Source organism: Streptococcus oralis SK304, from assembly GCF_000287715.1.
GTDB lineage: Bacteria > Bacillota > Bacilli > Lactobacillales > Streptococcaceae > Streptococcus > Streptococcus oralis_Y.
Window position 1 is genome coordinate 1 of the sequence record NZ_ALJN01000013.1, and the last position, 57138, is coordinate 57138.

Below are 57138 nucleotides of genomic sequence, written 5' to 3' on the forward strand. Positions count from 1 at the left end.
TGAAACATAAAGTGTCAACTTCTACAGAAACCAAGACTGTAACGCAAACGATTAACTACGTCTACGAGGATGATAATACACCTGCAGCTCCAGAGAAGAAAGCTAGTTTGACTTTCACTAGAGAAGTGAAAACAGATGAAGTGACGAAGGATGTTACACCGGGGGCTTGGGCACCATCTACTGGCACCTTCCCAGAGGTAGTTTCTCCAACTATTGATGGCTACACACCAGATAAGGCTAAAGTTGACGCAGAAAACGTAACTGCTGATCAGGCTGACATCAAGGTTACGGTAAAATACAAGGCCGACAAGCAAAAAGTAACCTATACCATCATTGATGATACAACTAATACCACTTTGGAAGATAAGCAAGAGCTTACAAGTGGGAACTCTGACACTCCTCTTCCAAATGGTACAGAAGCGAAGTATGATTCAATCGTGAATGCTTACCTAGCTCAAGGTTATGAATTGGTTTCGAAAGACCAGCTCCCAGCTAAGTTTGACCTTGATAGTAGTTATGACCAAAATGTAGTAGTTCATGTGAAACATGGTACAAGTTCTAGCAAAGAAAATAAAGCAGTAAGCATGACAGTTCGCTACCACGGTGCCGGTGATCAAACCCCAGCAGACAAGGTGCAAACAGCAACTTGGACACGTACAGTAACGACAGACAAGGTAACAGGCTCTGTTGTGAGCACTACGGATTGGACAAGCGACAAGGCAAACTATGACGCAGTCCCATCACCAGTGATTCCAGGTTACACAGTAGATATTGCGACTGTTCCATCAGAAGTGGTTACCCAAGAAAACATTGTCAAGGATGTGCATTATACTGCTCAGAATACAGCTCAAACCCAAAAAGTTACTTACACAGTTGTAGATGAGACAACCGGTCAGACTCTGGAAAAGCAAGTTGAATTGACAACAGGTGAGTCAGGTACGGTTCTTCCAGCTGCTGCGAAAACGAAATACGACACTGTGATTGCAAGTTATTTGGCACAGGGTTACGAAGTGGTTTCCAAGGATGAATTGCCAGCTCAGTTTGATACCGACAGTAGCGTAGACCAAAACGTGGTAATTCGCTTGAAACACGAAACTGTTTCAGTTGAGGAAACCAAACAAGTAAGCATGACTGTTCGCTATCATGGTGCAGGTGGTCAAACCCCAGCAGACAAGGTACAAACAGCGACTTGGACACGTACCGTAACGACAGACAAGGTAACTGGCTCTGTTGTGAGCACGACGGATTGGAGAAGCGACAAGGCAAACTACGATGCAGTTCCATCACCAGTGATTCCAGGTTACACTGTGGATGTTGCGATTGTTCCATCAGAAGTTGTTACCCAAGAAAACATTGTTAAAGATGTTCATTATACTACGGTTCCAGTAGTACCAGAAGTCCCTAATACTCCTGATACTCCAGTTAAACCAGGGGCACAAACGACACCGTTCACACCAGAACACCCAGCACATACTCTCCCACGAACAGGTGAATCTCAGGTTGGTTCAAGCCTTGTGACGCTGACAGGTCTAGGCTTGCTTCTATCAGTTCTTGGTTTGGCAGGACATCAGAAAAAAGAGGACGAATAACTTTTTATAAGTTGTAAAAAGTCAGGTCTTTCATTGAAGAAATACTAGAAATAGTTTAAAGATGAATGATTTAGTGGAAAAATGAGCCCCGCAGGCAACCTCAGTTAGTTGACTTGTGGGGCTTTTCCCTTGTTTTGAGGAATGAGACTCAGAAAGGAGCAAGTGCAAATAGATACTTTTGGTCGCTGAAATAGAAGCGAGGCGAAATCACTAAATGATTCCGCCTCGTTTCTATTTTAAATCTTGCACGGAGCTTATATCTTACTGTAAAAAGTTCCTGCTAAAAGACCGAGAATAGCTGGTGCTACCGCAATAAGTGTTAGTGAAACCCATTCTGCTGTAATAAACCGTTCACCAAAAACGACAAATGGAATGAGCCAGTTAAAAATCCCTGTAAATGGGAAGAACCATTTATAACAAACCCTTCTTTTACCAGCAGAAAAGCCACATAACAATTCGACACTAGGAGCCAAAAGGTAAAAATAAAGCAGGCTGTAGCCCATCTCTTCCCCTATAATCCTACTTAATCCCCAACAATAGCACGAGGGCATAAAAGGCGTCTTAATCAATTGTTTCGTGTTCAACCTCCTGTCCCAAATCCGGTATAATCATTGTTTCAATAATGTTTTCGACAAGCGAAGTAAATTACCAAAAGAATAAAGGTAGGGATATTTGCAAGCAAAAAAGTTAAGGAAATCAGACAGAAAATCTCCCACCAGGTTATGTTGTTAGTCAAGGCCAGAGAGAAGATTGTCAATAAAGAAAAGCAATAAGTTATGCCTGGCAGTATGAAACCCAGCCACTTACTTTCTTTTTTGGAGAGAAAAATCTGTAATAGGATTCCTCCAGTCAGGATTGGCAATATGATAAATGAAACAATTACGGTTCTCATTTGTTTCAACTCCCTCCATCATTTTGATATTCAGACGTTACTATGTCAGACGAATCAAAGGAATAGATGTATTGGAGCTTATAAGCACAGTTTCTTTACCTACAGTCTCCAGAATACCCATTTCATATTGGAAAATAACACTAAATGAAGTAAAAGTCAATCCATGGGTTATGGTTTAAGAGAGATGGAAGATGGTTTCCTCATATTTCTGAGCTGGAGTAGCTGTTCTTGAAATGATCTCCAAACCGTCTATATAAGATATTTGGAACTGACTATTACCCCCATTTTCTTTTCGGAGTTATCTCTGAGAGCAGGGGGTACAATAGAAAAAAATGACTTGGAAGTGATATAATGAAGCTACAGAGACAGATTGGAGGTATGACCATGAAAAAGTTACTACTGGTCCTAGGTGCTAGTATGCTAGTCTTATCTGCCTGCCACAGAGCGACAGAGGATGGCGTAACTAGTCCGTCAATACCAAGGGAGCAACAAACCAAGGAAACAACCAACTATTTTCACTATTTAGCAGATTCCTATCAAAAGGCTCTTTCGCACGAAAAAGAATCCAAGGATACAAGTGTTCAGTCACCTATGGCTGCCACAGTTGCAGCCATGGAAGAACTCCAGTTATCTAATCCGACTGATCAATCCTTGATTATCAAGAACTATTCGGATTTTCAGAAGCTAATTCAATACAACACTGAAAAGTGGGAGGAAGAGTTTGCAAGCTGGGCTTCTTCTATGGGGCAGTCCTATCATAGACTAGAGCATGCAAACTTTGATGAAAAAAATGAACTAATCAAAAAATTAGAAACTACAACAGTCTCTCAGAAAAGTGTCAAATGGAATGTTTTTGGAGTATCGAGTGACAATGCTTATGACTACTTGTCTTTGGATGCCTACTATGACAATCAGGACAAACATTTCTACCTATTTACACTGAAGGATGGGCAAGCACAGGTCTTGCATGCCGATAAGACACTGGAAACTATCCCTACTGCAAATTTTGAAGAGACTGAGAATACAGATTTAGCGCGACGTTTTAAGGAATTTCTATTAAAAACAAGTGTAACTACAGAGAGCGAGCCAGATACAGATAATAGTTCTTTAATAGACAAGATAAAAACAGCCATGGGATCCTATTCGGATAGTAAAGGTGAAAGATTTAAGTCAACTAACTTAGCAACATGTGGTCACTACTATGGACTAGCAGTGCCAGACCAGATAATGCAATTTGGACAAGTAGATGGGGTGAATTATACTTTTAAATGGTATGGGTATAGTGCAGGTTCAGGTTCTGGGCGGTTTGAAATCCTAGCTTGCTATGTGAATGAAGCAGAGACAGAGGTGATTCTCTTTGGCTACAAGGATGGTAACCCTGCTCTTTTACACACCGAAGGAAGACCAGAGATTGATAAAAATGAATCAGGGGCTATCATAAATGCCCAGGTTCATTTTGTCGAGTTTCGTCACCCAATATTAGAACAAGTTTTCAATTAGTAAAGAGGAAATACATTTATCGTATGCAGAGTGTTTCTCGTGAAACCTATTTCTTATAAAAAACTTCTCCACATAAAATAATTTGTGGAGTTTTTTCTATAATTAGTAGTTTAACCTAGCCATCAATTAGGAGTATACTAATAATGTAATCGTTATCAAACCTAAAAATTCGATGAAATCAGTTTTTAGGAATAAAAAGGGAGGAAATTATGAAAAAGTTTTCAAAGACCTTGAGAGATAACTGGATCTTTCTCTTGATGGTTTTACCAGGGGCACTCTGGTTGATTCTATTCTTTTACATTCCAGTATTTGGGAATGTGGTCGCCTTTAAAGACTACCATATGACCAGTAATGGTTTCATAGATAGTATTGTGAATAGTAAATGGGTCGGGTTAGATAATTTCAGATTCTTGTTTAGTTCAAAAGATGCCTTTATCATCACTCGAAATACCGTTCTTTACAATCTCGGCTTTATCTTTATCGGTTTGATTGTATCAGTAGGGATTGCCATCATTCTCAGCGAGCTTCGCTCTAAGAGAATGGTTAAGATTTTCCAAACGTCTATGTTGTTCCCTTACTTCCTGTCATGGGTTATCATCAGTTTCTTTACAGATGCCTTCCTAAACATTGACAAAGGGGTCTTCAACCATTTCCTAACATCCATTGGCATGAAGGAAGTCAACTTCTACGCTGACTTAGGCATTTGGCCATACCTTCTCCTTTTCCTAGGTATTTGGAAAGGCTTTGGATATAGCAGTGTCATGTACTATGCGACGATCATGGGAATTGATCCAACCTACTACGAAGCAGCAACAGTGGACGGGGCTAGCAAGTGGCAACGCATTCGCAACGTAACCATTCCTCAGTTGACTCCGCTTGTAACAGTCTTGACCATCCTTGCAGTCGGAAATATCTTCCGCGCAGACTTCGGTCTCTTCTATCAAATCCCACACAATGCTGGTCAGCTTTACAATGTAACCAACGTTTTGGACGTATATGTCTTTAATGGTTTGACTCAGACAGCAGATATCGGTATGGCTTCAGCAGCCGGTCTTTACCAATCCGTTGTCGGTTTGATTCTGGTTATCCTATCAAACTTGCTTGCAAGACGAGTCGATCCAAACTCAGCTTTGTTCTAGAAAGGAGGAGAATATGGCAGAAAAGAAAATTAAAAAAGAAAAAATCGATAATGTCGGCATTCACTCCTTCAGTAAGAAAGCAGATATCTTCTTTAGTATCATCTCTGGTTTGATCGCTCTTTCTTGTATCTTGCCCTTTATCTTCGTTATCATCATTTCGGTGACAGACGAAAAGAGCATCCTCCAGTATGGATATAGCTTTTTCCCTTCGAAGTTTGGTGTAGATGGATTCCAGTTCCTAGCTCAGTTTAAAGATAAGATCCTCCAAGCGCTCTTTATCTCAGTCTTTGTAACAGTAGTCGGAACAGTGACCAACGTCTTCATCACGACAACTTATGCCTACGCCATCTCACGGACAACCTTTAAGTACCGCAGATTCTTCACGATCTTCGCTCTTCTTAGTATGTTGTTCAACGCTGGTTTGGTACCAGGCTATATCGTGGTCACTCGCCTGCTTCAACTTGGTGATACCGTTTGGGCCTTGATTGTTCCAATGCTCCTCTCACCATTCAACATCATCTTGATGCGTTCCTTCTTCAAGAAGACCATCCCAGAAGCAATCCTCGAATCTGCTCGTATCGATGGTGCCAGCGAAGCTCGGATCTTCTTCCAGATCTGTTTACCATTGTCACTTCCAGGTATCGCAACCATTACGCTTTTGACAGCTCTTGGTTTCTGGAACGACTGGTTCAACGCCCTTCTTTACATCAAGAGTGACAACTTGTATCCATTGCAATATTTGCTTATGCAAATCCAACAAAATATGGACTACATCGCAAAAGCAGTCGGTCTATCTGGTCAACTGGGAGTTGCTCTTCCAAAAGAAACAGGTCGTATGGCTATGGTTGTCGTTGCAACCCTTCCAATCGCGATTCTATATCCATTCTTCCAACGCTACTTTGTAAAAGGTTTGACCATCGGTGGTGTGAAAGAATAGCACTTGCTGAGAAACACCGTTTCTCTCTTCCCAACTTCATCTTAGTGGTTGAAGTAAAAATCATTAAATCGTTTATAAGTTTAAAAACAAAAAAAGGAGTTTTTATCATGAAAAACTGGAAAAAATATGCTTTTGCATCTGCTAGCGTAGTCGCTTTGGCTGCTGGTCTTGCTGCTTGTGGAAACCTTACAGGTAATAACAAAAAAGCTGCTGACACTGCTTCAAGTGAAAAACCTGTTCTTAAAATGTACCAAATCGGTGACAAACCAGACAACTTGGATGAATTGCTAGAAAATGCAAACAAAATCATCGAAGAAAAAGTTGGTGCTAAATTGGATATCCAATACCTCGGATGGGGTGACTACAGCAAGAAAATGTCCGTTATCACATCATCTGGTGAAAACTATGATATCGCCTTTGCAGATAACTATGTTGTAAATGCTCAAAAAGGTGCTTACGCTGACTTGACTGATTTGTACAAGAAAGAAGGAGCAGAGCTTTACAAAGCACTTGACCCAGCTTACATCAAAGGAAACACTGTAAACGGTAAGATCTATGCTGTTCCAGTTGCAGCCAACGTTGCATCATCTCAAAACTTTGCCTTCAATGGCGCTCTTCTTGCTAAATACGGTATCGACATTTCAGGTGTCACTTCATACGAAACACTTGAACCAGTCTTGAAACAAATCAAAGAAAAAGCTCCAGATGTAGTACCATTTGCGGTTACGAAGAACTTCATCCCATCTGATAACTTTGACTACCCAGTACCAAACGGCCTTCCATTCGTTATCGACCTTGAAGGAGACACTACTAAGATCGTAAACCGTTACGAAGTACCTCGTTTCAAAGAACATTTGAAGACTCTTCACAAATTCTATGAAGAAGGATACATTCCAAAAGACGTAGCAACAAGCGACACTTCATTTGACCTTCAACAAGATACTTGGTTCGTTCGTGAAGAAACAGTAGGACCAGCTGACTACGGTAACAGCTTGCTTTCACGTGTTGCTAACAAAGACATCCAAATCAAACCAATCACTAACTTTATCAAGAAAAACCAAACAACACAAGTTGCCAACTTTGTTATCTCAAACAACTCTAAGAACAAAGAAAAATCAATGGAAGTGTTGAACCTCTTGAACACAAACCCAGAACTCTTGAACGGTCTTGTTTACGGTCCAGAAGGCAAGAATTGGGAAAAAGTTGAAGGTAAAGAAAACCGTGTCCGCGTCCTTGACGCCTACAAAGGAAACACTCACATGTCAGGTTGGAACACTGGTAACAACTGGATCCTTTACATCAACGAAAACGTTACAGACCAACAAATTGCAGATTCTAAGAAACAATTGGCAGAAGCTAAAGAATCTCCAGCACTTGGATTTATCTTTAACACTGACAGTGTGAAATCTGAAATTTCAGCAATTTCTAACACAATGCAACAATTCGATACAGCTATCAACACTGGTACTGTAGACCCAGATAAAGCTATTCCAGAATTGATGGAAAAATTGAAATCTGAAGGTGCTTACGAAAAAGTATTGAACGAAATGCAAAAACAATACGACGAATTCTTGAAAAACAAAAAATCATAAGATCGATTGATTTCGTGTATTCATTCCTAATTCCTAAAAATGTGATCACTGCCTTCCTTAGTTTTCTAGGGGAGGTAGTGATTTTTAGGATGTAAAAATGAAAAGAGTAGTTCTAAGAGTTTTGGAGATGTGATATACATGTATCTACAGGAGGTCCGTTATGAAAAAATATCGTCTTCTTTTCAAAATGAGTGCTGTCTTCTCTTACCTATTTTTCGTATTTGGCCTTTCTCAGCTGACACTTATTATCCAAAACTATTGGCAATTTTCTTCTCAGGTAGGAAATATCTTCTGGATTCAAAATATCTTAAGTCTGCTATTTAGTGGAGTCATGATTTGGATTCTGCTTAAGACAGGCCATGGTTATCTCTTTTGCATTCCGAGAAAAAAATGGTTCTGGTATTCAATACTGACAGTCCTAGTAGCGGTAGTTCATATATCTTTTAATATTCATACAGCTAGATATGTTCAGTCAACTGCTGAAGGTTGGGCTCTACTGATTGGTTTTAGTGAGACTAATTTTGCCGAATTGGGTATCTACATATCCCTGTTCTTTCTAGTGCCGCTGATGGAAGAGTTGCTCTATAGAGGATTACTTCAACACGCCTTCTTTAAACATTCGAGATTTGGTCTTGATTTGCTCCTTCCTTCTATTTTATTTGCTCCCCCTCATTTTCCAAGCCTGCCTAGTCTGTTAGATATCTTTGTCTTTGCAACATTTGGAATCATCTTTGCTGGTTTGACCCGCTATACCAAGAGCATTTATCCTTCCTATGCGGTGCATGTGATCAATAATATTGTAGCGACCTTACCATTTTTGCTGACTTTTTTACATAGGGTATTTGGGTAAAATATTGGTACGAGAGTTAGGAATGATAGCTTTTCAATTTAAGGAGGAAAATAAGTATGACACCATTAAAATGGTTTGCTGGAGGAAGCGAAAGACGTTGTGAAGCCATGACTATCATAAATCATCTATTGGAAGATATAAAGGATACGCCTCAACTTGCTCCTTTGAAAAATCAGTTAGTGATTTATAAAAGACGACTAAGGGACGACGGGACCTCTGTTCCATTTATATTGAGCCAAATGAATGTTGACATCTCACGTGTATTGATTGAAAACAAGCTAAGTTTGTCAGAAAGTCAAGCCGAGCAGATCAAAAAATTGAGAGGATTATCTGCGATTCGCTATGGTTACTGATAAAGTGCAGTGGCAGGTCTCTCTATATAATTTCCGGTCAAATAAATTGCATTCGTTTTCTCAAGTGGGTATACTAGAATAGTTGAATGAAAAATTCTGAAAATTTAAGAATAGAAAAGAGAACAAATCTTATGGCAAAAGATATTCGTGTCTTACTTTACTACCTCTATACTCCAATTGAAAACGCAGAGCAATTTGCTGCAGACCACTTGGCTTTCTGTAAATCAATCGGCCTCAAAGGCCGTATCCTAGTCGCTGACGAGGGAATCAACGGAACCGTTTCAGGTGATTACGAAACGACTCAAAAATACATGGACTACGTTCACAGCCTCCCAGGCATGGAAGACCTCTGGTTCAAGATTGACGAAGAAAATGAACAAGCCTTCAAGAAGATGTTTGTTCGCTACAAGAAAGAAATTGTCCACCTTGGTTTGGAAGACAACGACTTTGACAACGACATCAACCCACTTGAAACAACAGGTGCTTACTTGTCTCCAAAAGAGTTCAAAGAAGCCCTTCTTGACGAAGATACAGTTGTCCTTGACACACGTAACGACTATGAGTACGACCTAGGACACTTCCGTGGAGCTATTCGCCCAGACATCCGCAACTTCCGTGAGTTGCCACAATGGGTCCGTGACAACAAGGAAAAATTCATGGACAAGCGTGTTGTGGTTTACTGTACAGGTGGCGTTCGCTGTGAGAAATTCTCAGGCTGGATGGTCCGTGAAGGCTACAAAGATGTCGGCCAATTGCACGGAGGAATCGCAACTTACGGTAAAGACCCAGAAGTTCAAGGTGAGCTTTGGGATGGAAAAATGTACGTCTTTGACGAGCGTATCGCAGTTGATGTTAACCATGTCAACCCAACCATCGTAGGGAAAGACTGGTTTGATGGAACACCATGTGAACGTTATGTCAACTGTGGAAATCCCTTCTGTAACCGTCGTATCCTAACATCAGAAGAAAATGAAGACAAGTACCTTCGTGGATGCTCACACGAGTGTCGTGTTCACCCACGCAACCGCTACGTCTCAGAAAATGAATTGACACAAGCAGAAGTAATCGAGCGCCTAGCAGCTATCGGTGAAAGCTTGGATCAAGTCGCTACAGTATAAAGCAAACAGCCTTCAGGGGCTGTTTTTCTATGCTTTTTATCTAAAAATCTAAAGTTTGTTTCTGTATCTTTCAGGAAAATAGGGTATACTATGTGTAAACGATTTCAAAGGAGGCCAGTTATGGCGAAAACATTTTTTATCCCAAATAAAGAAAGCATTCTAGGACAACAGGAGGTCTTGACTGCCAAGTCTATCTTGGCCTTGGTAGAGGGCTTGGAGTCACACAGTTATGATGCGGTCTATCTCCGTCAGCCTCTCAATCGTCTCGAGTATATCGAGTGTGGGATTGTAGGTCAGTCGCAATTTCTTTTCAAAGTGAACTATGCGGATAGTCGAAAAGGTTATCAAGTGGTGATTCCAGATTTCCTTACTAGAGCGGACTGGGAGATTGTGGAGACTCTCCTCCAGGCCCTATCTGGCAAGTTGGGGCAAGTGGTAGAAGGGTTAGAAGGGTTTGAGTTTGAAGCTTATTTCCGACAAACGCTCCAGAATTATCTAGCTGACAAAGCAGCTCGTCTAGTATACTGCCAAGGGCTCTTGGCTCCTATCTATTTCAACAAGGAATACCTCGAGAGCTTTTTGGCTGAGGATGGATTGGCACGTTTTGAAGAGCTGGTCAAGAAGGTTCAAGGTTCTGATTCCTACCTTGCCAGTGTGAAATTTTACCCAGATGCTCAAGGCAAGGTGCACGGTATCTATCACTTAGCTCAGGGAGTCAAAACGATTTTACCAAAGGAACCCGTTGTACCAGTGCCTTATACCGAGCAGCTAGCAGGCAAGGAACTTGTTTGGGAGATTGACCTAGTGACGATTTCTGGTGATGGGTCCAAAGCCGAAGACTATGAAGCCGTTGCAAGATTGGACTATGCAAGATTCCTAGAGTCACTACCAACAGCATTTTACCATCAACTAGATGCCAATCAACTAGAAGTACAAGCCATTTTGGGAAAAGATTTTGAGGAATTGGTAAGCACCGAGTAGGCCTTGTTCAAAAAAGAGTAAGCATAAAAATCCCTGTCATTAACAAATGGCAGGGATTTTAGTTAAAAGAAGGTCAGGATGCGAAGGTAGTCAACTGTCAGCGCGAGCTCTGCAATGAAGAAGGGTAAGAGAATAGCACCATCAAGTAAGACAGCTAACAAGAAACGATAAAATGGGTCGAGGCTACTGCTCTTACTTGGCTTGCTAATCACAAAGAGATTTCCAAGGGCAAAGATGGCCATGCTTAGAAGAGTGAGGATACCAGCAAATCGCAAGCCACCAAAGAGTGCAAAGAAACTTGCTAGAGCCGTTAGGACAAGTGGGATAGTAAAGAGTCTGCTATACCGATCAAAAGCTTCTTGGAATGTGAAGTCGCTCTCCTGGTCCAACACACGTCGGACAGTAAAGCCTCCCAAAATGATGGAAAAGTAAAATAGAGCGCTAGCGACCAGAATCGAAAGCCCGGCAAAGAGATCTAAAGGAGGGAGCTGGTTAGGAGAACCATTAGCAATAGAAATCATATAGCCATAGTAGAGGTGCTTGATATGATAGATACTAAAGAAAAGGTTGATTGACGACAGCAAGGTGAGTAGGGCAAAGACACTATAACGATGCTTTTGGTCCGTAGTCTTGCTGGCAGTTGGTTCTTGGATAGCATCCAGCAGCCAAGTCCAAAATAGTGCGATTTCTTCTTTGAATCGAGCAGTTTTACGAGGGTCAATGTCTGGGATATAGGGGCTTTCTAAAGCTTTGCTGAGGATGCTTTTTTCTTTTGTAGGGTTCTCTTGGTTGCCTTTCTCTTCAGCTTTCCCTTCTCCCTCTTCCTCGGTTTGGGCTTCTTCTATCGTTTCGGGAGCTTCCTCCTCATGCCTTTCCGACTCTTTAGGTAAGACAGGAGTTTCTTGGCTTGCTTGTTGTTCGGTTTCCACAGTTTCCGAAGTCTCTGGTTGGTCGGACTGGATTTCTGATTTCGTCTGAGCTGATTTCTTCTCAAGATCGGCGCTTTCAAACCATTCTTGTGTCATGGTGGAACCTCCTTTTTTATGGTCGTTTTCTATCTTTAGACTAGCAGATGAAAGCGTTTTTGTCAATGGTTTCTAGATGGAGAAGAGTACTCTTCTTTAGGTAGGTAGATATCCTGGTTGGCTTTTGCAATGAGCAGGTCCTTGATATCTGCTTTTTCCGTTTTATAAGGGTTGGCAAGTTCATTCTCTTTTTGTCCACGATGTTCTTCTTTGGGTTGACGATAGATACCGCCATGCTTAGAAGACATATCTAGATTGATACGATCGAATTCTGTCTTAGAAAGAAAGAGTCTTAAGTCGTGATGGGAGTCTAGCTCTACCTTACCGCGGATCTTGATATTTTCAGCATAGATGTGCCCCTCTTCGGTCTTGACCTGACTATCTGTCAATTCGGTATCAAAGATATTGATGATATGAGGTGTCGTTAGTGTGCTGTTCTTGATAGAACTTTCTGTTAGTCTTAAGAGGTAGCCTTTTGTTTTGATTGTCGCATTTTCAAGATTGGCTTGGCGAATATTAGTTTGTCCACGATTGGCTGAGACGGTGATAGCTTGTAGTCTTCTTCCTTTAGGGAGGGAGAGTATGACTTCGTCAAAACGACTAGAATAACTGCTAGCAATACGAAGTAGGCCTTCGATTCCTGAACCTAGAAAACGATGTTGGGAGGCTTGTTTGTCAGTGACGCTCAGCGTTTTGTCACTCATGCCAGTAGTCAGATCGTGACGGCCAGACACGGACGGATGATAGGTGATGTGGATCTTGTCATCTATAGACTCTGTGATGGTTAGGCTGTGTTCTTCAAGGGTCAAATCAAGTTTTTCCACTTCATTTCCAAAGGTCACTTCTTCGATACGATTGTCATAGACGGGGTCTTTTGACATGGCAAGAAAACTTTGAATACCATTGGACTGGGCGCCTACAATGATCATGATAAAACCAAGGATCGTGGAAACCACACCAAAAATGAGAAATCCTTTCGTCAATTTACGCATGTCTGTCACCTCTCTTTCCTTTTTTAAGAATCCATTGCACTAAGCGGACGATCAGGAGGCCAAAGAAACGAGCTACATAGGAGATGCCCAGTAGAACAAGAGAAGAAGCACCGATAGCAAGCAAACCAGCCCCGAAAATCAAGATAAAGGCGGATTTGGCTTCGACTAGGACACTAAAGCTCTCTACGATAAAGAGTCCGCCCAGCAGGATACCCGTCACAGAGACAGTAAAGAAGGCCAGAATGACGGAGGCAGCTGCGATAAAAAGCCCGATAATGGTTAAGATAATTGCGATTCCAACAGGAATTCCGATAGGGGCTGCTAGTAAGGCAAGTAGGGCAATGTGTAGCAGTTGACGGTCATTCTTTTGAGCAGGTGCTTCATTAACTTTTTTGTCGAGGAGGTTAGAGAGGACATCATGAGCTGCTTCTTTTGGTGTTCCCAGACTAGCAATGAGTTCCTCTTCGCCCTCTGAACCTGCATCGTCAAATAGTTCCTTAAAGTAGTCCATGGCTTCGATGCGGTCAGCTTCAGGCAGTTTATGGAGATAGGTTTCTAACTGAGTCAGATAGTCAGTTCTTGTCATGGCGGATACTCCCTTCTATGATGCCGTTGACGGTGTCGGTATAGAGCGTCCACTCTTCCTTTAGAGTAACGAGCTGCTCTACGCCCCGATTGGTCAAGGAGTAGTATTTGCGCATACGCCCCTGAAACTCTCTAGAGTAGGTGGTCAGAAAGCCACTGGCTTCCAATTTTTTGAGAATGGGATAGAGCGTAGATTCTTTGATATTGGCGATGAGCTTAATGGTTTGACTAATCTCATAACCATAAGAATCTCCCTGCTCCAGTACAGCCAAGATGAGAAACTCAATCAAGGCAGAGGATGTTGGGAAGTACATGGGAAACCTCCTTTATATTATATAAAAATTTTATATATACTCTTTTCAAATATATTGTATCTCAAGTTGAAAGCCCTGTCAAGAAATATGTGTAAAAATTTTATATATAAAAAAACTCCTAGTATAAACTAGAAGTTTAGAGGATCTTATCCGCCCGATCCACCATAAAGAGTGAGATGGTCATGATGATATCGATGGCTAGAAGGGCAAGGACAGCTGGGATCCAAGATTGGAAAAGTTCAAAACTGTAACCAAACAAGGCGGGTCCAAAAGCAGCTAAGATGTAGCCTCCTGTTTGCGCTAGTCCTGATAGCTGAGCGGTCTTTTCAGGAGAACTGGTTTTAAGAGAAAAACAAACCATGAGGTAGGGGAAGAGGGCACTGCAGGCCGTTCCAATCAAGAGATGGACGACTAACCAGTAGAGGAAATTATTGGCTGGATACAAGAGCATGGCAATTCCTATCATCCCAGCGATAGAGATAATTGCCAGCATGATTCGACGATGACCATCTGACAGACGAGTTGTCAGACTTGGGACAGTCATTGAAAAAGGAATGCTGATCAGTGAGAAAATAGAAGCGAGAAGAGCCGCATCACTATTAGAAAGGCCAGCACTAACAGCCATAGTTGGCAACCAGGTCATACTTGTATAAAAGAGCAAGGACTGAAGCCCGCCAAAGATAATGATAGCCCAGACATCTTTACTTTTTAGAATATTCTCTTTGACTTGCTTTTCTTTTTTGCTTTCTAGGTGGTGGTTGTGGCGATGATTTGGCAACCAGACTAGCAGAGTGACCAGACAGAGAAAGCTGAGAACGAGGATGAGGCCCTTCCAAGAACTAGCTTGGGTGATAGGGACCGAAAGATAAGAAGCGATGGCTGTCGAAATTCCCATAGCAGTGACATAGAGAGTTGTTAGGAAACTAATCTTTTGAGGCTGATTTGCCTGGATCATACTTGGGAGGAGTACATTGAAGATCGCAATGCTTGCTCCGATGATCAGAGTCCCTAGATAGAGAAGGGGAAGATTGAAAATCCGAATGACAGAGCCAACAGTTAAGAGGAGGAGACAGTAAGTAAAGAGATGTTCTAGTCCGATTTTTTGTGCCAAGCGGCTTGCAAAAGCAGAGAGAAGGGCGAACATCAAGAGAGGGAGACTGGTTAAAATCCCAAGAGAGCTAACCTCCACTCCTAGTCCCTGAGCGATATCTCCTAAAATAGTTGGAAGAGCAGTAAAGGGAGAGCGTAAAACGGTCCCGATTAAGACAATTCCTAGAGCAAAAAAGAGTGATTGTTTTTTCATAAAAACCTCGATAGGATGATTTTAATAACAGCTTATTTTAAGGTTTTTTCCTTATAATGTCAAGTAATGGCAGCCAAGACAGATCAATCAATGGAAGTGAAAATATAGTGAAAAGTGACAGATTTCTTTACTAGAATTTTCCTTGATTTGATATAAAAATAGGAAACTAGGAGAATTTGTGATAAAATAGTGGAAGGAAATCTATATATTGGAGAAAAACGGTGCCTGAAAAGCAAAAAATCAGCGTCTTGATGTCGGTCTATGTAAAGGAAAACCCGACGTTTTTGAGAGATGCTATCAAAAGTGTTCAAAATCAAACCTTGAAACCGAGTGAACTTGTTCTTGTTGAGGATGGGCCCCTCACGCCAGAGCTCTATCAGGTGCTAGATGAAGTGGAAGCTCAGTCAGACATTCCAGTGAAACGGTGCCCCTTAGAGCAAAATCAAGGTTTAGGCTTGGCTCTTCGTTACGGTGTTTTGCAGTGTCAGTATGACATTATTGCACGTATGGATACGGATGATTTAGCCGTTCCGGATCGTTTTGAGAAACAGCTTCAACTAATGGAGAAAGAAAATCTTGATCTCTTAGGTGGGCAGATTGCAGAGTTTATTGACAATCCAGATGAGATTGTGTCTTATCGTCGTGTTCCAACTCAGCACGCAGACATTGTGGCTTATCAGAGAATGAGAAGTGCTTTTAACCATATGACAGTCATGTTCAAAAAGGATATGGTCCTCAAAGCGGGCAACTACGAAGATGGCCTTTACATGGAGGATGATCTCCTTTGGCTCAATATGATTACGGCAGGTGCCAAGACTGGCAACCTAGATCAAATCTTGTGTAAGGTTCGTGTAGGTGCAGGAATGTTTGAGCGTCGAGGTGGCTTGCGTTACCTTAAATTCTACCGTCAAGCTCGCCAACGCATGCTTGAGCGAGGGCAAATTTCTTACATGGAATATGCTAAAAGTATGTTCATTCAGGCAATTGTTGCACTTTGTCCAGGCTTTGTACGTCAGTTTATCTTTGTCAAACTTTTAAGAAAGAGCAAGTAAGACCTGATAGATTGAACGATTCGGGTTATCATAACAATAGTATCATCTGACTCTTTTAAGGGGGAGTAAATTCCTATGAATAAAAAACTAACAGATTACGTGATTGATCTGGTTGAAATTTTAAATAAACAGCAAAAACAAGTGTTTTGGGGGATATTCGATATTCTGAGTATGGTGGTTTCCATCATCGTGTCTTATATCTTGTTTTACGGCCTAATAAATCCTGCGCCTGTGGACTATGTGATCTACACTCTTTTAGCCTTCCTTCTCTATCAAATCATAATTGCATTTTGGGGGCTGAATGCTAGTATTAGTCGCTACAGTAAGATTACGGATTTTATGAAAATCTTTTTTGGAGTGACACTCAGTAGTGTTCTTTCTTATGGAATCTGCTATGCCTTTCTTCCATTATTTTCAATCCGTTTCATCGTGCTCTTCATTTTGTTGAGTACCTTCCTCATCTTGCTTCCTCGCATCACTTGGCAGTTGATTTATTCCAAACGTAAAAAGGGTAGTGGAGATGGGGAGCATCGTCGTACCTTCTTGATTGGTGCGGGAGATGGTGGTGCCCTCTTTATGAATAGCTACCAACATCCAACCAGTGAGCTTGAGATAGTGGGGATTTTGGACAACGATGAAAAGAAAAAAGGGCAAAAACTAGGTGGAATCCCAGTCCTAGGCTCTTATGACAATCTACCTGAATTGGCCAAACGTCACCAAATCGAGCGTGTTATCGTAGCAATCCCTTCGCTTGATCCATCAGAGTATGAACGTATCTTGCAGATGTGTAATAAACTAGGTGTCAAATGTTACAAGATGCCTAAAGTTGAGACAGTTGTTCAAGGTTTACATCAATCAGGTAGTGGTTTCCAAAAAATTGATATCACAGACCTTTTGGGCCGTCAGGAAATTCGCCTTGACGAATCACGTCTGGGTGCAGAAATTACAGGTAAGACCATCTTGGTGACAGGAGCTGGTGGTTCGATTGGTTCGGAGATTTGTCGCCAGATTAGCCGCTTCAACCCAGAGCGTATCGTCTTGCTTGGACATGGTGAAAATTCAATCTACCTTATTTATCATGAGTTGATTCGTAAATTCCAAGGGATTGATTATGTTCCTGTCATTGCAGATATTCAGGATTATGATCGTCTTTTACAAGTGTTTGAACAGTACAAACCAGCTATCATCTACCATGCTGCAGCCCACAAACACGTTCCGATGATGGAACGCAATCCAAAAGAAGCCTTCAAGAACAATATCCTCGGAACTTACAATGTTGCCAAGGCTGTGGATGAGGCCAAAGTGCCTAAGATGGTCATGATTTCGACTGACAAAGCGGTCAATCCACCGAATGTTATGGGTGCGACTAAGCGCGTGGCAGAATTGATTGTCACTGGCTTTAACCAACGTAGCAAATCAACCTACTGTGCAGTTCGTTTTGGGAATGTTCTCGGTAGCCGTGGTAGCGTGATTCCTGTCTTTGAACGTCAGATTGCTGAAGGCGGTCCCGTAACGGTGACAGACTTCCGTATGACACGTTACTTCATGACCATTCCAGAGGCTAGCCGTCTGGTCATCCATGCTGGTGCTTATGCTAAGGACGGAGAAGTCTTTATCCTTGATATGGGCAAACCGGTCAAGATCTACGACTTGGCTAAGAAAATGGTCCTTCTAAGCGGGCACACAGAAAGTGAAATTCCAATCGTTGAAGTCGGTATTCGCCCAGGTGAAAAACTTTACGAAGAACTCTTGGTTTCGACCGAATTGGTTGATAACCAAGTCATGGATAAGATTTTCGTTGGTAAGGTTAACGTCATGCCTCTAGAAGCCATTGATCAAAAGATTGAAGAGTTCCGTTCACTCAGCGGAGATGAGCTCAAAGAAGCGATTATTTCCTTTGCAAATGAGACAACCCACGTTGAGTAAGAGTGTCCAACCAATTAATTATAAATAGAAAGCCAAGGTTCTGTTTGTACAGAACCTTGGCCTTTTTACTCTGTAATTTCAAATCGTTGTATTATTTATAGTTGCTTAATGATGTCGTCAATGGTATGGGCAATCCAGTCAGGTTGATAGCTGAGTAAATCAGCCTCTTCTCCAAATCCCCAAGTAACAGCGAACTTTTTAATGCTAGTTTCTTGGGCTCCAATCATATCAAACTTGGTGTCCCCGATGATGAGGACTTGGTCTGCAGGGAGTCGATGCGTTTGCAAGGCAAAACGGATGACATCCGCCTTGTGTGGCGTTTCAGGACTAGAGCCGTAAATGCCATCAAAGAAATGATGGATTCCTAGATTTTTAGTCATATCATGAGCAGTAGGAGTATTCTTTGTTGTGGTAATATAGAGAGGGTAGTTTTGCGAAAGCTCTTGGAGCAATTCCGTTATTCGGGGAAAGAGTTGGGCTTCGTGGATGCCTTTTTTCTTGTAGTAAGAGCGGTAGATTTGAACAGCCTCCGAGATTTGCTCCTTGGGAAGACACATTGCAAAACTACTTTCAAGTGGCGGTCCCATGAAACCACGAATGGTTTTAGCATCAGGAGTCGGAACTCCCAGTTGTTCAAAGGTATGGGTAAAGGAATTGTGGATCCCGATGGAACTGTCAACCAGAGTTCCGTCTAGATCAAAAAAGATTGCTGAGATAGAGGGCATAGTTTCTCCTAATAGATAAGCTTATTCTCCGAAGATTTCTTTTTGTAGGCGGCGACCAGTAGGAGTGGCAGCGAGTCCACCCTCAGCCGTTTCACGAAAGGCAGTTGGAAGGCTGGATCCGACCTGGTACATGGCATCGATGACTTCGTCAACAGGGATCTTAGATTCGATACCTGCTAAGGCCATATCTGCCGCTATAAAGGCAAAGCTGGCTCCCATGGCATTTCGTTTGACACAGGGAACCTCAACCAGACCAGCGACAGGGTCACAGATGAGACCCAGCATATTTTTAATGACAAAGGCGATGGCTTGGCTAGCCTGATAGGGGGTTCCACCTGTAGCCAAGGTCAAGGCTGCGGCACTCATGGCAGAGGCAGAGCCGACTTCGGCCTGGCAGCCACCTTCAGCACCTGAGATAGAGGCGTTGTTTGCGATAACCAATCCAAAGGCACCAGCAGCAAAGAGGAAATCCAGCTGTTCTTCGTGGCTAAGGTCTAATTTTTGGATAGCGGCAGTGAGAACGGCTGGCAAACAACCAGCACTTCCTGCGGTTGGGGTGGCACAGACCAAACCCATTTTAGCGTTGTGTTCGTTGACCGCGATGGCATTACGGGCTGCTGATAGGATGGTAAAGTCAGACAAGGCCTTGCCACTTTTGAGATGGCGGTCTAGTTTGGCAGCATCGCCACCCGTTAAGCCACTACGGGATTTATTTTCACTGAGACCGAGCTCAACAGAGGCTTTCATGACTTCTAGATTGCGTTCCATGAGGAGGAGAACTTCTGGCCGTTCTCGACCGGTTAATTGATATTCTGTCGCAATCATGAGTTCTGCGACATTTCCTTGGAAGTCTAGATCTGCCTGCTCGACCAATTCTTTGATAGAATAAAACATGTTTCCTCCTACTTAAAGAAATTGACATTGTGGAGATGAGGGATTTTTCGAATTTCTTCAATCGCCTCTTCGCAACTTCGACTATCGACTTCGATAATCATGATGGCTTTTTCTCCAGCTTTTTCTCGAGTCACATTCATCTGAGCGATGTTGATATCGAAACGAGAGAGGGCTTCAGTAACATGGGCAATCATACCTGGAACATCCTGATGCACGATGATGATGGTCGGTGTGTTCATGTTGAGAGAGACAGCAAAGCCGTTAAGCTCCGTAACTTGGATATTTCCCCCACCGATAGAAATACCTGTCACGCTAATGGACTTATGGTCATTCTTTACAGTGATTTTGGTGGTGTTTGGGTGAGGAGCGTTGCTGTCTTTCTGAATGGTCCAGACAATCTTGATACCACGCTTATGGGCAATCTCGAGACTATTTGGAATGTTGGGGTCATCCGTATCCATACCTAAAATACCAGCGACGAGAGCAAGATCCGTTCCATGACCACGGTAGGTCTTAGCAAATGAATTAAATAATTGGAATTCGACTTCTGTCGGCATATCATCGAAGATAGAAGAGACGATTTTCCCGATACGAACAGCACCAGCAGTATGGCTACTTGATGGGCCAATCATGACTGGTCCGATAATATCAAAGACAGATTGAAAACGAAGTGAGTGCATCTGTTTCCCCTTACAAAGATTCTTATATCTATTATATCAAAGAATGGACCTCTGCGCTTATTTCCCTTATCAAAAGCTCAAAATGATTAAAGATAGTATAAAATAAGGTCTTTTGTGACAAAAACCTCCTTAAAACGGTAAATATAAAACATTTTTGTAATATTTCTACATATAACCGTTAAACAATGGTAACATTTAAAAGGTATCATAGATATATTCAATGGAAGGAGAATTTTTAGATATGTCATTAACAACTAAAAAAATCAAAACAACTATCGCAGGAGTAGCAGCCTTGCTTGCTTTCTTTGCCCCAGCTCTTGCATCTGCGCAAGAAACTGTAACCTACACTGTTAAATCAGGTGATACTCTTTCAGAAATCGCTGAGAAGTACAACACGACTGCTGAAAAATTAGCAGCAAAAAACAATATCAAAGATATCCACCTTATCTATGTTGACCAAGTTTTGGTCATCGAAGGGACAGCTTCTACTGCAGCTCCAGCAGCAACAACGGAAGAAACAGCTCCAGTAGCTACAGAAACAGTTGAAGAAGCTCCAGCAGCAACAACAACTTATGAAGCACCAGCTGCACCTGCAGCTCCAGTAGCAGAAAGCAACACTGCAGCAGCTTCAACTGTAAGTGGTTCTGAAGCAGAAGCCAAAGAATGGATCGCTCAAAAAGAATCAGGTGGTAGTTACACAGCTACAAATGGCCAATACATCGGACGTTACCAATTGACAGATTCATACTTGAACGGTGACTACTCAGCTGAAAACCAAGAACGTGTAGCAGATGCCTACGTTGCAGGACGCTACGGCTCATGGACAGCTGCCAAGAACTTCTGGCTTAACAACGGTTGGTATTAAGAACTAGCTAACAGAAAAATATGTAAAAGTCGAGGAATTTCCTCGACTTTTTTATATTTCCTTCGGTTGATAATAGATCTCCACTTCTTTTTTGAGATGAGACAGCATGGAGGTTTCATCGGTTAGCTCCAGAAGGGAGAACCCTTTTTGGATAAGTTTAGAATCATCTGTACAAATCCCAATACGAACATAGCAGATAGCAAGTCTATCGTAGCTTTTCTTGTTCTTGGCGTCCTCCAGTAAAGTGTAGCAGATTTGTTGACACATGTTTTTATCTTGATTGTATAAGTAAATGGTGGAGAGGTTGAGTAGAATTGCCATTCGGAAGTCATATAAATGTTGATAGTTTTTATAGACTTCTAAGCGTTGCAAGATTTTTCCAGTGATGAGATGGATATGCTCTATAGGAAAGGTAAAGAGAATGGTATTAAGGATTTTTAAGTCATTCTCGTACCAAGTGTCCTGCTTTTCTATCTTCTTCCATAGCTTCTTTACAGTATTGTTAACTTCGATTGACAGTTTTTTAGTTCCATTTTGGCGGATATAGATAACAATTTCTAGCATATCTCGTATCTCTTTGATGGGGAGGTCGTGGTGAGTTTTGAGGTAGTCTTGACATTTTTGAAATAGTTTTTCGAGTTCACTAGTCCCTAGGATTGAGCTCATATTGAGATAGGTTTGCATAATTTCTGTGCGTTGACTTGGTTGATAAAGTTGACAGATATATTCAAACTCTTCAAAATTCATATTGACTTGCCGAAGAAGAAACTCCATATTTTCATATTTAGGAGTTGTTTTCCCGCTTTCGATTTTTGATAGGCTGGTTCTTGAGAGGACACCCCCACAGACCTCCTCTTGGGTTAAACCTTTTGACTCACGGATTTCTTTATAAACATTTCCAAAATCGTAGCGCATGATTTCCTCCTTATTTGTGAAAAAAGTTAACAAAAAATAGAAATTGATTAAAAATATTGTATCATAGTAGTATAAAAAGTAAAAAAGAAATCTAAAATAAATCTGTGAAAAAGGTTAACAAATTCTACGACAAGGTATATTGTATTTTATAATCAAGAAGATAAAGTACTAAGGAGGTATCTTTATGAAAAAAATCAGTAATTTCTGTATGTTACTCCTGCTTCTGTGTACTACTTTTTTTGTCTTTAATGTAAACTACACACGAGAAGTGGTTCGGATTCAGGAAATGGGAAAGACTGTAGATTCTTTGGATTTGTATTTGAAAGATATTAACGAACCTGCAGCATCTGTTCTTCGATTTTTTGAGGATGTATCAAAGGAGTACAAAGTCTCCATCATCAAAACAGACAGTGGTGATGAAGTGGTCAAGTCTGGTGTTTTTGATAAAGATACCTTCCCCTACCAAGAGTTTGGGATTTCTTCTCTTGATTTTACCACAGATGGTGAAGGAGTCTACAGTAATAAAGAAATTTCCAATAAACTTGGTACGATTCCGACCTTTCTAAAAGCCAAGCCTATTCAGCTTATGACTTTTCAAACCTATATCAAGGATACATCTCGTAGTTTAAATGGTCGCTATACGATAACTTCTACACAAGAGATGGACAAGGATAGGATTGTACAGAAATGGAGCGATTTTTTCAAGATAGACCAGGCTACCTTGCTAGAGCCGACCTACAAAAGTGCAGTGGAAGTCATAAATCGAGATTTGCTCTTATCTGCTATTATTTTTGTCTTGGCTATTTTGCTTCTTGTCTTAGTAACAGTGTATCAGCCAATGATGGAGATGAAAAGAGTTGGGGTACAAAAATTACTTGGTTTTCAAGATAGGGCTGTTTTAGCTGATGTTGTGAAAGGCAATCTCTACCTCCTCCTAGCTGGGGGGCTTGTGATCAATCTAGGAGTGTGTTTCTTGCTTGATTATAAGCCAAAAGATTTTTTTCCTATGTTATGGTTGTCGCATTTTTTGCTTTTGCAACTGTATCTCTTTATCAGTTGGTTGACTTACCTCTTAATCCAAAAAATGACAATCAGCTCTCTGCTGAAAAGTTTTTCATCTTTCAAATTTGGTCTACTCTTTAATTATTTGATGAAAATTGGAACTACCATTTTGCTGACAGTCTTGCTAGTTGGGGTAGGAAAAAGTTTGGAGCAAGAAAACAAAGAGTTGGATTACCAGAAACAGTGGATCAGTCAAGGAAATTATCTGACCTTGGAATCTTTCCAACTCAATGATAACCTGTGGCAAGAGCAGTTGGCAGGCTCAGGGCAAGCAGTGGATTATTTCTATCGATTTTATCTGGATTTGGTAGAAAAAACGCAGGCGGGCTATGTGCAAAGTAGCAGTCTTTCTGTAAAAAATTTTGTCAAATCAGACCAGACTCAGCAATATCAGTTAACAGATACGGTGGATGTTTACTATGCTAATCGCAATTTTCTAAAGAGCAAGGGATTCAAGTTACCCGATACCGGCACTAAAAAAGTTATTTTGATGCCAGCAAGTACGAAAGGTGAAGAAGATAAAAATCAGCTCTTGGGGAAATTAATTGCCTATCTTTCTATGAAGTATGAAGAGCAACAAAAACGAACGATAGAGGAGATGGATATCGAGATTGCTTACTATGAAGGTGATTGGTCATTCTTCCCCTATAACGAGAAGCGAAAGGAAAATCTCTACAATCCAATTATTAGCTTGGTCAATGATTCTGATATGATGTGGGATGAAAAAGCTTCCCTGTCAACAACAGGTTTAAATAATCCCATTAAAATCGAAAATACAGCTCAACATCAAAAAGAGGTGACAGCGTTAGTTGAGAAATTGTCAGATGGGAATTATTTAAAATTTTCATCTATTCAAGCCATTCAACAAGAGAAAGTAGATTCTTATCGAGATGCTGTTCGGAATTTCAACATACTCTTTGCTTTGGTTGGTCTTCTTAGTATGATGATCTCCTACTTCTTATTAGTAACAACTTTCTTATTGAAGCGAACAGATATTATCACCAAGAAGTTTATGGGCTGGAAATTGATAGATCGGTATCGCTCCTTGCTGGGTCTTCTATTAGCTGTTTATAGCCTTCCTTTTATGGTTTTGCTATTCTTTACACAGGCACTTTTCCCGCTCCTACTTTTTGCAGGATTTACAGGCTTAGATATCCTGTTTGTGCTTTTCCTGGGTTCTAAGATGGAAAAAAGAAATGTAGTGCAGTTATTGAAAGGGGATCACTTATGATACAGTTGGAAAATGTTACGAAAACCATTGGGAAAAAAGTTATTTTGGAGAACTTATCTCTAAAAATTAACCAAGGAGATTTAGTTGCCATTGTTGGAAAAAGTGGCAGTGGCAAGTCAACCTTGTTAAATCTCTTGGGTTTGATAGATGGCGATTACAGTGGACATTATGAAATTTTCGGTCAGCAAAATGTACCTGTCAATTCTGTTAAGTCGCAAGCGATTATCCGCGAACATATCTCCTATCTGTTTCAAAACTTTGCTCTGATTGATAATGAAACGGTAGAGTATAATCTCATGCTCGCTCTAAAGTATGTAAAATTATCCAAGAAGGACAAAGTCAAAAAGATAGAAGAAATTTTAGAGAGAGTGGGGTTGCCATCAACTCTACATCAAAAGGTTTCAGAGTTATCTGGAGGGGAACAGCAGCGAATCGCAGTTGCTAGAGCCATTTTAAAACCGAGTCAGCTCCTCTTAGCAGATGAACCAACCGGTTCTCTAGATCCTGAAAATCGAGATTTGGTTTTGAACTTTCTCTTAGATATGAACAAGGAAGGGAAAACGGTTATTATCGTTACTCACGATACCTATGTAGCTCAACAATGCCATCGAGTCATTGAATTGTGAAAGAGAATGTGGCGAGTTCATTGATCTCTTCATCTTACCTGTAATTGGGCAATTGTATTTTTAAAATTCAAATAGTATAAATAAGCTTATTATATGTAAAAATATATCATATAATAAGCTTTTTCTTAATTAAAATGAAATAAAATACGGTTTTTTCTTGACAAACGAGAACGAGAGGGGTATTATTTATACAATAATAAAGTATAAAAATAAAAGGAGGCTTTTCTATGAATAAAGTGAAGAAGGTGTTGATGACGATGTTTGGTTTGCTTATGTTTCCCTTATTATTTGCTTGTAGTAACACTCAATCCCAAGGTGTTGAAGCCATTAAGGCTAAAGGAAAATTGGTGGTGGCCCTAAATCCAGAGTTTGCTCCATTTGAATACCAGAAATTGGTCGATGGGAAAAATCAGATTGTAGGTTCAGATGTTGAGCTCGCCAAAGCCATCGCAAAGGAACTAGGTGTAGAAGTGGAGTTCTCTCCAATGAGTTTTGACAATGTACTGGCTAGTCTTGATTCAGGCAAGGCCGATCTTGCCATATCAGGTGTTTCTAAAACGGAGGAGAGAAGTCAAGTTTACGATTTTTCAATTCCCTACTACACTTCGAAAAATAAGGTTATCGTAAGAAAATCTGAATTAACGAATTACCAATCAGTGAAGGATTTGGCTCAGAAAAAGGTTGGAGCGCAGAAAGGTTCTATCCAGGAAACTCTGGCCAAAGAAACCTTGCAGAATGCTTCTCTCGTTTCACTTCCTAAAAATGGAAATTTGATAACAGATTTGAAATCAGGGCAACTAGATGCGGTTATCTTTGAGGAACCAGTGGCGAAAGGATTTGTAGAGAATAATTCAGACCTAGCCATCGCTGAGTTTGATTTTGACAATGACAAAGAAGATTCCTACGCTGTTGCGATGAAAAAAGACAGTAAAGAATTAAAAGAGGCGGTTGACAAAACTATCCAGAAGTTGAAGGATTCTGGGGAATTGGACAAATTGATTGACGATGCTTTTAAAGCCTCTATCGAAAAATAGAAAGAAGGAAGAGAAATGAGTAAGGAGAAAGTTATTTTAGCTTATTCAGGTGGATTGGATACATCAGTTGCTATTACATGGTTAAAAAAAGACTATGATGTAATCGCTGTTTGTATGGATGTGGGTGAAGGAAAAGATTTGGAGTTCATCCACGATAAAGCTCTCAAGGTTGGGGCTGTAGAGTCTTATGTCATTGATGTTAAGGAAGAATTTGCTAATGATTATGTATTAGTGGCTCTTCAGGCACATGCCTACTATGAACAAAAGTATCCCTTGGTATCTGCTCTGAGTCGCCCTCTTATTTCAAAAAAACTCGTTGGAATAGCTCATCAGACGGGAGCAACCACAATTGCTCATGGTTGTACAGGTAAGGGGAACGACCAAGTTCGGTTTGAAGTCTCTATTGCAGCTTTGGATCCCAATATAAAAGTAGTGGCGCCTGTTCGTGAGTGGAAATGGTCTCGTGAAGAAGAAATCCAATATGCCAAAGAAAACGGCGTTCCAGTTCCAGCTGACCTTGACAATCCTTACTCTGTCGATCAAAATCTTTGGGGGCGTGCAAATGAATGTGGTGTTTTGGAAAACCCTTGGAACCAAGCACCAGAAGAAGCATTTGGAATTACGTCTTCACCAGAAGAGGCGCCAGACAGTCCAGAATACATTGATATTGAGTTTAGTGAAGGTGTTCCAGTTTCCCTCAATGGAGAAGTGTTAAAATTGGCAGATTTGATTCAAAAACTCAATGAAATAGCTGGAAAACATGGGGTTGGACGTATTGACCACGTGGAAAATCGCCTAGTCGGTATTAAGTCAAGAGAGATTTATGAGTGCCCAGGTGCTGTGACTTTATTGGCAGCTCATAAGGAGATTGAGGACTTGACTCTTGTGAGAGAAGTGGCTCATTTCAAACCCATTATCGAAAATGAGTTGTCCAATCTCATCTATAATGCCTTGTGGTTTAGCCCAGCAACTCAGGCTTTGATTGCCTATATCAAGGAGACACAGAAAATTGTCAATGGAACTGCAAAAGTTAAACTCTATAAGGGGAATGCCCAGGTAGTGGCTCGGAAATCTCCAAATTCTCTTTACGATGAAAATTTGGCGACTTATACTAGTGCGGATACTTTTGACCAAGATGCGGCTGTTGGATTTATCAAGCTTTGGGGGCTTCCGACTAAGGTTTATTCAGAAGTTCAGAAAAATGTTGAGTAGTGACGCGATAGAAAGGGACGACAGGATATGCCGAAAAATACAAAATTATGGGGTGGTCGATTTGAAGGCACTGTGGAAGAGTGGGTAGAACAGTTCGGTGCGAGTATTTCCTTTGACCACCAGCTGGCAAAATTTGATTTGATGGGTTCCTTAGCTCATGTTCAAATGCTAGGACAGACTGGCATTTTAAGCTTGGAAGAGGCAGAGCAGATCCAAGATGGTCTGCAAGCTTTATTGCGAGATTTAGAGGCAGGAGAGCTTCATTTTGATATTGCAAATGAAGATATTCATATGAATATGGAAGTGTTGCTGACAGAGAAAATCGGTCCTCTGGCTGGGAAACTACACACAGCTCGTTCTCGGAATGACCAAGTCGCAACGGATATGCACTTATATCTAAAGGAGAAACTTGGCCATGTCTTGGATAAGTTGGCGAATCTGAACAGTGTTTTGCTGGATTTGGCTGAAAAACATGTGGAAACCATCATGCCAGGCTATACCCATTTACAGCACGCCCAACCGATTAGTTTTGCCCACCATCTCATGGCTTATTACAATATGTTTCAAAGGGACAGCGAGCGATTCGCATTTAACCTGAAACATACGGACCTATCTCCCCTGGGTGCGGCAGCCTTGGCGGGGACAACATTTCCAATCAATCGTCAATTATCGAGTGATTTACTGGGTTTCCAACAACCCTATACCAATTCCTTGGACGCAGTGAGTGACCGTGATTTTATCTTAGAATTTCTGTCAAATGCCAGCATGTTGATGATGCATATGAGTCGTTTTTGTGAGGAGGTCATCAATTGGTGCAGTTTTGAGTATCAGTATATTAGCTTGTCTGATAGCTTCTCAACGGGTTCATCTATCATGCCCCAGAAGAAAAATCCTGATATGGCCGAATTGATTCGAGGGAAGACAGGACGGGTTTACGGGCACTTGCTTGGACTATTGACCGTCATGAAGTCTTTGCCTCTGGCCTATAATAAGGATTTGCAAGAAGACAAGGAAGGCATGTTTGATACAGTAGACACGATTTTGAATTCTCTGGATGTGTTGGCAGGTATGCTATCGAGCATGCAGGTTAATAAGGCCAAAATGCAGCAATCTACAGAGAATGATTTTTCGAATGCGACCGAACTGGCAGATTATTTGGCTGAAAAAGGCCTCCCCTTTAGAGAAGCGCATGAAATTGTAGGAAAATTGGTTCTAGACTCTATCAAGCATAGTAAAAATATCCAAGATTGGGATTTGAAGGAGTTGCAAGTCTACCATCCCTTGATTGAAGAGGATATTTATATCTACTTGCGTCCAGAAACCGCTGTTCAGAGACGGAATTCCTTAGGAGGGACCGGCTTTGAGCAAGTGAAATACCAGATAGAACAAGCGAAGAAAGAACTTAAAGGGGAAAATTGATTCGTTTGCAAAGTAAGAAAGAGAGGTTGAGATGATTTATCAGTCTCTTTCTTGTCTTCTCCAACCAAGCGTGTTATAATGAATACTGCTCAAGCGACCTTCAATCGTTAAAGCACACACGACCTTCAATCGTGAATAAACGAATAGATGGGAGACTTACCATGAGTGATAACTCTAAAACACGTGTTGTCGTGGGGATGAGTGGTGGTGTTGATTCGTCGGTGACGGCTCTCTTGCTCAAGGAGCAGGGCTACGATGTGATCGGTATCTTCATGAAGAACTGGGATGACACAGATGAAAACGGCGTCTGTACGGCGACCGAAGATTACAAGGATGTGGCTGCGGTGGCAGACCAGATCGGCATTCCCTACTACTCTGTCAATTTTGAAAAAGAGTACTGGGATCGCGTTTTTGAGTATTTCCTAGCGGAATACCGTGCAGGGCGCACGCCAAATCCAGACGTTATGTGTAACAAGGAAATCAAGTTCAAGGCCTTTTTGGACTATGCTATGACCTTAGGCGCAGACTATGTAGCGACTGGGCACTATGCCCGAGTAGCGCGTGATGAGGATGGCATCGTTCACATGCTTCGTGGCGTGGACAATGGCAAGGACCAGACCTATTTCCTCAGTCAACTTTCGCAGGAACAACTCCAAAAAACCATGTTCCCACTGGGGCATTTGGAAAAGCCTGAAGTTCGCAGACTAGCAGAAGAAGCTGGACTTGCGACTGCCAAGAAGAAAGACTCGACAGGGATTTGCTTTATCGGAGAAAAGAACTTTAAAAACTTTCTCAGCAACTACCTGCCAGCTCAGCCTGGTCGCATGATGACTGTGGATGGACGCGATATGGGCGAGCATGCAGGACTTATGTATTATACGATTGGTCAGCGTGGCGGACTCGGTATCGGTGGGCAACACGGCGGTGACAATGCTCCTTGGTTCGTTGTTGGAAAAGACCTGAGCAAGAACATCCTCTATGTCGGACAAGGATTCTACCATGATTCGCTCATGTCAACCAGTCTAGAGGCCAGTCAAGTTCATTTTACTCGTGACATGCCAGAGGAATTTACACTAGAATGTACAGCTAAATTCCGCTACCGTCAGCCTGATTCAAAGGTGACTGTACATATCAAAGGAGACAAGGCAGAAGTCATCTTTGCGGAACCGCAACGCGCGATCACACCAGGACAGGCAGTTGTCTTTTACGATGGTGAAGAGTGTCTAGGTGGCGGTTTGATTGACAATGCCTACCGCGATGGACAAGTTTGTCAGTACATTTAGATTGACAAATTTTCTCAATTTGCTACAATAATAAAAGCAATAGAAATGATGGTCAAAGCTCATGGATGTTGCAGGCTTTTTTGTCCTGCACTTCTTTGGAGTTTTGACTGTTTTTGTGTCGTTTAAGGGAAAGGATAAAAATGACTCAACAAGACTTTCGGACAAAAGTGGGAAATACAGTCTTTGGTGTTCGGGCGACAGCCTTGATTCTTCAAAATCGCAAGCTCCTAGTTACCAAAGATAAGGGCAAGTATTACACTATCGGCGGTGCGATTCAAGTCAATGAAAGCACGGAAGACGCGGTAGGCCGTGAAGTGAGGGAAGAACTGGGTATCAAATCTCAAGCAGGGCAGCTAGCTTTCGTAGTTGAAAATCGTTTTGAACAAGACGGTGTTTCCTATCACAACATCGAGTTTCATTATCTGGTAGACTTGCTTGAGGATGCACCATTGACCATGCAGGAAGATGAGAAAAGGCAGCCCTGTGAGTGGATTGACTTGGATCAGCTCCAGAATATCCAGCTCGTTCCAGCTTTTTTAAAAACAGCCCTGCCGGATTGGGACGGCCAACTAAGACACATTCATCTTGAGGAATAGGAGAGAAAATGACTTATAATTTTACGGAAGAATACGATATTATTGTAATCGGTGCGGGGCACGCTGGGGTCGAGGCTTCCTTAGCTGCCAGCCGTATGGGCTGTAAGGTCTTGCTTGCGACCATCAACATTGAAATGCTGGCTTTCATGCCTTGTAACCCTTCTATCGGTGGCTCTGCCAAGGGGATTGTTGTGCGTGAAGTCGATGCCCTCGGTGGTGAAATGGCCAAGAATATTGACAAGACTTACATCCAGATGAAGATGCTCAACACAGGGAAAGGACCTGCTGTTCGCGCCCTTCGTGCGCAGGCTGACAAGGAGCTTTACTCTAAGGAAATGCGCAAGACAGTTGAGAATCAAGAAAATCTGACCCTTCGTCAAACCATGATTGATGAGATTTTGGTGGAAGATGGTAAGGTTGTTGGTGTGCGGACGGCGACCCATCAAGAGTATGCTGCTAAGGCTGTAATTGTGACAACGGGGACTGCCCTCCGTGGAGAAATCATCATCGGGGATCTCAAGTATTCGTCAGGTCCTAACCACAGCCTAGCTTCTATTAACCTTGCTGACAATCTCAAGGAACTGGGCCTCGAAATCGGTCGTTTCAAGACAGGAACCCCTCCACGTGTCAAGGCCTCTTCTATCAACTACGACGTGACAGAGATTCAGCCAGGAGATGAAGCGCCTAATCACTTCTCATACACGTCACGTGATGAAGACTATGTCAAGGATCAGGTGCCATGCTGGTTGACCTATACCAACGGTACCAGTCATGAAATTATCCAAAATAACCTCCACCGTGCGCCTATGTTTACAGGTGTGGTCAAGGGAGTGGGGCCTCGTTACTGTCCGTCGATTGAGGATAAGATTGTGCGCTTTGCAGACAAGGAACGCCATCAGCTCTTCCTTGAACCAGAAGGACGCAACACAGAGGAGGTCTATGTGCAAGGTCTTTCAACCAGTCTGCCTGAGGATGTCCAGCGTGAGTTGGTTCATTCTATCAAAGGGTTGGAAAATGCAGAGATGATGCGAACAGGTTATGCCATTGAGTACGACATGGTCTTACCTCACCAGTTGCGTGCGACTCTGGAAACCAAGAAAATCTCAGGTCTTTTCACTGCTGGTCAAACAAATGGAACGTCAGGTTACGAAGAAGCTGCTGGCCAAGGGATTATCGCTGGTATCAATGCGGCTCTGAAAATCCAAGGCAAGCCTGAGTTGATTTTGAAGCGCAGTGACGGTTATATCGGAGTGATGATTGATGACTTGGTGACCAAGGGAACGATTGAACCCTACCGTCTATTGACCAGTCGAGCTGAGTATCGTCTCATTCTCCGTCATGACAATGCCGATATGCGTTTGACTGAGATGGGACGCGAGATTGGTCTTGTGGATGATGAACGCTGGGCTCGTTTTGAAATCAAGAAAAATCAATTTGACAATGAGATGCTGCGTCTCGACAGTATCAAACTTAAGCCAGTCAAGGAAACCAATGCCAAGGTTGAGGAGATGGGCTTCAAGCCATTGACTGACGCAGTAACAGCCAAGGAATTCCTTCGTCGTCCAGAAGTTTCTTATCAAGATGTGGTGGCCTTCATCGGACCAGCTGCAGAGGATTTGGATGATAAGATTATCGAATTGATTGAAACAGAAATCAAGTACGAAGGTTATATTTCCAAAGCCATGGATCAGGTTGCCAAGATGAAGCGCATGGAAGAAAAACGCATTCCAGCCAATATTGATTGGGATGATATTGATTCTATCGCGACAGAAGCTCGTCAGAAGTTCAAACTCATCAATCCAGAAACCATCGGCCAAGCCAGCCGTATTTCGGGAGTAAATCCAGCAGATATTTCTATTTTGATGGTGTATCTGGAAGGTAAAAATCGTAGTATTTCTAAAACTCAAGAAAAGAAGGCATAGAGAAAAACAGCTCCGAAGGTGGGGCTGTTTTATAATTTATTCTTCATCTGGTGTGAGAATCATCGGGATGATAATCGGTTCACGTTCTGTATTTTCATAGAGGAAGGGGCGAATGGCGTTGACAATGGCGCCATTGACAGATTGGACGCTGGCGTCCTTGTTTTTCAGTGCGATACGAATAGCATTGAAGAGGATGCGCTGGCTTTGGCGAATCAAGTCGCCAGACTCTCTCATGTAGACAAAGCCTCGGCTGAGGATGTCTGGGCCAGACAGAATCATCTGCGATTTGAAGTCAACAGTTGCGACTGCTAGAACGACACCGTCTTCAGATAGATCACGACGGTCTTTGAGGACGGCTGCACCGATTTCGCCGATACGATTTCCATCGACATAGATGTCTTGGGCGTTGAAATGGCCTGCAATACGAGCAGAGTTAGCAGTAAGGGCAAGCACATCACCATTGCTCATGATAAAGATATTGTCCTTCTCGACACCCGTATCCACCGCTAGTCCAGCGTGGACTTTCTGCATACGATATTCACCGTGGACAGGCATGAAGTATTTCGGCTTAATCAAGCGGAGCATGAGTTTTTGCTCTTGCTGACCACCGTGTCCAGATGTATGGATATTGTTCACTTTACCGTGGATAACTTCGACACCAGCTTCAGAAATAGTGTTAATCAATTTGTTGACGCTAGTGGTATTTCCAGGGATTGGGCTAGAAGAGAAGATAACAGTATCGCCGGGTTGGAGTTGCACCTGACGGTGGGTTCCATTGGCGATACGAGAGAGGGCTGCCATCGGCTCACCCTGACTACCTGTACAGAGGATGAGAATCTCGCCTGCAGGGTAGTCTTTGATTTCATTTGGCTCGATAAAGGTTCCCTTAGGAGCTTTGATGTAGCCAAGCTCGATCCCGTTGACAATGGCCTTTTCCATAGAACGACCAAAGACTGCAATCTTGCGTCCAGTCTTAACAGCAGCATCTGTTGCTTGCTGGAGACGGAAGATATTTGAGGCAAAGGATGCAAAGATGATACGTCCTTCGATGCCTTGGATAATCTTCATGATGGACTGGCCAACGACTTTTTCAGAGTTGGTAAAGGTTGGCACTTCTGCATTTGTCGAGTCAGAGAGGAGACAGAGCACGCCTTCTTCCCCAAGGGCTGCCATACGGTGCAAGTCCGCAGGTTCTCCAACTGGCGTGAAGTCGAACTTGAAGTCACCCGTACAGACGATTTTTCCTTGAGGGGTATGAATGACAATCCCTAAAGGCTCTGGAATGGAGTGAGTGGTTCTAAAGAAAGTTGCCTTGAGATTTTTAAAGGTTAACTCAGTGTTGTGGTTGATTTCGTAAAGTTTGGCGTTGCGCAAGAGACCGTGTTCTTCGAGTTTTCCACGGATCAAAGCCAGGGCAAGCGGTCCAGCGTAGATAGGGACATTTGCTTGCTTGAGAAGGAAAGGAATCCCACCAATGTGGTCCTCGTGTCCGTGTGTGATCAAAACAGCCTTGACGCGGTCAATATTGTCTACGATGTAAGAATAATCAGGAATGACATAGTCGATACCAAGCAAGTCATCTTCTGGAAATTTAATCCCAGCATCGACGATGATAATCTCGTCTTGGTATTCAATTCCGTATGTGTTTTTCCCGATTTCTCCCAGACCACCGATGGCAAAAACGCCGACTTCTTCAGGTTTAAGAGTATAGGCCATATTAGAACTCCGTGATTTCGAAGACGCCAGTTTCTTTTTCGTAATCTAGCAATTTGTCAGACAAGAGTTCGATATACTCGATGTTGTACTCTGGGCGGTTTTCTTCGACAAGTTGGCGAGCAGCGATACGGCCCTCAAGTTCTGAGCTGGCATCGATGTCTAGGTAAAGTGAGCGTGTTGTTTCACGACGTGGGCTACGTTCTTTTGTTTCTTGATAAAAAACTTTGTAAATCATATAGTTCCTTTCTATTTACAGGTCAGCTTATTCCAAACTTTTAGCAGAGATTTGCTTAATTTCATTCCATTTTGTGTCTAGATTGACCTTGATTCGTTACAATTATTTCAATTATACCACAAAATGAAAAATTAGTAAAAGACGGAAAATGAGAAAGTCGGGAGGGGAAGAGGGAGCAAAAAGATAGATAGAATTTGGTTGGAGAGCGCTTAGGTGTTATAATGGAAAGAGAAAGGGAGTTTATGGATGGGAATATTCCCTATAGCTTTTAAAACAAGGAGGATTAAGAATGTTTAGTTTGTTTGAATTTGCAGTAGGGGTTCGCCTCTTGGTGTTTATAGTCTTTGTAGCCTGTGTCTATGGGGGGAATGCCTTGTTTGTGCATCTGGAACACCGCAAAACAAAATTCCTTTGGAAGCTTGCTTTTGTGACTCTCTATTCAATTTTTCTCCTCCTTGTAACCTATGTTGTCTGGCTTGTTTTCTACTTTGGTTTAAATGCCTAAAGTCAACTTTTTATCTAGATATACAGAAAGTCCACCTCGTCTTTAGATGGGATGGACTTTTTCTATTTTTAGGTGCTATCTTTATTGTTATGATGATGTTCTTTCGTATCGAAAATCAAGTTAAAGCATATATGACTTATCTAAACTTCCTATGAAGAACCTTTCAATTTCCTTGTTCACTTTTCTATTCAAAAAAGCTACAATTTTTTTGAATTTTTTGTGTAGAATTGCTTCTCTAAGTGTCAGGTCTCTTTTGTTTCAAAACAAAGAAAATTCCCATGCGTCAGCTTTTGTAGTATAATAGTAAACAGACAAAAAGATAGGAATGTGTTATGAAAGTATTAGCTTTTGATACGTCTAGCAAGACTCTGTCTCTCGCTATTTTAGAGGATAAGCAGGTTCTTGCCGAGACTATAATCAATATCAAGAAAAATCACAGTATTACCCTCATGCCTGTCATCGATTTTTTGATGGCAAGTTTGGATTGGACACCCAAGAACTTGGATCGCATCGTGGTGGCAGAGGGACCAGGTAGCTACACAGGTTTGCGAATTGCAGTAGCAACTGCCAAGACCTTGGCTCACACCCTGAACATTGAGTTGGTTGGTATGTCTAGCCTATTGGCTCTGGTGCCACGCCAACAAGAAGGCTTACTTGTTCCCCTGATGGATGCGCGTCGCAACAATGTTTATGCGGGATTTTATGAAAATGCTCAGCCTGTCTTGCCAGAAGCGCACCTGTCCTTTGCGGAAGTGCTAGAAAAAGTCACGGATACTGAGCAGGTGACCTTTGTCGGAGAAGTTGGCCCTTTTGTGGAGCAGATCCAAGAACAGCTACCACAAGCTAGCTACCAAGAAACCTTGCCAAATGCAGCCAATCTTGCTCTTTGGGCATGGGACAAGGAAGCAGACTCCTTGCACGACTTTGTGCCAAATTACCTCAAACGTGTTGAGGCTGAGGAAAACTGGCTCAAGAATCACACCGAGTCTGGCGAGTCCTACATTAAACGCCTATGATAGAAATCAAACGAATCCAACAGCAAGCTGACTTGGCTCAAGCTATCTATGCTGTTATGGTAGATGTTTACCCAGTCAGTCCTTGGACGCTGGAACAAATCCAAGCAGACCTATCCCAAGATCAGACTTGGTATGCTCTGGCTTATGATGGGGTAGAAGTGATTGGATTTCTAGCCGTTCAGGAGAATCTTTTTGAAGCAGAAGTCCTACAAATCGCTGTCAAAAAAGTCTATCAGGGTCAGGAAATTGCGTCAGCCTTGTTTGCTCAATTGCCGACAGATAAGGAGATTTTCCTTGAAGTCAGAAAGTCAAACCAACGAGCGCAAGCATTTTACAAGAAAGAAAAGATGGCGGTCATCGCTGAGCGAAAGGTCTACTACCACGATCCAGTTGAGGACGCCATTATCATGAAGAGAGAAATAGATGAAGGATAGATATATTTTAGCATTTGAGACATCCTGTGATGAAACCAGTGTCGCTGTCTTAAAAAACGACGACCAGCTCTTGTCCAATGTCATTGCGAGTCAAATTGAGAGCCACAAACGTTTTGGAGGCGTAGTGCCAGAAGTAGCTAGCCGTCACCATGTCGAGGTCATTACAGCCTGCATCGAGGAGGCTCTAGCAGAAGCAGGAATTACAGAAGAAGATGTGACAGCCGTTGCCGTTACTTATGGACCTGGATTGGTTGGAGCGCTGTTAGTTGGTTTGTCAGCTGCCAAGGCCTTTGCTTGGGCGCATGGCCTGCCGCTTATCCCTGTGAATCACATGGCTGGCCACCTCATGGCAGCTCAGAGCGTGGAGCCTTTGGAATTTCCCTTGCTAGCCCTCTTGGTCAGCGGTGGGCACACGGAGTTGGTCTATGTTTCTGAGGCTGGGGACTATAAGATTGTTGGAGAAACGCGGGATGATGCCGTTGGCGAGGCCTATGATAAGGTTGGCCGCGTCATGGGCTTGACCTATCCAGCAGGTCGTGAGATTGACGATCTGGCCCATCAGGGGCAGGATGTTTATGACTTCCCACGTGCTATGATTAAAGAAGACAATCTGGAGTTTTCATTTTCAGGTTTGAAGTCTGCCTTTATCAATCTTCATCACAATGCCGAGCAAAAGGGAGAAAGCTTGTCCAAGGAAGACCTGTCAGCTTCTTTCCAAGCGGCAGTCATGGATATTCTTATGGCAAAAACCAAGAAGGCTTTGGAGAAATATCCTGTTAAAACTCTAGTTGTGGCAGGTGGCGTGGCAGCTAATAAAGGCCTCAGAGAACGCCTAGCAGCTGAAATCACTGACGTCAAGGTTATCATTCCACCTCTGCGTCTTTGCGGAGACAATGCAGGTATGATTGCCTATGCCAGCGTTAGCGAGTGGAACAAAGAAAACTTTGCAGACTTGGACCTCAACGCCAAACCAAGCCTCGCCTTTGATACTATGGAATAAAGAGTCAGCTTTGAGCTGGCTTTTTTGCTAAAATATTTTATAATATGTAAAAAAAGTAAAAGATTTTACGAATAAAATAGTAAAGGGGAGTTTGGTCATGATTGAAAAACAGGAATTGGGAGAATTTTACAAGGAACTGCGTCTGGCGCGAAAACTCAAGCAGTCAGATATTGCTTGTGATGGACTGACAGCATCCCAGCTATCCAAGTTTGAACTGGGACAGTCTATGCTGTCTGCGGATAAGCTGATCCTAGCTATCCAAGGGATAAATGTGACCTTCGATGAATTTGGACACAAGCTCAACAACTATCAAGAATCCCCACACATGCGATTTGGACGAAAAGTTGTAGATCGTTTTGCCCATCAAGATATAGCTGGCTTAGAGCAACTATTAGAGGAAGTTGAGCAGGAACAGATGGCACAGACTTATCGTCGTTTAAATGCTATTGTGATTAAAAATGCTATCCATTCCTTGGATAAAAGCTATCTACTCGAAGAGGAGGATCGTGAGTTTTTGACCACCTACCTTTATGCTATCGAGTCTTGGACCTGGTTTGAACTCTATATATTTTGTAACACCATGCCCTTCTTGAGTAATCAGGACCTAATCTTTTTATCAACCTCTTTACTTGAAAAATCAAAGGAATTTAAAGAATTGGCACACAATAGACTGTATATGAAACAAGGGCTGTTAAATATTATCTCAGAGCTCATGGAACGCAAACTTTTTTCCTATATCCCAATCTTTGAAGCCGAGTTGGAGAGCATGCTCCGACCATACGATGTTTTTGAGAAATTATTGTGGCAGTTTTTAAAGAAGATGAGCATTTTCCTTCAAACTAAGAGGAGCAATCAAAAAGAGATTGAACACTTTATCCAATCTCTGCAAATATTAGAAAATCCACAATTAACAGCCCTTTTTGAACTACGCTTACAGCAATATAAAGAACTTATCGATTAGCTAAAGATGGGAAATGATAATAATATCAGCAACGATTGTCAATAATGCTATGATTTGTTTCTTCATTTCATGTCCTCCTACATAATGGTAACTATATTATATCAGTGAAATAATCAAATCAATCAAAATCGCAAATGTGAAATTTCCATGAGAAAAAATATCAAATATGCGATTTTCTAAAATAAGCCAATTTTCGTGTTATACTGTCCTTGTAAGACATTTGAAGCAAATCCTAGGTCGCAGAAGTGGTTTACAAATAACATAATTGAAGGAGTGTAAATGATGTTGAATTTACAATTTGCAGAAACAATGGAACTAACAGAAGTGGAGTTAGAGGCAGTTTACGGAGGAAACCTTGTGGTTAACCCAGGCAATGGTGGTGGAATTGCTTTACCGATTTGGGGAGGCGGAGGTATTGGACCAAGCCCTTACGGAGCTTTTGATTGGATGAAAGGACTCTGGGCAGGTTTGGCTGAAAGAAGACGTAAATAAAACTTAAAAGGATCAACTATGAAAGGGAAAGAAACGAAATTTTATCTAGGGACCATTTTGGTGCTTGTGTCCTATTACTTGATTTTTAATTTAGTAGTGAGATTAGAGTTTATGGATCAATTATCAGATTTTGGATTTTATGGGATTCAAATTTTATTGATAGTAATTGAAGGAATTGCTGCTACTGTGGTTCTTGTTAAGAGTCAACGTTGGAAAGAGTACGGTCGATTCCAGTTTCGTTGGTCCTATCTGGGTATCTTCTTTCTTTCCTTTATATTGATGTTTTTGTGGGTAAATATAACGACTCGGATCTTTCCCAGCACGCAAAATGGGAGTGCTATAAAAGAAACCGTAGCCAATTTGACGGGAATTAGTTATTTTGTGACACGTATTTTCTACGGCAGTCTTATTGCTCCGATAGTTGAGGAGTTAGTTTTCCGTGGACTTCTGATGACAGCCTTATCTAAATTTAAAAAGCGCTATGTTGATATAATTGTTTCCTCAACTCTATTCAGTCTTATCCATGTTTTGCAATATGGATGGGTGATAACAGACTTCATCATTTATGCAGGAGCAGGTCTGCTACTCTGCATGCTCTTTCGTTATACACGTTCAATTTATTGGTCAATGGCACTCCACATCTTGTGGAATACCTTTTTAATTATCGTGAGCTTATTGGTGTTTGGATATTAGAAAGATGAAATATGAAAAAGATAATCTCACGCTACTACCTTTTTATAGCTTTTCTACTAGTTATTGCTGACCAGAAGTTCAGTGGTCTAGTTTTACGCAGCGACCTTGTTACTGGTCTATCTGACTTTGCCTATTATCTGTCGGATATGATGTTGAATTTTCTTGTGGTTTTATTTGCTCTTATTGCTATGATTTGGTCGGGGAAATGGCAGAAAATTTAGAGGTTCCTATCTTTTTTATTCCTTTCTAGCTCTTCTTGCTTTTGTTATTTGGAATTTCGTCACCTTTTTTCTTTTCCCACCCACAAAAAATGAAATTGCTTATCAACTGGATGTTCCTACTTTTACAGGAGCTACGGCATTTTTGATGTATTTTTTCTATCCTGTGATTGCAGGTCTCATTTTTGAAGAGATGATTTATCGTGGATTGGTGATGACAGCTCTGGAAAAAGGAAAGAAATGGGGTCTGGATGTGCTTGGTTCGGCTGCTTTGTTTGGAATCTTGCACATTAGTAATCATGGTTGGGTTTTGACAGACTTTTTCTCATATATAGGTGGTGGTCTCATATTTGCAGTCTTGTTTAGAATGACAAAGTCCATTTATTGGCCTATTGGACTGCATATAGTTTACAATGGCATTGGTCAAATTTTACCGTTGCTGTAATTTTGGGTGCTCAATAATATCGGTCTATCCTTGGGGAAAAGTTCCCATTTGAATTCAAAAAGGAGTTGCGATGAAAGTATTTATTCAAAATAGAGATTTTAGGCAATTAACCATCAACCAGTGGATTTCAACGGTTGGGGATACGATTTTTTATCTTGCTTTTTTGAATTATGTGGCAGATGCTTCGTTTGCTCCCTTGGCGATTTTACTCATCACGATTTCAGAGACTGTTCCTCAAGTCCTGCAAATCTTTATGGGAGTTTTGGCTGACTTTCAACACCATCGTGTTCTAAAGTATACGGTTATTAGTCTTGTCAAATTTGTACTCTATGCTATAGTGGCACTTTCGCTTTCAGGGCGGTCCTTTTCCTTATGGCTTGTATTCTTTATTTGTTTAATGAATCTCTTGTCGGATACATTGAGTTACTTTTCAGGAGCCATGCTAACTCCTATTTTTATAAGAATCATTGGGAAAGAACATCTGACAGAAGCTATTGGCTTTAAACAATCAACAGTTAGTTTAGTTCGGACAATCAGTAATATTCTAGGAGGGGTTTTACTAGGAATTCTTTCCATTCAGTTCATTTCCTTGCTAAACGCTCTGACGTTTCTGATAGCATTTGTAGGTATTCTCTTCATAAAAAATGATCTTTTGAAAGTTGAAAAAACAATTAACTATCAAGAAGGTCTTTCTATAAAATCGTTTTGCCAGCATTTGTTCCAATCATCAAAATTGATCTGGAATTTGGATAGAGTGATCTTCATTTTATTTATCGTCTCTATCAGCCAAGCTGTGATCAATGTCACTGTTCCTATTTCGACTCTTTTTTTAAGAAACCAACCGTTTTTGGATTTACAAACTGGTCAATCACTCGCTTTGTTATCAACACTAGAATTGTCAGCACTTATTGTCGGAAGTCTTGTAAGTGGCTATTTGAAAAATACGATTTCTATAAAAACAGCTCTATACGCTTCGGTCGTTATCCAGTTACTTCTTCTAGTAGGATTTGCCACAGTTCATTTTGGCTTGATTCTGCTTTTCAGCTCCTTGGATGCCTTCGTCGCAGGGATACTCTCTCCTAGATTGCAAGAACTCGTCTTTAAACAAATACCTGAGGAGTCAATGGGAGCGGTTCAATCCTCTATTGGTGCTATTACGGTTGTTTTACCAAGTCTATTCACAATTGTTTTCGTAACGATTGCTACAAGTTTTGGGACCCTAGCGGTCAGCTTTATTCTATTGCTATTACTCCTAACCGCATTTGTCATGCTCTTGAATATTCGTGAGAGTATTTAGCGGAGAATTTGCATAATATGTGTTTGAGACTGGATTGCCAGTCTTTTTATGACGGTCAAAATCAGCAAACTTTTTTCTCTTCTTTGAATATGTTATAATAGTCCGTGCTGTGACTGTGACCTTGAACAGTCTCAAACGAAGAAAATAAGAGGAAAAGATGAAAGAAAAAAGATTTTGGGAAGGTGTTCAGGCTGCCATGCCGACTGCCCTTGGCTATGTTAGTATTGGCCTGGCTTGTGGTATTATCGGTGCGCCCTATGTGACACCTGTTGAGATGGGTTTGATGAGCCTCTTTGTTTATGCTGGGAGCGCCCAGTTTGCCATGTTGGCACTGATTGCGGTACAAGCACCTGTCGCAGCTATTGCTGTGACGGTCTTTTTGATCAACTTGCGCCTCTTTTTGCTGAGCTTGCATGCGTCGACCTATTTCCGTCATACTAGTCTCTGGCAAAATATCGGCATGTCCAGTCTCCTGACAGATGAGACCTATGGGGTTTTGATGGGAGAATTAGCCCATACAGATAAAGTCCATCCCATGTGGATGCACGGGAACAATCTCAATAGTTATGTAGCCTGGTTTGTTGGGACAGTTGCGGGGACAGCTTTAGGTGGCCTTCTTCCAAATCCTGAAGTCTTTGGCTTGGACTTTGCCCTTGTTGGGATGTTTATCGGGATTTTTACCTCGCAATTTCAGATTATGCAAAGACGGGTTCCTGTACGGAATCTGCTGCGGATCCTAGCCGTTGTTGCGCTGTCCTTCTTTTTGCTCTTGACAGTGGTGTCTCAGTCGCTAGCTGTTTTGTTTGCGACCTTGCTAGGTTGTACCATGGGGGTGGTCTTAGATGGTCAGTAAATATCTTTTGTTAGCCGTTATCTTTTCAGGCCTAGTGACTTGGGTTCCCCGTATGATTCCTTTCATCTTGGTCAAGTACAAGGGTTTGCCAGCTATCGTTGAGCGTTTTTTGAAGTTCTTGCCTGTTTCCATTATCTTTGCCTTGATTCTTTCAAGCGTAGTGACTGGCAAGGTTGGGAGCCTTCCTCAGATCAAATGGCTGGACTTTTTAGCAGTCTTTCCAACGGCTTGGATAGCCTTTCGCTACCGCAATCTAGTGGGGACAGTTCTTTTTGGGGTGGTCTTGATTGCAGTCTTGCGTCTGGTCTTTTAGTCAGCCATAAGAAAAACCTATCACCGAGATAGAAATCATATAATGGCGAAAAAAAATATTTTCTGTTAAGATAGTAAAGTATTCTATTTTGGAGGAAATGACATGAAAAAAATCGTTAAATATTCATCTCTTGCTGCTCTGGGACTTGTTGCCGCAGGTGTATTAGCAGCTTGCTCAGGTGGAGCTAAGAAAGAAGGAGAAGCAGCTGGTAAGAAAGAAATTATCGTTGCAACCAATGCTTCACCAAAACCATTCAACTACGAAGAAAATGGTGAGTTAACTGGTTATGAGATTGAAGTAGTCCGTGCTATCTTTAAAGACTCTGACAAATACGATGTCAAGTTTGAAAAGACAGAGTGGTCAGGTGTCTTTGCAGGCCTTGATAGCGATCGCTACCAAATGGCTGTGAACAATATCAGCTATACCAAAGAACGTGCTGAAAAGTACCTTTATGCAGCTCCAACTGCTAAAAATCCTAACGTCCTTGTAGTGAAGAAAGATGATTCTAGCATTAAATCGCTTGATGATATCGGTGGAAAATCAACAGAAGTTGTTCAAGGGACAACATCAGCTAAACAGCTAGAAGATTACAACAAACAACACGCTGACAATCCAACGGTTCTTAACTACACCAAGGCTGATTTCCAACAAATCATGTCTCGCTTGAGCGATGGTCAGTTTGACTACAAGATTTTTGATAAAATCGGTGTAGAGACAGTTATCAAAAACCAAGGTTTGGACAACCTGAAAGTTATTGAACTTCCAAGCGACCAACAACCTTACGTTTACCCACTTCTTGCTAAAGGTCAAGATGAGTTGAAAACATTTGTAGACAAACGTATCCAAGAACTTTACAAAGACGGAACGCTTGAAAAATTGTCAAAACAATTCTTCGGAGACACTTATCTTCCAGCAGAAGCTGATATTAAATAGTCGTATGAAATCATCCAGTCTGAGAAAGGCGGATGATTTCTCAATTTTTAGGTATATAGTTTCAAACTATATGTCTGCCTATCTAATAACAATTTGCTAAATCAAATAAAGTATGAGATACTATTACGGTATTATTTTTAAAGGAGATAGAATCATGAAAATTAAAAAATGGCTCGGTGTAGCAGCTCTTGCTACAGTCGCAGGTTTGACTCTTGCAGCTTGCGGAAATTCAGAAAAGAAAGCAGACAACGAAACAGTTGTCAAAATTGCAACAGTTAACCGTAGCGGTTCTGAAGAAGCGCGTTGGGACAAAGTCCAAGAATTGGTTGAAAAAGATGGCATTAAATTGGAATTCACAGAGTTCACAGACTACTCACAACCAAACAAGGCAACTGCTGACGGTGAAGTTGACTTGAACGCTTTCCAACACTACAACTTCTTGAACAACTGGAACAAAGAAAACGGGAAAGATCTTGTAGCGATTGCAGATACGTACATCTCACCAATCCGCCTTTACTCAGGTAAAAATGGAGAAGAAAACAAGTACACCAAAGTGGAAGAAATCCCAGATAACGGTGAAATTGCCGTACCAAACGATGCAACAAACGAAAGCCGTGCGCTTTACTTGCTTCAATCAGCTGGCTTGATCAAATTGGATGTTTCTGGAACTGCACTTGCAACAGTTGCGAACATCACAGAAAATCCAAAGAACTTGAAAATTACTGAATTGGACGCTAGCCAAACAGCTCGTTCATTGTCATCAGTTGATGCTGCTGTTGTAAACAATACCTTCGTTACAGAAGCAAAATTGGACTACAAGAAAGCACTCTTCAAAGAACAGGCTGATGAAAATTCAAAACAATGGTACAACATCATCGTTGCGAAAAAAGATTGGGAATCATCGCCTAAGGCTGATGCTATCAAGAAAGTGATCGCGGCTTACCACACTGATGAAGTGAAAAAAGTTATCGAAGAAACATCAGACGGTTTGGACCAACCAGTTTGGTAATAAGAAACAGGGAGGTGGGAGAGAAAATTCCACCTCTTGCTTTTGTCTAGATTGTTGGTTTTGAAGAAGATGATCTTGTAGTCCGTCCATAGACACAAGTCCTCAGTAGAAAGTGAGAGAAAAAATGGTTTTTCCTAGCGAACAAGAACAGATTGAAAAATTTGAAAAGGATCATGTAGCCCAACATTATTTTGAAGTTTTGCGTACCTTGATTTCCAAGAAATCAGTCTTTGCCCAGCAGGTCGGGCTCAGGGAAGTCGCAAACTATCTGGGTGAGATTTTCAAGCATGTGGGAGCTGAAGTCGAGATTGATGAGAGCTACACGGCGCCTTTTGTCATGGCGCATTTCAAGAGTTCGCGTCCAGATGCTAAGACCTTGATCTTCTATAACCACTATGACACCGTACCAGCGGATGGAGATCAGATCTGGACAGAGGATCCCTTTACACTTTCTGTTCGAAATGGCTTTATGTATGGGCGTGGGGTTGACGACGACAAGGGCCATATCACGGCTCGTTTGAGCGCTCTGAGAAAATATATGCAGCACCACGATGACTTACCTGTCAATATCAGCTTTATCATGGAAGGGGAAGAGGAGTCTGCTTCTATGGATTTAGATAAGTATTTAGAGAAACACGCAGACAAACTTCGTGGAGCAGATTTGCTAGTTTGGGAGCAAGGAACTAAAAATGCCTTAGAGCAATTAGAAATTTCTGGTGGGAACAAGGGAATCGTAACCTTTGATGCCAAGGTGAAAAGTGCGGATGTGGACATTCACTCGAGTTATGGTGGTGTCGTGGAGTCAGCACCATGGTATCTTATCCAGGCCTTAAGTAGCCTACGCGCTGCAGATGGCCGTATCTTGGTTGAAGGCTTGTACGAGGATGTGCAAGAGCCAAATGAACGGGAGTTAGCCTTGGTTGATACCTATGCACAGGGCAATCCAGAGGAAATCAGTCGCATTTACGGCTTGGAATTGCCTCTCTTACAAGAGGAGCGCGCTGCCTTTCTCAAACGTTTCTTTTTCGAGCCCGCCCTCAATATAGAAGGATTCCAGTCTGGTTATCAAGGGCAAGGGGTTAAAACGATTTTGCCAGCAGAAGCTAATGCCAAGTTAGAAGTTCGTCTGGTTCCTGGCTTAGAACCGCATGATGTTCTGGAAAAAATTCGGAAACAGCTAGACAAAAATGGTTTTGATAAGGTAGAATTATATTATACCTTGGGAGAGATGAGCTATCGAAGCGATATGAGTGCGCCAGCTATTCTCAATGTGATCGAATTGGCCAAGAAATTCTACCCTCAGGGCGTATCGGTCTTACCGACAACAGCGGGAACAGGACCTATGCATACGGTCTTTGATGCCCTAGAGGTACCAATGGTGGCCTTCGGTCTAGGAAATGCCAATAGCCGAGACCACGGTGGAGATGAAAACGTGCGAATCGCCGATTACTACACCCATATTGAATTAGTAGAGGAGCTGATTAGAAGCTATGAGTAGAGATATTATCAAGTTAGATCAGATCGATGTGACTTTTCACCAAAAGAAGAGAACCATCGCAGCGGTTAAGGATGTGACCATTCACATCCAAGAAGGGGATATCTACGGAATCGTTGGATATTCTGGAGCAGGGAAATCCACTCTTGTACGGGTGATTAACCTCTTGCAAAAACCATCTGCAGGCAAAATTACCATTGATAACGACGTCATTTTTGATGGTAAGGTGACCTTGACAGCAGAGCAGTTGCGTCGTAAGCGTCAAGACATTGGGATGATTTTCCAGCATTTCAACCTGATGAGTCAAAAGACAGCAGAGGAAAATGTAGCCTTTGCCCTTAAACACTCTGGACTCAGCAAGGAAGAAAAGAAGGCTAAAGTTGCTAAGTTGTTAGACTTGGTTGGCTTGGCGGATCGTGCTGAAAACTACCCTTCACAACTATCTGGAGGGCAAAAACAGCGCGTGGCCATTGCGCGTGCCTTGGCAAATGATCCGAAAATTTTGATTTCAGATGAGTCAACGTCTGCCCTCGACCCTAAGACAACCAAGCAAATTCTAGCCTTGTTGCAAGATTTGAACCAAAAATTAGGTTTGACTGTTGTTTTGATTACGCATGAAATGCAGATTGTCAAAGACATTGCCAACCGTGTGGCAGTTATGCAGGATGGCTGTTTGATTGAAGAAGGCAGTGTCCTTGAAATTTTCTCAGATCCTAAACAACCTTTGACTCAAGACTTTATCTCAACTGCCACAGGTATTGACGAAGCCATGGTCAAGATTGAGAAGCAAGAAATCGTAGAGCATTTATCTGAGAACAGTATCTTAGTGCAGCTCAAGTATGCAGGGGCTTCGACAGACGAGCCACTTTTGAATGAATTGTACAAGTGTTACCAAGTAACGGCTAATATCCTTTATGGAAATATCGAAATTCTCGATGGCACTCCTGTTGGAGAATTGGTTGTGGTCTTGTCAGGTGAAAAAGCAGCGCTAGCAGGTGCTCAAGAAGCTATTCGTCAAGCAGGCGTACAGCTAAAAGTATTGAAGGGAGGACAGTAAGATGGAATCATTGATTCAAACCTATTTACCAAATGTCTATAAAATGGGCTGGGCTGGTCAAGCAGGCTGGGGAACGGCTATCTACCTAACCCTTTATATGACAGTTCTTTCCTTCATCATCGGAGGGTTCTTGGGGCTGGTGGCAGGTCTTTTCCTCGTCTTGACAGCACCAGGCGGTGTCTTGGAAAATAAGGTTATCTTTTGGATTTTAGACAAGATTACCTCTATTTTTCGTGCGGTTCCCTTCATCATCCTCTTGGCAATCATGTCGCCACTGTCTCACTTGATTGTGAAGACTAGTATCGGGCCAAATGCAGCTCTTGTCCCCCTTTCTTTTGCAGTCTTCGCCTTCTTTGCCCGTCAGGTGCAGGTTGTTTTGGCTGAGCTGGATGGCGGTGTCATTGAGGCGGCTCAAGCGAGCGGAGCGACCTTCTGGGATATCGTGGGTGTTTACCTATCAGAAGGTCTTCCAGATTTGATTCGTGTGACGACGGTGACCTTGATTTCCCTTGTTGGGGAAACAGCAATGGCCGGTGCGGTTGGTGCTGGTGGTATCGGTAACGTAGCCATCGCTTATGGATTTAACCGCTACAATCACGATGTGACCATCTTGGCAACTATCATTATCATTTTGATTATCTTTGCAATCCAATTCTTGGGAGATTTCCTGACCAAGAAACTAAGTCATAAATAATGGAAGGAGCCCAACGGGACTCCTTTTTGTTTTCTCACCGAAATGCAAGAAGAGTAAAGCTTCTTTTTAGAAATATGCTATAATAAAGAAAGGTCCCTCAATTGGCAAATCGGAAAGTTTGCTGTCGAAGGGATGATAATGTAAAGGAGTTTGGCTGGTATGAATTATTTCGAGGGGAATGATTTCTTCCTTCTCTTGTTTGTAGTTTTACTGATTGGTTTTGTGGTAAACTTTTTTGAAAAACGTAAGGACTACTATATTTTGACGCTCTCCCTCTTATTTGCAGGAGCTATCTATGGTAAGAGTCGAGCGATGATGGTCTATTTACTCTCCTTTATCGTTTACCAGTATTTTCTGGTTTTTCTAGCACAGAGGATAGAGGCAAAGCGGCTGAAACCACTGGTTTTCCTTTCCATTCTTCCTTTGGTAATCAATAAAGTCTTTGCCCTGACTTCTCTGCATTTGTTGGCCTTTATTGGAATTTCTTACATGTCCTTTAAGACCATTCAGATCATGCTAGAAATATCGGATGGCTTGATCAAAGAAAAAATCAGTGTAAAAGATTACTTACAGTTTTTGCTCTTTTTCCCAACAGTTAGTGCTGGTCCGATTGATCGGAGTAGGAGATTTTTAAAAGAGATAAACGAGGTCATGCCCCGAAAAGAGTATCTAGAGTTAGCAGGAGACGGTGTGTATCGTATCGTTCTAGGCCTTCTTTACAAGGTTGTTTTATCAACCTATGTTTACCAGATGTTACTCGCTCTAAATAATACTGGCACAGTCGTCTACTCAATCAAGTATATGTACCTCTATACCTTGTATCTGTTCTTTGACTTTGCAGGCTACAGTCTAATGGCCGTTGGAAGTAGCAACATTCTAGGTATTCAGACACCGATGAACTTTAACAAACCTTTCTTGAGTGTTGATATCAAAGATTTCTGGACCAGATGGCATATCACCTTGTCGACCTGGTTGAGAGATTTTGTATTTTCAAGAGTATTGATGCAGGTTATCAGGAAAAAATGGTTTAAAAATAGACTACACAATGCAACCTATGCCTATATGGTCAATATGTTGGTCATGGGTTTTTGGCATGGTCTTAGTGTTAGCTACATTGTCTATGGTTTTTATCATGGTGTCTTGATGGCTGGATTTGAAGTGTATCAAAAGAAAAGCAATTTTTATAAGAAAAATAAAAACAAAAATTGGTATAAGCTACTAAGTTGGTTTGTGACCATGAATTTGGTTATGATTGGTTTCTTTATCTTTTCAGGTGAACCCTATAAAATCTTACTTACGATTTTAAAGAGATAAGAGATTGAAAAGAAATCGGACAGATCGAAGGGATAGGATAAAACGAGATGATTAAATTAAAAGCATTTTTACTATCGCTTGTGCTCGTAATTGCGACGCTTGCCCTTTTAAGTGTGACGTATGTCAAGAAGATTGATGATTATTATAAAGTTAAGGATAACAGTATTCGTTATAGCACCTCGTATGAAAAGTATAAAAGTAGAGATATTATAACAAGCAATATCACCCCCAATACACTGGTTCTGATGGGTTCCTCAGAGTTGGTTGCAACGATAAATGAAGACTATCATCCAAATAAAATTTTTAACTACAACGATTTTAATATCATGCAGATTGGGACTAGTTATTCTCAAAACATCATTCAGGCTACGACCTTGGGCTCTATTGAAGGATCTATGAGTAAGCGAAAAGTAGCTATAGTCGAGTCGGTTCAGTGGTTTGAAAAAGATGGGACCCATCAAGATGCCTTTTTGAACAAGGCTTCTCAGGAACATATTTTCCACATGCTAGATAATGACAAGATTAGTAAGGAAACGAAAGAGAAACTGATCAATCGTATTATCGAGATTACCAAGGGAAACAAGCAACAAAATGACATCTACCAAAAATACAAGAGTTATTTCATAGATGGAAAAGGGACTATTGTTGATAAAAAACTACTAGAGTTAGATAACGCGATGTATTCCTTTAAGCTCAAACAGACTTTTTATCAAAAACATGCCAAATCAGATTATCCTTCGCGAGGAGACAAAACTCCAGACTATGATTGGCAGAAGATGACGGATCAGTTTGTGGAAGAGGTCAAAAAGAAAACAGACAATAATGACTATGCTGTTGATAATAACTACTACAATACTTACTTAAAAGATCGCTATGCATCGCTGAAAGATTCCAATAAAGATTTGAGCTATCTGGAGTCACCAGAATATTCAGATATGGAACTTTTCTTGACAGTTGCTAAGGAATTGGGCATTGAAGTTGAGGTTATTATTTTCCCAGTAAACGGGAAATGGAACGACTACACTGGTGTCTCAAGAGAAATGCGAGAAAAAACTTATAAAAAAATAGAAGATGTCGCAAAAAGCCATGGTGCAACGGTACTAAACTATGGAAACAGAGAGTATGATGATTACTTTTTATTTGACGTGATGCACGTTGGAGTGAAAGGATGGATGGAAGTTGAAAAAGAACTTTACAAATTTGCAAACCAAGCTAACTAACACACAGCGTTTAATCTTGTGGACACTATTTTTCTATACGGTTATCTTAAGCATCGTGATTTACTGTTTTGTGACCGATTTTTCGAATATTCAAGAATTTATCTATAGTGAATTCTAAGATTGTATACAAAAAGGCCCTGGAACTAGGCATTGCTAGTCTTCAGGGCTTTTACCTTACATTTTATCGGTGATTTTTTGACTTAGAAATTGCCCCATCACAGCCCCCATCAAGGCACCTAGGAGGATGCTTGAAACAAAGAGAAGGATTTTGTCCAACTCGGGAGCGACCATGATACGGTCGATGTATTCTTGTGACTTCCCACGCGCAAGTAAGGTGGCCATGTAAGCTTTGGGACGGATCCACATGAGGAAGATAGGCCCACTTGTGCTGAAAGCAAAGACAAGGAAGGAGAGGATGTTTTTGATTCGGTCTTTGTAGTTTCCGAGACGAGCGATGGCATCTGCTGCAAGACCACAGGCGACTCCTGGGAGAAAGGCACCAGCGCCATGCTTGCTAGCTAGGAAAAAAAGTGCCATAAAAAGGCCTAGAGTTGTAATAGCGCCAAAACGAGGAACCTTTGCTAAAAGAAGCATGTAGACACTGCCACCGACAAGGGCAGAAAAGGCAGGCGCGTAGAACATATTGCCTGTTTGGTCGACCAGGTGTCCTAGGAAGACTCCAATCCCCACACAGAGGAAGTAGAGGACGGCGGCTAAGAGGGTGGTTAAGATATTTTTCTTCATGAGAATCTCCTTGATGCAAACTAACAAAACCAATTGTATCACGCTTTTTAAGGATTGTAAATGGAAACTCTATATTTTTGAAAACGCTTGAAATATGATATAATGGTTACATTGTTAGTTTAAGGAGAGTAACATGGGAAAATTTCTAGAATTCGTCTTTAATCGTATCTTTTTGGGAATGATTGCGACAGCTTATTTCTGGCTATTAACATTGGCAGGAGGAGTGGCCTTTGGTTTGGCACCAGCTAGTGCCACCCTTATGAGTTTGTATGCGGAGCACGGTTATACCTATCGAGCATACTATTTGAAGGAAGCTTGGGAATTGTATAAGAGCAATTTTGTCAAGAGCAATCTGGCTTTCTATAGTTTTGTGTTTGTGGATCTTGTCCTAGTTTATGGTTTGTATCTTCTAGTTCAATTGCCCCACCAGACGATTTTCCACCTCTTGGCGACCTTTCTCAATGTCCTTGTAGTTGCTTTTGTCTTTCTAGCCTATACTGTTTCCTTGAAACTTCAGGTGTACTTTGATTTATCCTACCAAAATACTTTGAAACTGTCCCTTATCGGGATTTTCATGAGCTTACCTGCGATTGCCAAGGTTTTACTCGGGACGACTCTCCTTGTAGGAGTTGGTTATTATATGCCTGCCTTGCTCTTTTTTGTAGGAATTGGAATGTGGCATTTCTTTATCAGTGATATGTTGGAACCTATTTATGAAAGTATCCATGAAAAATTGGCGACAAAATAGAATGAAGCAGTTCTGGCTTCACTCTCTTTTACGGATTTATAGTTTGGTTATGATCGTGATCATTGCCAGTTTTGCGATTATGCTATCGTATGCTGACTGGGACTCGCGTGAGAAAGAGGCCCAAAGGGTTGCAGAACGTGTGACCACTCGGACAGTGAGTGAAGTGGAATATTATCACAGAGAGTCAACTCAACTCGCTCAGTCTTTGGTTGAAAATCAAGCCCGAATTGAAGGGATTTACAAGTATTTCAGTCTTAGCACCCCAGACTATTTCTATTGGCAATTAGAGCGTAAAACTTCGCCTTACATTTCTGTATCCTTGTATGAAAATATTGATAATATCTATGTTCGGAATGATTTTGTGACTGGAGTGGCTATTGTCCTTCAGGACTATAAGGAAGTGTATGTTTCGACTAGAGAAAAACGCAGCGGAGAGAAAGTCCCTGCGGAGGATTTTAAGCCGACAGCCAACAGTTTTGCCATTCCCGTTTCCGATCCTGTGTCTGACAAGGATTTAGGAGTGATCTATATCTCCTTATCGCCAGATGTTCTCCATGGAGCTATTGACAATACAAGGGGTCATATCCCGATGGCTGTAACAGTAACTTCGCCTTTTGATACTGAGATGTTCCATATTGGGGAGAAGGTATCAGTCGAGAGGGAGAACTGGTTTGTAGGTGTTACCTCTCACGGTTATCAGGTTCGAGCTGCTGTTCCTAAAAATTTTGTTCTTACTGGAACTTTGACGAGTTCAGCTATTATTATTGGGCTAAGTATCCTCTTTATCATCATTTTGTACGTGACTCTTAGACAGACTTTCTCAAATTACCAAAAACAGGTCGTAGATCTAGTAGATTCTATCGAGGTGATTGCTCAAGGAGAAGAAGGGCTTCGAATTGATACCTCTGAAAAAGACCAAGAGTTGCTTCTCATTGCAGAAACAACCAATGATATGTTGGATCGCCTAGAAAAAAATATCCACGATATCTATCAGCTAGAGCTCAGTCAAAAGGATGCCAATATGCGAGCCCTACAAGCTCAAATCAATCCTCACTTTATGTACAATACTCTGGAGTTTTTACGGATGTATGCCGTTATGGAAAGCCAGGATGAACTGGCAGATATTATCTATGAATTTAGTAGCTTGTTACGCAACAATATCTCCGACGAGCGGGAAACCACGCTGAAGCAGGAGTTGGAATTCTGCCGAAAATATAGCTATCTCTGTATGGTACGTTATCCTAAATCCATTGCCTATGGTTTCAAGATTGCACCAGAATTGGAAGAAATGAGGATTCCAAAATTTACACTCCAACCATTAGTAGAAAACTACTTTGCCCATGGTGTTGACCATCGCAGAACAGATAATGTCATCAGTATCAAAGCCTTGAAGGGTCAAGGATTCGTTGAAATCTTAGTAGTAGACAATGGTCGGGGAATGTCCTCTGAGAAACTAGCTAGCTTGCAAGAAAAATTAGCTCAACGAAGTTTTGAACACGAGGCAAGCTATAGTGGGGAGCGGCAATCAATTGGAATAGTAAATGTACACGAACGCTTTGTTCTCTACTTTGGGGATCGCTACCAAATCAGTGTAGAGTCAGCTGAGCAAGAAGGTGTTCGTTACCATATCACTATCCAGGATGAATAGAAAGGGTAGAAATGTATAAAGTTTTATTAGTAGACGATGAGTACATGGTGACAGAGGGGCTCAAGCGATTAATCCCCTTTGAAAAATGGGATATGCAAGTCGTCGCAACAGCTAATCACGCAGATGATGCTTTGGACTATGTTAAGAAAAATCCAGTAGATGTGATCATTTCCGATGTCAACATGCCAGATAAGACCGGACTTGAGATGATTAGGGAAATGAAAGAGCTACTTCCAGATACCTATTATATCTTGCTGTCTGGTTATCAGGAGTTTGACTACGTCAAAAAAGCCATGAACCTTAGTGTCGTGGATTATCTGGTCAAGCCAGTAGACAAGGTGGAGTTGGGCAATTTATTAGAAAAGATTGCGCGACAGCTTCAAGAAAAGGTGGAGCAAAGTCAGACCCTCAGTCAAGAATTAGATGAAGAAGGCTTTATCAGTTTCTTAGCAGGTAAAGAAAACTGGTGGATAGGCCTTTCTAAGGAAAAGCAAGGCTCTTTTACCATTCCTTACTATGTTTTGGGGCAAGACTGGCAGATTTTCATCTCTGATCAACCGCTCGATGGCATCGTCGTGACACCATTTGAAGCACCCTACCAGCAGTCCTTTGAGAATTGGAAGATCAATGCTGAAAAAGCCCTCTTCTACGGTTCAGTCAATCTAGAAAAATCCGAGAGTTTGTTTGCTTATTACGAGCCGATTTATCGGGTGATTATCCAAGGGAATATCAATCAAATCATCGAAGAATTAACCCTGCTAGAGAAGGTTGTTTTGAAGAATACCCCGCGCGTGGCCATCACGAAGCAGCTCTTCACCCAGTTTGTCATGGATGTCTTCCATTTGTTTGAACACCTAAAAGCAGATGATATGACGGAGATTGTCAAAGCCATCCATGCCATTAACTCCTTTGAAGAATTGGTTGCCTATATCAAAGAAACCTTGACCAAGTTCTTTGGCCAGTACCGCATGAATGAAAATGTGGTGAGCGTTCTGGAAGTGATTGGGCGTGATTATCAGAAAGAGCTCTCGCTTAAGGATATCAGCAAGGATCTCTTTATCAATCCTGTCTATCTCGGTCAGCTAATCAAGAGAGAAACCAACTCAACCTTTGCGGAATTGCTCAATAAACAGCGAATTAAGGCGGCGCAGCAGCTCTTGCTTTCGACCAGTGATAGTATTGAAGATGTTTGCTATGCAGTTGGTTACAGTAATGTTGGATATTTCTACAAGGTTTTCCGTAAATTGTGCGGAAAATCACCGAAAGCCTATCGCAAACAAGTTGAAACCAACTTGTAAAAGTTGTATTCCTGTACAAAAAATGCTATAATGTTCAAAATATCTTATGGAGGAAAACATGAAAAAGAATCCTATTTATCTTTGGGTCTTGTTAGTTCTATCAGCCCTCATTTCATCTATGTCACTATTTGGAATCTTGAGTCCATTGCCAAGTAAAGATGCTCTTCGTGCTAGCCTGGCGAATAGCGGGACGCTTACTGCCCAGCAATTAGAAGACACGGTCAACTATACTTACAAAGTGTCAGAATCCTCTCACTCTATTTTTAATATGTTGTTGATTGTTTTATCTGCAATTTTAGTTGTAGTAGCCTTTGTGTTTCTCGTACGTAAAAACGTACAATTCGCAAACTATACTTATGTTGGCTATGTTCTACTAGCTATTGTTGGTTTGGTTTATAGCTATATGAACGTTCAAGATGCAGTCCAATTAATCAAAGATAGTGCCCTTGGCTTAGGAATGGGAGCATTAGCAAAAGGAACGAATATTTTGTTCATCATCATCAATGTTCTCTTTTTAGCCTTAGTCTTTTACAAGATGTGGCGCCAACAAAAGGACTTGGCTGAGGAAGTTGAAGCAGAAGAAGCTGCCTAAGTATTGACAAAAAAGAACTATCAAGTTACAATTTTGGTAGTTCTTTTTATATCGTAAACATAAAAATCGAGGTCAACATGAAAAAAATATCCTTAGTGTATATCAGTCTGAGTGGGAATACAGAAAGTTTTGTAACCCGACTCAAGGACTATCTCTTGTCCCAGTACGAAGGGATTGAGGTCCAAAAAATCCATATCAAGGACCTAGTCAAGGAAGGTCAAGAATTCTTTGAAATGGAACATCCCTATATCGCTTTTTTGCCGACCTATCTAGAAGGTGGGAACGGCGTCGATAACGGCGATGTTGAGATTCTAACGACTCCAGTGGGCGACTTTATCGCCTATGGGGACAATGCTAGTAAGTGTTTTGGGGTAGTCGGTTCTGGTAATCGTAATTTTAACAATCAATACTGTCTGACAGCCAAGCAGTATAGTCAGCGCTTTGGTTTCCCAGTTTTGGCTGACTTTGAAATGCGTGGTATGCTGGGAGATATTAAAAAGGTCGCAGCAATCATTGCAGATTTGTATGAGTTAGAAACAGAAAAATAAAGTAGTACTGAGGGGCAGTTGAGATTTTCAACTGCTTTTTGTGTATACAAAAAGCACCCCGTAAGGGTGCCATTTATAAACTATCCTGCTTTTCCGATAGCAAGTGCATAGATAAAGAAGATAGCGAAGCCAAAGAGGAAAATCAATCCTGCGATAGCGAGGAGTTTTAGCCAAGAAGGAAGATTTTTATTTTCACGTGTCACCAATACATAGTTCAAAAGAGCGAAGAATGGTGTTGTCAGGAAAGAACCAATCATGGCGAAGCGAAGCATGGTTGATACTTGACCAGCAAAGAACTTGATGATGATGATACCGATAACAGCTGTGAGGGTCATCCAGATGTTCAAAGATTTGCTATCATCCTCTTTTTGACTTAACAAGAGTCGTAGGGAAACCTGATTAACGCGGGAATAGCCATCGATAACAGTAATGACTGTTCCAAAGATACAGAGAAAGGCGATGAAGGTGATCAAGTAACGGGACCATTCTCCAAGAACAGAGGCATACATACCCACGAATTGAGAGATGTATTTGGCTGAAGCGGCCTCAACTGCTTGTCCTGTAGGATACTGAATGAGTGCTCCGAGTGCTACAAAGAATACAGCCAGGATAGCAGTTCCAATGTAACCAACGTTAAAGTCGAAAAGGGCGTCCTCTGTATTAAAGTTGACAGTCTTTTTCTTTTCAGCAGACCAGAGTGAGTTGATGGCTGAAATTTCAATAGGGGCAGGCATCCATCCTAGGAGGGAAACGATAAAAGGGAGGGCTGCCATTTGCCAAGGTGTCTTCTCGACAAAATCAGAGCTGTATTCTGGATGCTTAATTGCCGCAATGATAACTGCAAGAACAGTTGCAATAGTCAAAGCTGACATGATCCATTTTGCCATACCATCCAACAGTTTGTAGCCACCAAAGAGTAGCATGGCCCAAATGACCGCAACAAGGATGAGGGACCATTGAGTGATGCTAAGACCGATCATTGGAAAAGCGCTAGCGATGATGGCTGAACAAAGGATGGCAACACCGGCAGTATTGACCAAGGCAGAAA

General features: G+C 41.6%; 56 protein-coding genes and 1 pseudogene (1 of these 57 only partly in view). 43 read left to right on the plus strand and 14 right to left on the minus strand.

Features of this window, described 5'->3' with window-relative positions:
- Nucleotides 1-1589: mucin-binding protein (locus HMPREF1125_RS12815; RefSeq protein WP_000585688.1), on the plus strand; the 1589-nt coding region annotated here is incomplete at its 5' end.
- A 254-nt stretch (nt 1590-1843) separates the two neighbouring features.
- On the opposite strand, the gene HMPREF1125_RS06500 is transcribed toward HMPREF1125_RS12815, so the two are convergent.
- Nucleotides 1844-2092, minus strand: coding sequence for a hypothetical protein (locus HMPREF1125_RS06500; protein WP_002883061.1), 249 nt, complete (start codon nt 2090-2092; stop codon nt 1844-1846).
- A 773-nt stretch (nt 2093-2865) separates the two neighbouring features.
- Between HMPREF1125_RS06500 and HMPREF1125_RS06505 the strand changes: the two genes are divergently transcribed.
- The 8 genes from HMPREF1125_RS06505 (at nt 2866) to HMPREF1125_RS06540 (ending at nt 10951) form a co-directional block, all read left to right on the plus strand.
- Complete coding sequence (locus HMPREF1125_RS06505; protein WP_025172338.1) at nt 2866-3981, plus strand: DUF4767 domain-containing protein; 1116 nt, start codon at nt 2866-2868, stop codon at nt 3979-3981.
- Nucleotides 3982-4190: 209 nt separating this feature from the next.
- Entirely contained in the window at nt 4191-5120 is a 930-nt protein-coding gene (locus HMPREF1125_RS06510) for an ABC transporter permease (RefSeq protein ID WP_000714584.1), read from the plus strand.
- Between the two features lie 13 nt (nt 5121-5133).
- Entirely contained in the window at nt 5134-6057 is a 924-nt protein-coding gene (locus HMPREF1125_RS06515) for a carbohydrate ABC transporter permease (RefSeq protein WP_000818344.1), read from the plus strand.
- A gap of 107 nt (nt 6058-6164) precedes the next feature.
- A complete protein-coding gene (locus tag HMPREF1125_RS06520; protein ID WP_000800394.1) occupies nt 6165-7649 on the plus strand; it encodes an ABC transporter substrate-binding protein in 1485 nt (494 codons plus the stop codon).
- A 160-nt stretch (nt 7650-7809) separates the two neighbouring features.
- Nucleotides 7810-8499: a CPBP family intramembrane glutamic endopeptidase gene (locus HMPREF1125_RS06525; protein ID WP_000760774.1), complete on the plus strand. Its 690-nt coding sequence runs from the start codon at nt 7810-7812 to the stop codon at nt 8497-8499.
- 56 nt (nt 8500-8555) lie between these two features.
- On the plus strand, nt 8556-8852 hold the full coding sequence (locus HMPREF1125_RS06530; RefSeq protein ID WP_000188112.1) for a bacteriocin immunity protein: 297 nt from the start codon (nt 8556-8558) through the stop codon (nt 8850-8852).
- Nucleotides 8853-8983: 131 nt separating this feature from the next.
- Nucleotides 8984-9970, plus strand: coding sequence for a rhodanese-related sulfurtransferase (locus tag HMPREF1125_RS06535; RefSeq protein WP_001030012.1), 987 nt, complete (start codon nt 8984-8986; stop codon nt 9968-9970).
- Between the two features lie 120 nt (nt 9971-10090).
- Entirely contained in the window at nt 10091-10951 is an 861-nt protein-coding gene (locus HMPREF1125_RS06540; RefSeq protein WP_001140330.1) for a DUF4299 family protein, read from the plus strand.
- A gap of 62 nt (nt 10952-11013) precedes the next feature.
- Here the strand turns inward: HMPREF1125_RS06540 and HMPREF1125_RS06545 are convergent, their stop codons facing one another.
- The 5 genes from HMPREF1125_RS06545 to HMPREF1125_RS06565 all read right to left on the minus strand — a co-directional run bounded on the left by HMPREF1125_RS06545 (nt 11014) and on the right by HMPREF1125_RS06565 (nt 15170).
- Nucleotides 11014-11976, minus strand: coding sequence for a DUF6574 domain-containing protein (locus HMPREF1125_RS06545; RefSeq protein ID WP_000191322.1), 963 nt, complete (start codon nt 11974-11976; stop codon nt 11014-11016).
- Between the two features lie 62 nt (nt 11977-12038).
- Nucleotides 12039-12968: a DUF4097 family beta strand repeat-containing protein gene (locus HMPREF1125_RS06550; RefSeq protein WP_001229032.1), complete on the minus strand. Its 930-nt coding sequence runs from the start codon at nt 12966-12968 to the stop codon at nt 12039-12041.
- Nucleotides 12961-13554 carry a DUF1700 domain-containing protein gene (locus HMPREF1125_RS06555; protein WP_000198655.1) on the minus strand — a complete coding sequence of 198 codons (594 nt, stop codon included), beginning with the start codon at nt 13552-13554 and terminating at the stop codon, nt 12961-12963. Before HMPREF1125_RS06555 ends, HMPREF1125_RS06550 begins: the two co-directional genes overlap by 8 nt.
- Nucleotides 13541-13867, minus strand: coding sequence for a PadR family transcriptional regulator (locus HMPREF1125_RS06560; protein WP_000273860.1), 327 nt, complete (start codon nt 13865-13867; stop codon nt 13541-13543). Before HMPREF1125_RS06560 ends, HMPREF1125_RS06555 begins: the two co-directional genes overlap by 14 nt.
- 136 nt (nt 13868-14003) lie before the next feature.
- Nucleotides 14004-15170 carry a CynX/NimT family MFS transporter gene (locus tag HMPREF1125_RS06565; protein ID WP_000744857.1) on the minus strand — a complete coding sequence of 389 codons (1167 nt, stop codon included), beginning with the start codon at nt 15168-15170 and terminating at the stop codon, nt 14004-14006.
- Nucleotides 15171-15391: 221 nt separating this feature from the next.
- Here HMPREF1125_RS06565 and HMPREF1125_RS06570 point away from each other — a divergent pair, with 221 nt between their 5' ends.
- Both HMPREF1125_RS06570 and HMPREF1125_RS06575 read left to right on the plus strand, forming a co-directional pair.
- Nucleotides 15392-16222: a glycosyltransferase gene (locus HMPREF1125_RS06570; protein ID WP_001114307.1), complete on the plus strand. Its 831-nt coding sequence runs from the start codon at nt 15392-15394 to the stop codon at nt 16220-16222.
- 75 nt (nt 16223-16297) lie between these two features.
- Nucleotides 16298-18148 (plus strand): polysaccharide biosynthesis protein, encoded by a 1851-nt coding sequence (locus HMPREF1125_RS06575; RefSeq protein WP_001035719.1) that lies wholly within the window; start codon nt 16298-16300, stop codon nt 18146-18148.
- 95 nt (nt 18149-18243) lie between these two features.
- Here the strand turns inward: HMPREF1125_RS06575 and HMPREF1125_RS06580 are convergent, their stop codons facing one another.
- The 3 genes from HMPREF1125_RS06580 to sdaAB are packed head-to-tail and all read right to left on the minus strand — an operon-like array spanning nt 18244 to nt 20447.
- Nucleotides 18244-18873, minus strand: a complete 630-nt coding sequence (locus tag HMPREF1125_RS06580) for an HAD hydrolase-like protein (protein WP_001139316.1) — start codon at nt 18871-18873, stop codon at nt 18244-18246.
- Between the two features lie 21 nt (nt 18874-18894).
- Nucleotides 18895-19767, minus strand: coding sequence for an L-serine ammonia-lyase, iron-sulfur-dependent, subunit alpha (gene sdaAA / locus HMPREF1125_RS06585; RefSeq protein ID WP_000500032.1), 873 nt, complete (start codon nt 19765-19767; stop codon nt 18895-18897).
- A gap of 8 nt (nt 19768-19775) precedes the next feature.
- Nucleotides 19776-20447, minus strand: a complete 672-nt coding sequence (sdaAB, locus tag HMPREF1125_RS06590) for an L-serine ammonia-lyase, iron-sulfur-dependent subunit beta (protein WP_000555865.1) — start codon at nt 20445-20447, stop codon at nt 19776-19778.
- 241 nt (nt 20448-20688) lie between these two features.
- Here sdaAB and HMPREF1125_RS06595 point away from each other — a divergent pair, with 241 nt between their 5' ends.
- Nucleotides 20689-21312: a LysM peptidoglycan-binding domain-containing protein gene (locus tag HMPREF1125_RS06595; RefSeq protein WP_000060312.1), complete on the plus strand. Its 624-nt coding sequence runs from the start codon at nt 20689-20691 to the stop codon at nt 21310-21312.
- Between the two features lie 51 nt (nt 21313-21363).
- Here the strand turns inward: HMPREF1125_RS06595 and HMPREF1125_RS06600 are convergent, their stop codons facing one another.
- Entirely contained in the window at nt 21364-22227 is an 864-nt protein-coding gene (locus HMPREF1125_RS06600; protein WP_001268191.1) for a helix-turn-helix domain-containing protein, read from the minus strand.
- 184 nt (nt 22228-22411) lie between these two features.
- On the opposite strand from HMPREF1125_RS06600, the gene HMPREF1125_RS06605 reads away from it, so the two are divergent.
- The 8 genes from HMPREF1125_RS06605 to mnmG all read left to right on the plus strand — a co-directional run bounded on the left by HMPREF1125_RS06605 (nt 22412) and on the right by mnmG (nt 32612).
- Nucleotides 22412-24520, plus strand: coding sequence for a bacteriocin-associated integral membrane family protein (locus tag HMPREF1125_RS06605; protein WP_000724255.1), 2109 nt, complete (start codon nt 22412-22414; stop codon nt 24518-24520).
- Nucleotides 24517-25146 carry an ABC transporter ATP-binding protein gene (locus HMPREF1125_RS06610; protein WP_000615314.1) on the plus strand — a complete coding sequence of 210 codons (630 nt, stop codon included), beginning with the start codon at nt 24517-24519 and terminating at the stop codon, nt 25144-25146. The genes HMPREF1125_RS06605 and HMPREF1125_RS06610 overlap by 4 nt, the downstream gene beginning before the upstream one ends.
- A 227-nt stretch (nt 25147-25373) precedes the next feature.
- Entirely contained in the window at nt 25374-26180 is an 807-nt protein-coding gene (locus tag HMPREF1125_RS06615) for an ABC transporter substrate-binding protein (RefSeq protein WP_001045253.1), read from the plus strand.
- A 15-nt stretch (nt 26181-26195) separates the two neighbouring features.
- A complete protein-coding gene (locus HMPREF1125_RS06620) occupies nt 26196-27392 on the plus strand; it encodes an argininosuccinate synthase (protein WP_000031913.1) in 1197 nt (398 codons plus the stop codon).
- Between the two features lie 27 nt (nt 27393-27419).
- On the plus strand, nt 27420-28811 hold the full coding sequence (argH, locus tag HMPREF1125_RS06625) for an argininosuccinate lyase (RefSeq protein WP_001125695.1): 1392 nt from the start codon (nt 27420-27422) through the stop codon (nt 28809-28811).
- 161 nt (nt 28812-28972) lie between these two features.
- Nucleotides 28973-30094 carry a tRNA 2-thiouridine(34) synthase MnmA gene (gene mnmA, locus HMPREF1125_RS06630; RefSeq protein ID WP_001282943.1) on the plus strand — a complete coding sequence of 374 codons (1122 nt, stop codon included), beginning with the start codon at nt 28973-28975 and terminating at the stop codon, nt 30092-30094.
- A 140-nt stretch (nt 30095-30234) separates the two neighbouring features.
- A complete protein-coding gene (locus tag HMPREF1125_RS06635) occupies nt 30235-30690 on the plus strand; it encodes an NUDIX hydrolase (RefSeq protein ID WP_000193651.1) in 456 nt (151 codons plus the stop codon).
- An 8-nt stretch (nt 30691-30698) separates the two neighbouring features.
- Nucleotides 30699-32612: a tRNA uridine-5-carboxymethylaminomethyl(34) synthesis enzyme MnmG gene (mnmG, locus tag HMPREF1125_RS06640; protein WP_000221894.1), complete on the plus strand. Its 1914-nt coding sequence runs from the start codon at nt 30699-30701 to the stop codon at nt 32610-32612.
- A gap of 36 nt (nt 32613-32648) precedes the next feature.
- Here mnmG and rnjA read toward each other — a convergent pair whose 3' ends face one another.
- Both rnjA and HMPREF1125_RS06650 read right to left on the minus strand, forming a co-directional pair.
- The gene (gene rnjA / locus HMPREF1125_RS06645; RefSeq protein WP_000331964.1) at nt 32649-34328 is read right to left on the minus strand and encodes a ribonuclease J1; all 1680 of its coding nucleotides are present in this window, start codon (nt 34326-34328) and stop codon (nt 32649-32651) included.
- Nucleotide 34329: 1 nt separating this feature from the next.
- Nucleotides 34330-34563 (minus strand): DNA-dependent RNA polymerase subunit epsilon, encoded by a 234-nt coding sequence (locus HMPREF1125_RS06650; RefSeq protein WP_000639588.1) that lies wholly within the window; start codon nt 34561-34563, stop codon nt 34330-34332.
- A 289-nt stretch (nt 34564-34852) separates the two neighbouring features.
- Here HMPREF1125_RS06650 and HMPREF1125_RS06655 point away from each other — a divergent pair, with 289 nt between their 5' ends.
- The 18 genes and pseudogenes from HMPREF1125_RS06655 to dltD all read left to right on the plus strand — a co-directional run bounded on the left by HMPREF1125_RS06655 (nt 34853) and on the right by dltD (nt 50512).
- The gene (locus HMPREF1125_RS06655) at nt 34853-35068 is read left to right on the plus strand and encodes a hypothetical protein (RefSeq protein WP_000492030.1); all 216 of its coding nucleotides are present in this window, start codon (nt 34853-34855) and stop codon (nt 35066-35068) included.
- 332 nt (nt 35069-35400) lie between these two features.
- On the plus strand, nt 35401-36084 hold the full coding sequence (gene tsaB / locus HMPREF1125_RS06660; protein WP_000865736.1) for a tRNA (adenosine(37)-N6)-threonylcarbamoyltransferase complex dimerization subunit type 1 TsaB: 684 nt from the start codon (nt 35401-35403) through the stop codon (nt 36082-36084).
- Entirely contained in the window at nt 36081-36518 is a 438-nt protein-coding gene (gene rimI, locus HMPREF1125_RS06665; protein ID WP_000569815.1) for a ribosomal protein S18-alanine N-acetyltransferase, read from the plus strand. Before tsaB ends, rimI begins: the two co-directional genes overlap by 4 nt.
- Nucleotides 36508-37518: a tRNA (adenosine(37)-N6)-threonylcarbamoyltransferase complex transferase subunit TsaD gene (tsaD, locus tag HMPREF1125_RS06670; RefSeq protein ID WP_000655076.1), complete on the plus strand. Its 1011-nt coding sequence runs from the start codon at nt 36508-36510 to the stop codon at nt 37516-37518. The genes rimI and tsaD overlap by 11 nt, the downstream gene beginning before the upstream one ends.
- A 97-nt stretch (nt 37519-37615) precedes the next feature.
- Nucleotides 37616-38479 (plus strand): XRE/MutR family transcriptional regulator, encoded by an 864-nt coding sequence (locus HMPREF1125_RS06675; RefSeq protein WP_000570756.1) that lies wholly within the window; start codon nt 37616-37618, stop codon nt 38477-38479.
- Nucleotides 38480-38761: 282 nt separating this feature from the next.
- Nucleotides 38762-38971: a hypothetical protein gene (locus tag HMPREF1125_RS06680; protein ID WP_000933482.1), complete on the plus strand. Its 210-nt coding sequence runs from the start codon at nt 38762-38764 to the stop codon at nt 38969-38971.
- Nucleotides 38972-38989: 18 nt separating this feature from the next.
- Nucleotides 38990-39664 carry a CPBP family intramembrane glutamic endopeptidase gene (locus HMPREF1125_RS06685; protein ID WP_000676512.1) on the plus strand — a complete coding sequence of 225 codons (675 nt, stop codon included), beginning with the start codon at nt 38990-38992 and terminating at the stop codon, nt 39662-39664.
- Nucleotides 39665-39675: 11 nt separating this feature from the next.
- Nucleotides 39676-40327: pseudogene (locus HMPREF1125_RS06690) on the plus strand (CPBP family intramembrane glutamic endopeptidase).
- 70 nt (nt 40328-40397) lie between these two features.
- Nucleotides 40398-41624, plus strand: a complete 1227-nt coding sequence (locus HMPREF1125_RS06695) for an MFS transporter (protein ID WP_000862375.1) — start codon at nt 40398-40400, stop codon at nt 41622-41624.
- A 157-nt stretch (nt 41625-41781) separates the two neighbouring features.
- Nucleotides 41782-42477 (plus strand): AzlC family ABC transporter permease, encoded by a 696-nt coding sequence (locus HMPREF1125_RS06700; RefSeq protein ID WP_000660694.1) that lies wholly within the window; start codon nt 41782-41784, stop codon nt 42475-42477.
- Nucleotides 42467-42790, plus strand: coding sequence for an AzlD domain-containing protein (locus HMPREF1125_RS06705; protein WP_000253944.1), 324 nt, complete (start codon nt 42467-42469; stop codon nt 42788-42790). The genes HMPREF1125_RS06700 and HMPREF1125_RS06705 overlap by 11 nt, the downstream gene beginning before the upstream one ends.
- Nucleotides 42791-42892: 102 nt before the next feature.
- Nucleotides 42893-43723, plus strand: a complete 831-nt coding sequence (locus tag HMPREF1125_RS06710) for an amino acid ABC transporter substrate-binding protein (protein ID WP_000724946.1) — start codon at nt 42893-42895, stop codon at nt 43721-43723.
- A gap of 154 nt (nt 43724-43877) precedes the next feature.
- Nucleotides 43878-44732, plus strand: a complete 855-nt coding sequence (locus HMPREF1125_RS06715) for a MetQ/NlpA family ABC transporter substrate-binding protein (RefSeq protein ID WP_000694536.1) — start codon at nt 43878-43880, stop codon at nt 44730-44732.
- 124 nt (nt 44733-44856) lie between these two features.
- Nucleotides 44857-46230, plus strand: a complete 1374-nt coding sequence (locus HMPREF1125_RS06720) for a M20 family metallopeptidase (protein WP_000231817.1) — start codon at nt 44857-44859, stop codon at nt 46228-46230.
- Entirely contained in the window at nt 46223-47284 is a 1062-nt protein-coding gene (locus tag HMPREF1125_RS06725; protein WP_000085646.1) for a methionine ABC transporter ATP-binding protein, read from the plus strand. Before HMPREF1125_RS06720 ends, HMPREF1125_RS06725 begins: the two co-directional genes overlap by 8 nt.
- Before the next feature lies 1 nt (nt 47285).
- Nucleotides 47286-47978: a methionine ABC transporter permease gene (locus HMPREF1125_RS06730; RefSeq protein WP_000444639.1), complete on the plus strand. Its 693-nt coding sequence runs from the start codon at nt 47286-47288 to the stop codon at nt 47976-47978.
- Nucleotides 47979-48137: 159 nt separating this feature from the next.
- Nucleotides 48138-49292: a D-alanyl-lipoteichoic acid biosynthesis protein DltB gene (gene dltB, locus HMPREF1125_RS06735; RefSeq protein WP_001105732.1), complete on the plus strand. Its 1155-nt coding sequence runs from the start codon at nt 48138-48140 to the stop codon at nt 49290-49292.
- A gap of 47 nt (nt 49293-49339) precedes the next feature.
- Nucleotides 49340-50512 carry a D-alanyl-lipoteichoic acid biosynthesis protein DltD gene (dltD, locus tag HMPREF1125_RS06740; protein WP_000593518.1) on the plus strand — a complete coding sequence of 391 codons (1173 nt, stop codon included), beginning with the start codon at nt 49340-49342 and terminating at the stop codon, nt 50510-50512.
- A 174-nt stretch (nt 50513-50686) separates the two neighbouring features.
- Here the strand turns inward: dltD and HMPREF1125_RS06745 are convergent, their stop codons facing one another.
- On the minus strand, nt 50687-51256 hold the full coding sequence (locus HMPREF1125_RS06745; protein WP_000739507.1) for an MptD family putative ECF transporter S component: 570 nt from the start codon (nt 51254-51256) through the stop codon (nt 50687-50689).
- A 133-nt stretch (nt 51257-51389) separates the two neighbouring features.
- Here HMPREF1125_RS06745 and HMPREF1125_RS06750 point away from each other — a divergent pair, with 133 nt between their 5' ends.
- From HMPREF1125_RS06750 to nrdI, 5 genes are all read left to right on the plus strand, one after another.
- On the plus strand, nt 51390-52004 hold the full coding sequence (locus HMPREF1125_RS06750) for a YesL family protein (protein ID WP_000514457.1): 615 nt from the start codon (nt 51390-51392) through the stop codon (nt 52002-52004).
- Complete coding sequence (locus HMPREF1125_RS06755) at nt 51982-53652, plus strand: sensor histidine kinase (RefSeq protein WP_000800567.1); 1671 nt, start codon at nt 51982-51984, stop codon at nt 53650-53652. Before HMPREF1125_RS06750 ends, HMPREF1125_RS06755 begins: the two co-directional genes overlap by 23 nt.
- 11 nt (nt 53653-53663) lie before the next feature.
- Nucleotides 53664-54950, plus strand: a complete 1287-nt coding sequence (locus HMPREF1125_RS06760; protein WP_000278916.1) for a response regulator transcription factor — start codon at nt 53664-53666, stop codon at nt 54948-54950.
- A 58-nt stretch (nt 54951-55008) separates the two neighbouring features.
- Entirely contained in the window at nt 55009-55542 is a 534-nt protein-coding gene (locus HMPREF1125_RS06765) for a hypothetical protein (RefSeq protein WP_000740035.1), read from the plus strand.
- Between the two features lie 77 nt (nt 55543-55619).
- A complete protein-coding gene (nrdI, locus tag HMPREF1125_RS06770) occupies nt 55620-56090 on the plus strand; it encodes a class Ib ribonucleoside-diphosphate reductase assembly flavoprotein NrdI (protein WP_000724242.1) in 471 nt (156 codons plus the stop codon).
- A gap of 80 nt (nt 56091-56170) precedes the next feature.
- Here nrdI and HMPREF1125_RS06775 read toward each other — a convergent pair whose 3' ends face one another.
- A protein-coding gene (locus tag HMPREF1125_RS06775) for an NRAMP family divalent metal transporter (protein ID WP_000084711.1) crosses the window boundary here: on the minus strand, nt 56171-57138 show its 3' portion. 295 nt of this gene lie beyond the right edge of the window; the window shows 968 of its 1263 coding nt (coding positions 296-1263); its start codon lies off the right edge, out of view — the gene reads right to left on this strand; the stop codon is at nt 56171-56173.

Bases quoted from the DNA above. Each gene is read 5' to 3' on its own strand.
- HMPREF1125_RS06500 (WP_002883061.1), bottom strand. From the start codon at position 2,092: ATGGGCTACAGCCTGCTTTATTTTTACCTTTTGGCTCCTAGTGTCGAA.
- HMPREF1125_RS06505 (WP_025172338.1), top strand. From the start codon at position 2,866: ATGAAAAAGTTACTACTGGTCCTAGGTGCTAGTATGCTAGTCTTATCT.
- HMPREF1125_RS06510 (WP_000714584.1), top strand. From the start codon at position 4,191: ATGAAAAAGTTTTCAAAGACCTTGAGAGATAACTGGATCTTTCTCTTG.
- HMPREF1125_RS06515 (WP_000818344.1), top strand. From the start codon at position 5,134: ATGGCAGAAAAGAAAATTAAAAAAGAAAAAATCGATAATGTCGGCATT.
- HMPREF1125_RS06520 (WP_000800394.1), top strand. From the start codon at position 6,165: ATGAAAAACTGGAAAAAATATGCTTTTGCATCTGCTAGCGTAGTCGCT.
- HMPREF1125_RS06525 (WP_000760774.1), top strand. From the start codon at position 7,810: ATGAAAAAATATCGTCTTCTTTTCAAAATGAGTGCTGTCTTCTCTTAC.
- HMPREF1125_RS06530 (WP_000188112.1), top strand. From the start codon at position 8,556: ATGACACCATTAAAATGGTTTGCTGGAGGAAGCGAAAGACGTTGTGAA.
- HMPREF1125_RS06535 (WP_001030012.1), top strand. From the start codon at position 8,984: ATGGCAAAAGATATTCGTGTCTTACTTTACTACCTCTATACTCCAATT.
- HMPREF1125_RS06540 (WP_001140330.1), top strand. From the start codon at position 10,091: ATGGCGAAAACATTTTTTATCCCAAATAAAGAAAGCATTCTAGGACAA.
- HMPREF1125_RS06545 (WP_000191322.1), bottom strand. From the start codon at position 11,976: ATGACACAAGAATGGTTTGAAAGCGCCGATCTTGAGAAGAAATCAGCT.
- HMPREF1125_RS06550 (WP_001229032.1), bottom strand. From the start codon at position 12,968: ATGCGTAAATTGACGAAAGGATTTCTCATTTTTGGTGTGGTTTCCACG.
- HMPREF1125_RS06555 (WP_000198655.1), bottom strand. From the start codon at position 13,554: ATGACAAGAACTGACTATCTGACTCAGTTAGAAACCTATCTCCATAAA.
- HMPREF1125_RS06560 (WP_000273860.1), bottom strand. From the start codon at position 13,867: ATGTACTTCCCAACATCCTCTGCCTTGATTGAGTTTCTCATCTTGGCT.
- HMPREF1125_RS06565 (WP_000744857.1), bottom strand. From the start codon at position 15,170: ATGAAAAAACAATCACTCTTTTTTGCTCTAGGAATTGTCTTAATCGGG.
- HMPREF1125_RS06575 (WP_001035719.1), top strand. From the start codon at position 16,298: ATGAATAAAAAACTAACAGATTACGTGATTGATCTGGTTGAAATTTTA.
- HMPREF1125_RS06580 (WP_001139316.1), bottom strand. From the start codon at position 18,873: ATGCCCTCTATCTCAGCAATCTTTTTTGATCTAGACGGAACTCTGGTT.
- sdaAA (WP_000500032.1), bottom strand. From the start codon at position 19,767: ATGTTTTATTCTATCAAAGAATTGGTCGAGCAGGCAGATCTAGACTTC.
- sdaAB (WP_000555865.1), bottom strand. From the start codon at position 20,447: ATGCACTCACTTCGTTTTCAATCTGTCTTTGATATTATCGGACCAGTC.
- HMPREF1125_RS06595 (WP_000060312.1), top strand. From the start codon at position 20,689: ATGTCATTAACAACTAAAAAAATCAAAACAACTATCGCAGGAGTAGCA.
- HMPREF1125_RS06600 (WP_001268191.1), bottom strand. From the start codon at position 22,227: ATGCGCTACGATTTTGGAAATGTTTATAAAGAAATCCGTGAGTCAAAA.
- HMPREF1125_RS06605 (WP_000724255.1), top strand. From the start codon at position 22,412: ATGAAAAAAATCAGTAATTTCTGTATGTTACTCCTGCTTCTGTGTACT.
- HMPREF1125_RS06610 (WP_000615314.1), top strand. From the start codon at position 24,517: ATGATACAGTTGGAAAATGTTACGAAAACCATTGGGAAAAAAGTTATT.
- HMPREF1125_RS06615 (WP_001045253.1), top strand. From the start codon at position 25,374: ATGAATAAAGTGAAGAAGGTGTTGATGACGATGTTTGGTTTGCTTATG.
- HMPREF1125_RS06620 (WP_000031913.1), top strand. From the start codon at position 26,196: ATGAGTAAGGAGAAAGTTATTTTAGCTTATTCAGGTGGATTGGATACA.
- argH (WP_001125695.1), top strand. From the start codon at position 27,420: ATGCCGAAAAATACAAAATTATGGGGTGGTCGATTTGAAGGCACTGTG.
- mnmA (WP_001282943.1), top strand. From the start codon at position 28,973: ATGAGTGATAACTCTAAAACACGTGTTGTCGTGGGGATGAGTGGTGGT.
- HMPREF1125_RS06635 (WP_000193651.1), top strand. From the start codon at position 30,235: ATGACTCAACAAGACTTTCGGACAAAAGTGGGAAATACAGTCTTTGGT.
- mnmG (WP_000221894.1), top strand. From the start codon at position 30,699: ATGACTTATAATTTTACGGAAGAATACGATATTATTGTAATCGGTGCG.
- rnjA (WP_000331964.1), bottom strand. From the start codon at position 34,328: ATGGCCTATACTCTTAAACCTGAAGAAGTCGGCGTTTTTGCCATCGGT.
- HMPREF1125_RS06650 (WP_000639588.1), bottom strand. From the start codon at position 34,563: ATGATTTACAAAGTTTTTTATCAAGAAACAAAAGAACGTAGCCCACGT.
- HMPREF1125_RS06655 (WP_000492030.1), top strand. From the start codon at position 34,853: ATGTTTAGTTTGTTTGAATTTGCAGTAGGGGTTCGCCTCTTGGTGTTT.
- tsaB (WP_000865736.1), top strand. From the start codon at position 35,401: ATGAAAGTATTAGCTTTTGATACGTCTAGCAAGACTCTGTCTCTCGCT.
- rimI (WP_000569815.1), top strand. From the start codon at position 36,081: ATGATAGAAATCAAACGAATCCAACAGCAAGCTGACTTGGCTCAAGCT.
- tsaD (WP_000655076.1), top strand. From the start codon at position 36,508: ATGAAGGATAGATATATTTTAGCATTTGAGACATCCTGTGATGAAACC.
- HMPREF1125_RS06675 (WP_000570756.1), top strand. From the start codon at position 37,616: ATGATTGAAAAACAGGAATTGGGAGAATTTTACAAGGAACTGCGTCTG.
- HMPREF1125_RS06680 (WP_000933482.1), top strand. From the start codon at position 38,762: ATGTTGAATTTACAATTTGCAGAAACAATGGAACTAACAGAAGTGGAG.
- HMPREF1125_RS06685 (WP_000676512.1), top strand. From the start codon at position 38,990: ATGAAAGGGAAAGAAACGAAATTTTATCTAGGGACCATTTTGGTGCTT.
- HMPREF1125_RS06695 (WP_000862375.1), top strand. From the start codon at position 40,398: ATGAAAGTATTTATTCAAAATAGAGATTTTAGGCAATTAACCATCAAC.
- HMPREF1125_RS06700 (WP_000660694.1), top strand. From the start codon at position 41,782: ATGAAAGAAAAAAGATTTTGGGAAGGTGTTCAGGCTGCCATGCCGACT.
- HMPREF1125_RS06705 (WP_000253944.1), top strand. From the start codon at position 42,467: ATGGTCAGTAAATATCTTTTGTTAGCCGTTATCTTTTCAGGCCTAGTG.
- HMPREF1125_RS06710 (WP_000724946.1), top strand. From the start codon at position 42,893: ATGAAAAAAATCGTTAAATATTCATCTCTTGCTGCTCTGGGACTTGTT.
- HMPREF1125_RS06715 (WP_000694536.1), top strand. From the start codon at position 43,878: ATGAAAATTAAAAAATGGCTCGGTGTAGCAGCTCTTGCTACAGTCGCA.
- HMPREF1125_RS06720 (WP_000231817.1), top strand. From the start codon at position 44,857: ATGGTTTTTCCTAGCGAACAAGAACAGATTGAAAAATTTGAAAAGGAT.
- HMPREF1125_RS06725 (WP_000085646.1), top strand. From the start codon at position 46,223: ATGAGTAGAGATATTATCAAGTTAGATCAGATCGATGTGACTTTTCAC.
- HMPREF1125_RS06730 (WP_000444639.1), top strand. From the start codon at position 47,286: ATGGAATCATTGATTCAAACCTATTTACCAAATGTCTATAAAATGGGC.
- dltB (WP_001105732.1), top strand. From the start codon at position 48,138: ATGAATTATTTCGAGGGGAATGATTTCTTCCTTCTCTTGTTTGTAGTT.
- dltD (WP_000593518.1), top strand. From the start codon at position 49,340: ATGATTAAATTAAAAGCATTTTTACTATCGCTTGTGCTCGTAATTGCG.
- HMPREF1125_RS06745 (WP_000739507.1), bottom strand. From the start codon at position 51,256: ATGAAGAAAAATATCTTAACCACCCTCTTAGCCGCCGTCCTCTACTTC.
- HMPREF1125_RS06750 (WP_000514457.1), top strand. From the start codon at position 51,390: ATGGGAAAATTTCTAGAATTCGTCTTTAATCGTATCTTTTTGGGAATG.
- HMPREF1125_RS06755 (WP_000800567.1), top strand. From the start codon at position 51,982: ATGAAAAATTGGCGACAAAATAGAATGAAGCAGTTCTGGCTTCACTCT.
- HMPREF1125_RS06760 (WP_000278916.1), top strand. From the start codon at position 53,664: ATGTATAAAGTTTTATTAGTAGACGATGAGTACATGGTGACAGAGGGG.
- HMPREF1125_RS06765 (WP_000740035.1), top strand. From the start codon at position 55,009: ATGAAAAAGAATCCTATTTATCTTTGGGTCTTGTTAGTTCTATCAGCC.
- nrdI (WP_000724242.1), top strand. From the start codon at position 55,620: ATGAAAAAAATATCCTTAGTGTATATCAGTCTGAGTGGGAATACAGAA.